Below are 57671 nucleotides of genomic sequence, written 5' to 3'. Positions count from 1 at the left end.
CGACACCGACGGCTCCATCGCCGCCGTATCCGACCGTTCCGTACTGATCGGCCTGAGCGGGCGGACCCACCGGCCCGTACGGACAGCCAAGATCACCGACGAGAAGGGCGCCGTCCTCGACGCCGAGGGCCTGGCCGTCGAGCCGGGCGGCACCTACCTCGTCTCGTCCGAGACCGAGCCTTCCGTACGGCGTTACGACCGTTCCGGCACGCTCCTCGGACGCCTGCCCGTCCCCGACGCCCTACGGGTCGCGCCGGCCGGGCGGGCCCAGAGCAACCAGACTTTCGAGGGCCTTGCCCTCAGGCCCGGCGGCGGCACGCTCACCGCCGCCATGGAAGGACAGCTCACCGGCGACGGCAAGGACACGGCGGGCCGCCCGCTGGTGCGCTTCCAGACCTGGCAGCGGCGTGGTGCCCGGCCGGGCGCCGTGGCGCCCCGGCCCGGCTCCGCGTCGTACGGGTCCGGACCCGCTCCGTACCGGCTCGCCAAGCAGTACGCGTATCCGGTGGACGCCGGACTCGGCGTCTCCGAAATCGCCGCTCTCACCGACGGCCGGCTCCTCGTTCTGGAACGCGGCTTCACGGCCGGCGTCGGCAACACCGTGCGCCTCTACCTCGCCGACCCGCGTCGCGCCGCCGACGTCAGCGGCGTCACGGAGTTGCCCGGCGGCAAGACCGTCCGCCCCGCCCACAAAAAACTCCTCGCCGACCTCGGTGCCTGCCCCTCCCTGGGCGCCCCCGCCCACCAGCCGCAGACCAATCCGCTGCTGGACAACATCGAAGGCATGACGGTCACCGGCCGCGCCCCCGGCGGACGGCTGCGCCTCCTCCTGGTCAGCGACGACAACGAGAGCCCGAAGCAGACCACCCGCCTCTACGAGCTGACGGTGCGCCCCGGCGGCCACTGAGCCTTCCGTCTCCGTACGTCACCGCCGGCGCCCCGAAATGTTGCAGCGGGATGAAATCCGCTGCCCACAGCGTTGGTGCCTCCTGGTGAACGACGAGATGCGGGAGGCAGTGCGTGACGGGGACGGGGACCGAACCATCGAGACAGGGCGGCTGGGCGCGGCGGCTGACACGGCTGTGCTGGCAGTACAAGAAGGACGTACTGCTCGCGCTCGGCTCGTCACTCGCCGGAATGGGCGTGATGGCCCTGGTCCCGCTCATCCCGAAACTGATCATCGACGATGTGATCGTCAGCCATGAACGCCCCCTCGCACCCTGGGCGACCCTGCTGATCGTCGCCGCGCTCGCCGTCTACGGACTGACGTACGTCCGCCGCTACTACGGCGGACGGCTCGCCCTCGACGTCCAGCACGACCTGCGCACCAGGATGTTCCGGTCGATCGCGCGGCTGGACGGGCACCGGCAGGACGAGCTGAGCACCGGCCAGGTCGTCGGCCGCGCCACCAGCGACCTGCAGCTGATCCAGAGCCTGCTGTTCATGCTCCCGATGATGATCGGGAACGTGCTGCTCTTTGCGATCTCCCTGGTCGTGATGGTGGTGCTCTCCCCGATGCTCACCGTCGTCGCGCTCGCCGTCGCCCCCGCGCTGTGGTTCATCGCCCAGCGCAGCCGCAACCGCCTCTACCCCGCCACCTGGTACGCCCAGGGACAGGCCGCCGCCGTCGCGGGCGTCGTCGACGGCGCGGTCTCCGGCGTCCGCGTCGTCAAGGGCTTCGGCCAGGAGGAGCAGGAGGCCGGCAAACTGCGCACGGTCAGCCGCCGCCTGTTCGCCGGCCGGCTCCGTACCGTACGGCTCAACGCCCGCTACACCCCCGCCCTCCAGGCCGTGCCGTCCCTCGGCCAGGTCGCCATGCTGGCCCTCGGCGGCTGGCTGGCCACCAACGGGCAGATCACCCTCGGAACCTTCGTCGCCTTCTCCACCTACCTCGCCCAGCTCGTCGCGCCGGTGCGGATGCTCGCGATGATGCTGACCGTCGGGCAGCAGGCACGGGCCGGCGTGGAGCGGGTCTTCGAGCTGGTCGACACCGAACCGGTCATCGAGGAGCGCCCGGACGCGCACGAACTGCCCGCCGACGCGCCCGCCACGGTCGAGTTCGAAAACGTCTCTTTCGGCTACGGCAACGGCCGCCCCGTCCTGGAGGACTTCTCGCTGCGCATCGAGCCCGGCGAGACCGTCGCCGTCGTCGGCACGTCCGGCAGCGGCAAGTCCACCGTCTCACTGCTGCTGCCGCGCTTCTACGACGCGACCGCCGGCCGCGTCCTGGTCGGCGGCCACGACGTACGCGACCTTTCCCTGGGATCGCTGCGCGCCGCCATCGGCCTCGTACCGGAGAACAGCTTCCTGTTCTCCGACTCCCTGCGCGACAACATCGCCTACGGAACGCCGGACGCCACCGACGAGCAGATACGTATCGCCGCGCGTGCCGCACAGGCCGACGGGTTCATATCCGCCCTGCCGGACGGGTACGGCACCGAGGTTGGCGAGCAGGGCCTGACCCTCTCCGGCGGACAGCGCCAGCGGGTCGCGCTGGCACGCGCGATCCTCACCGACCCGCGTCTGCTGGTTCTGGACGACGCGACCTCCGCCGTGGACGCCCGGGTCGAGCACGAGATCCACGAGGCGCTGCGCGGCGTGATGGCGGGCCGTACGACGCTGCTGATCGCGCACCGCGCCTCCACCCTCGCCCTCGCCGACCGCGTCGCCGTCCTGGACGGCGGCCGGCTGGTCGACATCGGTACGCGCGAGGAGCTGGAGGACCGCTGCGAGCTGTACCGCCGGCTGCTGACCGACCCGGAGGAACTGGGCGGCACCGACCGCGACCCGGCGGGCACGACGCCCGGGAACCCCACTCCCGACCACCGCGTCCAGGGCATCACCCCCGAACTGTGGGACCGCACCGGCAAGGAAAAGAACACCGGCCCCGGCACCGGAGCAGCCGACGCGGCCCCCGGCATGCCCGCCACCCCCGAACTCCTCGCCCAGGTCGCCGCGCTCCCACCCGCGACCGAGACCCCCGACATCGACGAGGAACGGGCCGCCCGCCCCGAGAAGTCCTACGGGCTGCGGCGCCTCCTGCGCGGATTCGGCGGCCCGCTCGCCCTCGCCCTCGCGCTGGTCGCCGTGGACGCCGTGGCCGGACTGCTGCTCCCCGTCCTCATCCGGCACGGCATCGACGACGGCGTACGGCGCGCGCAGCTGGCCGGCGTCTGGACGGCCGCCGGACTGGCCCTGTTCGTCGTACTCGCCCAGTGGGCGGCCCAGGTCGGCTCGAACCGCATGACGGGCCGCACCGGCGAACGCGTCCTGTACTCACTGCGCGTCAAGATCTTCGCGCAGCTCCAGCGCCTCGGCCTCGACTACTACGAGCGCGAGCTCACCGGCAAGATCATGACGCGGATGACGACGGACGTGGACGCCCTGTCCACGTTCCTGCAGACCGGCCTGGTCACCGCCGTCGTCTCCGTCCTGACCTTCTTCGGCATCCTCGTCGCCCTCCTGGTCATCGACGTCCAGCTGGCCCTGGTCGTCTTCGCCACCCTCCCGCCGCTGATCATCGGTACGTACTTCTTCCGCAAGCAGAGCGTCAAGGCGTACGAACTGGCCCGCGAACGCATCAGCGTCGTCAACGGCGATCTCCAGGAGAGCGTCGCCGGCCTGCGCATCGTGCAGGCCTTCCGCCGCGAGCGCAGCGGCGCCGACCGGTTCGCGGAGCGCAGCCACGCCTACCGCGCGGCCCGGGTCCGCGGCCAGTTCCTGATCTCCGTCTACTTCCCGTTCGTCCAGCTGCTGTCCTCCGCCGCCGCGGCGCTCGTCCTGATCGTCGGCGCCGGACGGGTCGGCGCGGGCACCCTCACGGCGGGCGCGCTGGTCGCCTACCTGCTCTACATCGACCTGTTCTTCGCCCCCGTACAGCAGCTCTCGCAGGTGTTCGACGGCTACCAGCAGGCCGCCGTCTCCCTCGGCCGCATCCAGGAACTCCTGCGCGAACCGACCACCACGCCCCAGGCCGAGCGGCCGCGCGCGGTGAGCGAGCTGGCAGGCGAGATCGTCTTCGACGACGTGCACTTCCGGTACGGCGGTACGGACGAGCCGGGCGCCGACGCCTCCCCGGGGGCCGGCGTCCCCGACGGCTCCGGCAGCTCCGACGTCACGGCGCTGTCCGGCATCAGCCTGACCATCCCCGCCGGGCAGACCGTCGCCTTCGTCGGCGAGACCGGCGCGGGCAAGTCCACGCTGGTCAAGCTGGTGGCGCGGTTCTACGACCCGACCTCGGGCGCCGTCCGCGTCGACGGCACCGACCTGCGCGAACTGGACCTCACCGGCTACCGGCACCGCCTCGGCGTCGTCCCGCAGGAGTCCTACCTGTTCGCCGGTACGGTCCGCGACGCCATCGCCTACGGGCGGCCGGACGCCACCGACGCCGAGGTGGAGGCCGCGGCCCGCGCGGTCGGCGCGCACGACATGATCGCCGGGCTGGACGGCGGATACCTCCACGAGGTCGCCGAACGCGGCCGCAACCTCTCCGCCGGCCAGCGCCAGCTGCTCGCCCTCGCCCGCGCCGAACTCGTCGACCCCGACATCCTGTTGCTCGACGAGGCCACCGCCGCCCTCGACCTGGCCACCGAATCCGCCGTCAACGAGGCCACGGACCGGCTGTCCGGACGCCGTACGACACTCGTCGTCGCACATCGCCTGACCACCGCGGCCCGCGCCGACCGGGTCGTGGTCCTGGACCACGGTCGCGTCGCCGAGGACGGCACCCATGCGCAACTCCTGGCCCGCGGCGGCCGGTACGCCGAACTCTGGCGGACATTCACGGGCGAGGAGGAGTCGGTGGCGGCCTGACGTACCACCGCGGCGACCTGCCGGCGGACTGCCGCGACCCGCCTCGGCCCTTGCGGGGAACGGCCGTTGATCACCGGTACGGCAGTTCGCCGCCTGCCGTGGCGACGGTTCGCCGACCGCTCCGACGACGGTCCCACCGGCCTCCTGTGAAAAAAGGGGGCTGGTGGGACCGTTGTCGCGCCGATAGGTTCACCCCGACCTTTGCTATCCCAAGGGGAGGGTGCATGCGCAAGGCCATCAGATGCCTGCTGTCACTCGCGGTGCTCATAGGCACGGCGAGTGCCGGCACGGCGTCGGCGACGGCGGCCACCGCCGCGAAGCCGAAGGCGACCGACATCAAGGACCGGATCCTGGCGATCCCGGGGATGAGTCTCGTCCAGGAGAAGCCGGCCGACGGCTACCGCTTCTTCGTCCTGAACTACACCCAGCCGATCGATCACCAGCACCCCTCCAAGGGGACCTTCCAGCAGCGGCTGACCCTGCTGCACAAGTCCGTCGACCGGCCGACGGTCTTCTTCACCTCCGGCTACAACGTCAGCACCGACGTGCGGCGCAGCGAGCCGACGCAGATCATCGACGGCAACCAGGTGTCGATGGAGTACCGCTTCTTCACACCGTCGCGGCCCCAGCCCGCCGACTGGAAGAAGCTCAACATCCGGCAGGCGGCCAACGATCAGCACCGCATCTTCGAGGCGCTGCACAAGATCTACGACCAGAACTGGATCGCCACGGGCGGCAGCAAGGGCGGCATGACCGCCACGTACTACCGCCGCTTCTTCCCGGACGACATGGACGGCACGGTCGCCTACGTCGCGCCGAACGACGTGAACAACGACGAGGACTCGGCGTACGACCGGTTCTTCCGCACCGTCGGCACCGCGCAGTGCCGCAAGGACCTCGCCACGCTGGAGCGCGAGGCGCTGCTGCGCCGCGGCGAGATGGTCAAGCGCTACACGCAGTGGGCGAAGGAGAACAAGCAGACCTTCAAGGTCGTCGGCAACGTCGACAAGGCCTACGAGGTTCTGGTCACGGACCTGGTCTTCGGCTTCTGGCAGTACCAGCCGGCCGCGACCGCCTGCGCCGAGGTGCCCAAGAAGACCGCCTCCACGGACGAACTGTGGAAGTGGATCGACAAGATCGGCGGCTTCGACAGCTACACCGACCAGGGCCTTGAGACCAACATGCCGTACTACTACCAGGCGGGCACCCAGCTCGGTGAGCCCGGCTACAAGTACGACCACCTCAAGGACCTGCTGCGCTACCCGGGCATCAACAACTCCCGGACCTTCGTGCCGCGCAACATCCCCATGAAGTTCGAGAAGAACGCGATGCGCGACGTCGACCGGTGGGTGCGCCACAACGCGGAGCACATGATGTTCGTGAACGGCGAGTGGGACCCGTGGAGCTCCGAGCCGTTCCGGCTGGGCTCCGGCTCCGAGGACTCGTACGTCTTCAAGGTGCCGGGCGGCAACCACGGTTCGAACATCGCGAAGCTGCGGGAGGCCGACCGCAAGAAGGCGACCGAGCGGCTGCTGGAGTGGGCGGGCCTCGACGTGGCACCGGGTGCCAAGGTCACGCCGCAAGCTCCGTTCGACAAGAAGCTGGACAAGCGGGACGACACGCGGCTGCAGATGCTGCGTCCGTGACGCGGAACGGCTGACCGGCCGGCCCGACGAGGGCCGCCGGTGCCGGGCCGGGAGCGCGCTGTTCCGCGGAGCCGCGCCCTTCTCCGGTCCGGGTGGACTACAGGCGGCGGGCGCACCCGATCGGTGCCCCGCCGCCTAGTTGTACGTACATTTCTGTGTCGGCCGGACAGGACGCGCGGGCGCGCACTGCGGCCGTTACCCGGTACCGCGGCGCGCGGGGTCCCGTTCCGTCGCAAGCGGTTTCTTTCACCTCGCCCTGCCGCAGCCGGCTGAGGCAGTCGCCGACGATGGTGCGCGGGCCGCCGCCCCCGCCCGGGTCGCCGGGATGCGGCGCCTCCAGGTTGCGCATGCACGCGTACCCCTGCGGTACCGCACCGTCGCCGTCCTCGTCGGAGGACGGCCGGTGTTCGCTGATGTGCAGGACGAAGTCCGTACGCTCCGGGCACAGCGGCCCCTGAGCCTGCGGCCCGTCGTACCGGGTCAGCACCAGAGCCGCGGCCTTCTCGCTACGGCAGGACACCTGATGGAAGACGGTGCGTCCGCGAGTGCTGCACGTACCGCGGGCGAGGAACGTTGCTGTCGGCGAAGGCGACGAGGCCATCGCGCCGCCGTTCCTGTCGGCAACCGCGCCGCCTCCACGCTGACAGGCGGGCAGCGCCGTGAGCAGCAACGCCACCGCACAGCCCAGCGCCCCGCCGCCGTACCGCCTGAACCCGCGCATCGCGGCCCCCTGTGTCCCCCCGGTGCGTACGGACCAGCGTGTCCCGTGCATTCGGGAGCACGCCAGGCGTAACGGACGCATTGCGCACGGGGTACGGGGCGCGCAGTACGAACTGCTCCGGGTCCGGCGGTACACCGGCCGTACGAGGGAAGCGCGGGAGCCGTACGAGATTCCGCATCCGGCACCCCGTACGGCCGTTGCCCCCGTTCCGTTCAGCTGCTCAATACGACAGGCCGTACCCGACCGGGTGGAGCACCGTGCCCGGCGCGTCGGCACGCATCACCGGGACCGGCAGCTTCCCCTCCGGGTCGCGTCGGCCGGCGATCACGCGTGCGGCGGCCCGCAGTTCCACGTCCGTCCACGAGTAAGCGGCCAGACCTGCCCGTACGCCCGGCAGGTGCGCGATGTCGTACGGGTTGCGGACGGCCAGCTGCACGACCGGTTTGCCGGTGGCCAGCAGCGCGTCGACGAGGGCGCGCTGCGACGACGTGGCCGTGACGTTGTACGTCGCCACGACCACCGCGTCCCCTTGCTCCAGCGCAGCCACCGCCTGGCCGATCTGTTCGCGGGTGGGCGCGGTACCGGTGGAGAAGGCGGTGGCCGTGAACCCCAGTTGGTTGAAGGTTTCCGCAAGCACCTTGGTGGGCGGCCCGCCGGTCCCGGACGGCGACGCCGGATCGGCGCCGACGACCAGCAGCCGCCGCTGCGCGCGCCGGGACAGGGGCAGCAGACCGCCGTCGTTGACGAGCAGCGTCGTGGTGCGGTCGGCGATCCGGTCCGCCGTGGCCAGGTGCCGCCGCGTCCCGACCGTACGGTCCACTGCGCGGTGTGTCGTGTACGGATCGTCGAACAGACCGCGCCGCTCCTTGAGCCGCAAGATGCGCAGCAGCTTCTCGTCGATGGCTTCCTCGGTCAGCTCACCCGTCCGCACAGCCTTCAGCACGCCGGCGAAAGCCACGGCGATGTCGGGCGGATTGAGCAACTGATCGACGCCGGCCTTGAGCGCGAGCACCGGCACGCGCTCGTCACCGTACTTGGTCCGTACGCCTTCCATGCCGAGCGAGTCGGTCACCACCACGCCGTCGTAACCGAGGCGTTCGCGCAGGATGCCGGTGAGGATCGGACGGGACAGCGTGGCCGGGTCGCCGCTCGCGTCGAAGGCCGGGACGACGATGTGCGCGGTCATGATCGAATCGATGCCGGCCTCGATGGCGGCCCGGAACGGCGGGGCGTCCAGCCGCTCCCACTCCTCGGCCGTGTGGCGAATCGTGGGCAGGCCGACGTGGCTGTCGGTGTCGGTGTCGCCGTGCCCGGGGAAGTGCTTGGCCGTCGCGGCGACCCCCGCGCTCTGGTAGCCCCGTACCTGGGCGGTGACCAGCCGCGCCACCGCTTCCGGGACCGATCCGAAGGACCGTACGCCGATCACCGGGTTCGCGGCGTTGACATTGACGTCGGCGACCGGCGCGTAGTCCTGCCGGACTCCCATCGCGTACAGCTCCTCGCCGGCGATCCGGCCGGCCGTACGGGCGTCCTCGCGCGAGCGGCCGGCGCCCAGCGCCATCGCGCCGGGGAAGAGCGTGGCGGGCGCGCCGATCCGGGCCACTATCCCGTGCTCCTGGTCGGTGGAGATCAGCAGCGGCACGGGGACGCGCTGTGCGGCGGCGGCCCGCTGGATGCCGTTCGAGAGGTCGGCGATCTGGTGTGGCTCACGGGTGTTGTGGGCCCAGCCGAAATAGATGATGCCGCCGAGGTGGTACTTGACGATCAGCTCGGCAGCGTTGGAGACCCCCATCTCCTTGCGGTTGGCCTCGGCGTCGGCCGGGTCGGGGTCGGTCGCGGAATGTCCGTAGACCCGCATCACGAAGAGCTGCCCGACTTTTTCCTCCAGACTCATCCGCGAGATGAGCCGGGCCACGCGGTTACGGGCGACGGCACCGGTGACGCGTGAGCCGGAGGTGCCGGAGGTGGCGGCATGAACGACGCCGCCGCCCGTACCCATGGCACAGGCGGCGGCTGCGGCGGTGGTCAGGACGGTACGTCTGGAGTGCATCTGCGCTCCTTCCGGAGTGTCTCCTCGCCGAGTGCTGCCCCGGCGGTGTGAAGGAAACTTCCAAGAAGTCACGGATAGTCGGAAAAGTATTGCCGGTCAATGCTCAACGGCTCTGCCAGTCGGGGGAACTGGCGACGCGGAGGAAGAAGGAAGGCGCGTAAGCCGCTGTGCGGCCGGGCACGGGCGCGCGCCGAGCAGTGATCCGCCACCGGCGCGTTGGAGGGGGGTGCACCGGTGGCGGGTGCTGCCGGCCGCAGGCGGCGGAGAGGGTGGTCAGCAACGCAGCCAGCAGCGAGGCCGACACCGCTCTGCGGGGTCACACAGCACACCGTTTTGACGGTCGGCGGCCCGGGTGGGTTCCCCGGTTCGACGCGAATACGGGAAATGGTACGGATGTGGGCGGGATGTGTTCTTGAGGCGGCCTCGGGCCTCCCGGACAAGGATGCCGACGGCATCGCAGCGGGGCGTATGTGCGTACGGCCTGGCGCACGCCTCGGCGCCTTGCAGCCGCACATACGCCAGGCAACACTCTGAATGGAAGCTTTCAGGAGGTCGCCGACGCCACCAGCTGCTCCAAGTGCTCGCGTCCCGCGCTGAGCAGTCCGGGCAGTTCGGCGGCTCGTGGATACCAGCGCTTCTCGTACTCCCAGCACAGCCAGCCGCCCCACTGCGCGCGGGCGAGCGCGCCGATGCAGTCGGCCAGCGGAACCGTGCCGGCGCCGAGCGGCAGCGGAGCGGTGTCCTCGGTGGAGACGACATCCTTGACCTGTACAAAGCCGAGATACGGGGCGAGACCGGCGTACGTGTCGACCGGGTCCTCGTCGGCGAGCCACGGGTGGAGCACGTCCCACAGCGCACCGATGTTCCGGTGGCCCACGGGGCCCAGTACGCGTGCCGCGTCGGCGCCCCGGGGATGCGAGTCGTGCGTCTCCAGGAGGACGCGCACGTCCCGCTCGGCCGCGAACGGCGCGACCGCGGCCAGGTGCCGGGCCGCGTCCGCATCGGCCTCGCCGACGGGCCGGTCACCACCGCCGGGGAACACCCGCACGAACTGCGCACCCAGGTCCGAAGCGAGCACGACCAGCTCGGTCAGCTCCGCCGCCAGCTCCTCCTCCCCGCGTTCGTCATGGGCGGCTGCCACCCGTGCGTACCCGGACACCGCGAGGATCTCCACCCCGGCCTCGGCGAACTGCTCACGCACCGCGGCCCGTTCCCGCAGGCCGATGCGCGGATGCACCTGTTCCTCGGGATGAGCCCGCAGCTCCACCCCGCCGAATCCGGCGCCGGCCGCCAGCCGCACGACCTCGCCCACCGGCATCCCGGGCACTCCGAGTGTCGAGAACGCATATCGCATATCGCTCATGAGAACCATGTGAACACAGATCAGAGCGGCAAACGCCAGTCCTGACCGACAAGCTCCCTACCGAAACTGCGGTGCGGCTTCTCCGCGGTCAGCTCGAAGCCGGCCCGCTCGTACAGGACGCGTGCCGCACTCAGTACGGAGTTCGTCCACAGCACCAGCTCGCGGTAACCGTTCTCGCGGGCGAATCCGACACAAGCGGTGACGAGGGCCTGACCGACGCCGCGTCCGCGCGCCTCCGGCTCGACGAGGAGAAGCCGCAGCCGGGCCGTACGCGGCGGTGCCCCGTTCGTCTCCCGGGGCACCGCTGCGATCCCGTCCCGTACGCACATGACCGCGCCGACCCGTTCGCCGCCCAGCTCGGCGATCCACGTGCGGTCCCACAGCGGGTCGTAATGCTCGGCGTACTCGGCGACGATCCGAGCCACCAGCGCTTCGTAACTGAGGTCGAAGCCGTACTCCCGCGCATACAGGTCGGCGTTGCGCTGCACCATCCAGCCGAGATCACCGGGTTCGGGGCCACGCAGCCGCAACACGGGCGCCGACCGCTCCGCCGCATCGCCGAGCAGTCCCCGTATGGCCGTCATCGCATTCAGCAACCGCGCTCGGTCGGGAGCGGAAAGGTGCCTGAGAAGCGTCCCCGCGGAGTCGCGCGATCGCTCCTCCAGGAGATCCGCGGCCGCGCGGCCGTGTTCGGTGAGGGTGATGCGCTGCCGTCGGCCGTCCCGCTCCGAGGGGCCGCGGGTGATCAGCCCGCTCTCCTCGAACCTGGTGAGCAGCCTGCTGAGGTAACCCGCGTCCAGGGAGAGCGCACTGCGCAGGTCGGCGGCGTCCACGCGGTGACCGTGGGAGATCTCGTACAGGACGCGGGCTTCGGTGAGGGTGTACGGGGTGTAGAGGTGACGGCCGTAGTCGAGGGCGCCTATGAGGTTCGTGTAGAAGCGGTTGAAGCTGCGGACCCGCTGGACCTCTCGCCCTGTCATGGCGCTCCCCGCCTTACCGTTGACCCAGTCAAGGTTGACTGAGTCAAGAGTAGGGAGAAGAAGTCGATTCGCGCACCATCAAGTCCCCGCAAAGAGTGGCGATTTCTCCTGGAGGAGGCGTCTCGCGCCCCGTCGCCAGCCGTCCGGCTCGCGCGCCGGCTTCCTGGAGCGGCAGCCGTACGGTGGTGAGAGCCGGGGCGGCATCCGCGCTGAACGGCAGGTCGTCGAAGCCCGCCACGGAGATGTCGCCGGGTACCCGCAGCCCGCGGTCGCGCAGGGCGGCGCACACGCCGAGCGCAGCGGTGTCGTTGGCCGCGATGACAGCTGTCAAAGCTGGGTCGCGACGAAGTAGTTCCAGCGCGGCGTCGTAACCGGCGGCGCGGTCGTAGGCGCCGTGGACGGTGCGGTGGGCCGGGTCCGGGATGTCGTGCGCGGTGAGGGCGGCGCGGTGGCCCTCCAGGCGGTGGCGGGTGGTGGTACGGCCGACGGGCCCGGCAATGTAGCCGATGTGCCGGTGCCCGAGCGAAATCAGGTGCTCGGTGAGCCGCTGGGCACCGCCGCGGTTGTCGAAGGCGAGGGTGATGGGGGAGGGGGCGGTGGGGACTTTCCGGATGGCGCGCTGGAGGATTCGCGCCTCCAGGTCGGTACGAGGCCCAGCGGTCGCCTTGGGCTTCCGGGCATCGGCCTCCGGGCCCAGGGGCGGGCGGCCGCACAGCACCACCCGGGTGCCGGCCGCGGCCAGGCGCCTCAGCGCGGCGGTCACGGCCGCGGCGTGACCGGCGTCCTCCACCGCGCCGCCGGTCAGTACGACGGCGGCCGCGCGTTGGCGCTGGAGCAGCGTGAGGTACGTCAGCTCACGCTCCGGGGAGCCTCCGGTGTTGCAGACCACGGCCAGTTTTTCACCGGCCGGTACGAGCGCGGGGCCGGCACCCGGGCGACGGCGCGTGCCGCTGTCACCCGTTCGGGGGTTCGTCCCGCTGCCGATGTGCTGTCCCGTACCAGCGCTCATCTCGGACTGCACGGCCGAGGCGATGATTCCGAAGAACGGGTCGGCGATGTCGTTGACGAGGATGCCCACCAGGTCGGAAGTAGCGGCTGCCAGCGCGCTGGCCGGGCCGTTGACCACGTATTCCAGGTCTGCCACGGCGCGCAGCACCCGGGCGCGGGTGTTCTCGGCAACCGGGTAGTTGCCGCTCAGCACGCGCGAGACGGTCGCCGTCGAGACCCCCGCCCGCGCCGCGACATCCGCCAGCGTCACTGCCATCGATCGCCCCACCCCATGTCGTGCCTCTTGTCCCTGCCTTGCGCCGCAGGCTAGCTTCTCTCGCGATAGAAAGCGCTTGCTACGCGTTTCGGATGCGCGCTCGCTGCCGTCCTGCTCACCGTTGTCGTCCGCTCGCCGTGCGCGCCCGGTGCCCGCATCGCGCCCGTCGCGCGAGCCGAGTTCTCCAGAAGGGCCGGGCCGTGACACGCAAGACCGTACGCATCGCCATGAACGGTGTGACCGGGCGCATGGGCTACCGCCAGCATCTGGTCCGCTCCATCCTTGCGCTGCAGGAACAAGGCGGCCTGGACCTCGGCGACGGCACAGTGATCTGGCCTGAGCCGGTCCTCGTCGGCCGTACAGAGCACAAGCTGCGGGCACTGGCCGAGCGTCACGGACTGGCGCACTGGAGCACGGACCTGGATGCGGTGCTCGCGGACGACAGCATCGACATCTACTTCGATGCCCAGGTCACCGCTGCCCGTGAGGAAGCGGTGAAGAATGCGATTGCTGCCGGAAAGCACTTGTACTGCGAGAAGCCGACCGCCACCGGGCTCGACGGAGCACTGGAACTGGCTCGGCTGGCCGACGAAGCCGGCGTCAAACACGGTGTCGTCCAGGACAAGCTCTTCCTGCCCGGCCTGCTCAAACTCCGTCGCCTGGTCGAGGGCGGCTTCTTCGGCCGCATTCTGTCCGTACGGGGCGAGTTCGGCTACTGGGTCTTCGAGGGCGACTGGCAGTCGGCGCAGCGCCCTTCGTGGAACTATCGCGCCGAGGACGGCGGCGGCATCGCGGTCGACATGTTCCCGCACTGGGAGTACGTCCTGCACGAACTCTTCGGGTGCGTACGGACCGTACAAGCGCAGGTCACCACACACGTACCGCGCCGCTGGGACGAGAACGGCAAGTCGTACGAGGCCACCGCGGACGACGCCGCCTACGGCATCTTCCAGCTGGACGGCGGCATCGTCGCACAGATCAACTCCTCGTGGTCGGTGCGGGTCCACCGGGACGAACTTGTCGAGTTCCAGGTTGACGGGACGGAAGGCTCAGCCGTCGCGGGAGTGCGCGGATGCCGCGTCCAGCACCGGGCCGCCACCCCCAAACCGGTCTGGAACCCGGACGTACCGACCACCGATTCCTACCGTGACCAGTGGCAGGTAGTCCCGGACAATGGGGATTTCGGCAACGGCTTCAAGGCGCAGTGGGAGCTGTTTCTGCGCCACGTCGTACGGGACGAGCCCTGGCGCTGGGACCTGGCAGCGGGCGCGCGCGGTGTGCAGCTCGCTGAACTGGGGCTGAAGTCGTCGGCGGAGGGACGCCGCCTGGACGTGCCGGAGCTGGGGCGATGAACGGGTGGGTGAGCAGGCCCGGACCGATGACCGATCCCCTCCGGGCCGAGTCCGACACGGTTCGGGCGCCCGCTGAGCCCCCGAACCGGGCCGCCCCCTTCGTCTCCCGTACCGTCTTCGCCGCCGCCCACGTGGTCGCCGATCCCTTTGCCGACACCACCCCGGACGGCCCCGCCGCCATCGATTGGGATGCCACCCTCGCCTTCCGCCACCACCTGTGGTCGCACGGTCTCGGCGTGGCGGAGGCCATGGACACCGCGCAGCGTGGCATGGGGCTGGACTGGGCCTCGGCGTCCGAGCTGATCCTCCGTTCCGCCGCCGAGGCAGCGGCGGTCGGCGGGCGCATCGCTTGCGGTGTCGGCACGGACCAACTGGCAGCACCCTCCGCGAGCCTGGCCGACATCAAGGCCGCCTACGAGGAGCAGTTGTCCCTCGTCGAGGGTGCCGGAGCCCAGGCCATCGTCATGGCGTCCCGGCATCTGGCCGGGGCAGCCGAAAGCCCGGCATCGTACGTGGAGATGTACGGACATCTGCTGCGCCAGGCCGCCCAGCCGGTGATCCTCCATTGGCTCGGCCCCATGTTCGACCCGGCCCTGGAGGGCTACTGGGGCAGTTCGGAACTGGACACCGCGACCGACACGTTCCTGCAGATCATCGCCGAGCACCCCGACAAAGTGGACGGCGTGAAGGTGTCGCTCCTGGATGCGGACCGCGAAATCCAGCTACGCCGCCGCCTCCCGGTCGGTGTGCGGTGCTACACAGGCGACGACTTCCACTACCCCGAGCTGATCGCCGGCGACGAACACGGGCACAGTGACGCCCTCCTAGGTATCTTCGACCCCCTCGCCCCGCTGGCGGCGGATGCCTTACGCCTGCTCGACAGTGGAGACACGGCTGCTTTCCGCAAGCGGCTGGATCCGACCGTCACACTCTCCCGCCACCTCTTCCAGACGCCGACGCGCTACTACAAGACCGGTGTCGTCCTGCTGGCCTGGCTTGCCGGGCACCAGTCGCACTTCACGATGGTGGGCGGCCTCCAATCGGCCAGGTCGCTGCCGCACCTGAAGCGTGCGTACGAACTGGCTGACTCGCTGGGCCTGTTCCCAGACCCTGAACTGGCAGAGTCTCGCATGCGCCAACTGGCTTCGGTACTCGGAGGTGGCTCGGCATGAGTGTCGAATCCCGGGATGTGGCAGAAGAACGAGACGACCTGTTCGCCCGGTTCAGCCTCAACCAGCAGACCGTCAAGCAATGGTCCCTGCCCGCACTCGCCGATGGCTGCGCCCGAGCGGGAGTGCGGGGTGTCGGTCTCTGGCGCGCCCCGGTGCAGGCGTACGGAGCAGCTGCCGCAGCCCGGCTCGTACGGGATGCGGGGCTGGTCGTCACGAGCCTGTGCCGCGGTGGTTTCTTCACCGCTTCCGATCCCAAGGGACGCGCGGACGCGCTGGCCGACAACCGGGCAGCCATCGAGGAGGCGGCCGCGCTCGGCACCGACACCCTCGTCCTCGTCTCCGGCGGGCTGCCGCCCGGCAGTCGCGACTTGCGCGGTGCCCGTGAGCGCGTCGCCGATGCCCTGGGAGAACTGGCGCCGTACGCGGCCAAGGCGGCAGTGCGGCTCGCGATCGAACCGCTGCATCCGATGTACGCGGCGGACCGCTGCGTCGTCTCGACTCTCGCCCAGGCTCTCGACCTGGCCGAACGGTTCCCGGCCGAGCGGGTGGGTGTGGTCGTGGACACCTACCACCTGTGGTGGGACGACACGATCGGCACGCAGATCGAACGCGCGGGCGCTGCCGGACGTATCGCGGCGTTCCAACTCGCCGACTGGGTCACACCCTTGCCCGCGGGGGTGCTGCTCGGGCGCGGCCAGCTCGGCGACGGCGCGGTGGACCTGCGGTGGTTCCGCCAGCGGGTCGACGCCGCCGGCTACCGGGGGCCCATCGAGGTCGAGATCTTCAATCCGTCGCTGTGGGAGCGGCCGGGGAGCGAAGTGCTGGCCGAAGTCGTAGAGCGGTTCACCACCCACATCATGCACACCAGGTAACGAAGAAATAACTCAGCGGATCTGTGCAACCGTTCCCGGGCCGGGCGGGTCGTACATGTCGTCAGGCTCCCAAGGGGAGAGGGAACCGGGGGGATCCGAGGGGGGATCAGGGGGCCGAACGGAGGGGGAATCGAGGGGTCCGGGCGCCAGACCGGGCCCCTCGAAGCGTTTGCTGTGACGGTCGTCGCCAAGGGCGCCGAATCGGCTGCCGACGCGTCCTCCGCGACACGTGCGGAGACTGTGTGCGGCTCGCGGCGGACCTCACCGTAGAGCCTCCGCAGCCAGCTCCGACGCAAGTTATCCACAGGGCCGAACGCGATGTCGGACGCTGGCGGTACGGTCGGTTCATGTTCATTCCAGCCGTGGTCGAAGGGGTCCTGGAGCGGATCACCTACGCCAATGAGGAGACCGGTTACACGGTCGCGCGTCTGGACACGGGCGGCTCCGGTGACCTCCTCACTGTCGTCGGGTCGCTGCTGGGCGCTCAGCCGGGGGAGTCACTGCGACTGGAGGGCCGTTGGGGCTCCCACCCGCAGTACGGACGGCAGTTCACCGTCGAGAACTACACCACCGTCCTGCCCGCCACGATCCAGGGCATACGGCGCTACCTCGGCTCCGGCCTGATCAAGGGCATCGGCCCGGTCATGGCCGACCGCATCACCGAGTACTTCGCCCTGGACACCCTCGACGTCATCGAGCAGGAGCCGAAGCGCCTCGTCGAGGTGCCCGGCCTCGGCCCGAAGCGCATGAAGCTGATCGCCGACGCCTGGGAAGAGCAGAAGGCCATCAAGGAGGTCATGGTCTTCCTCCAGGGGGTGGGCGTCTCCACCTCCATCGCAGTGCGCATCTACAAGAAGTACGGCGATGCCTCGATCTCCGTGGTCAAGAACGAGCCCTACCGTCTCGCCGCCGACGTCTGGGGCATCGGCTTCCTGACCGCCGACCGCATCGCCCAGGCCATCGGCATCCCGCAGGACAGCCCGGAGCGGGTCAAGGCAGGTCTGCAGTACGCCCTTTCACAGTCCACCGACCAGGGGCACTGCTTCCTCCCGGAGGAGGAACTGATCGCCGCCTCGGTCAAGTTGCTGCATGTCGACACGGGGCTGGTCATCGACTGCCTGGGGGAGCTGGCGGCGGATCCGGAAGGCGTGGTCCGCGAGACCGTGCCCAGCCCGGACGGTGCAGACCCCATCACCGCCGTCTATCTGGTCCCCTTCCACCGCGCCGAGATCTCCCTGGCGTCCCAGCTGCTGCGGCTGCTGGGCACGCGCGAGGACCGGATGCCGTCTTTCCGGACGGTGCACTGGGACAAGGCACTGGCCTGGCTCGCCGAGCGTACGAAGGCCAGCCTGGCGCCCGAGCAGGAGGCCGCCGTACGACTGGCGCTCACGGAGAAGGTCGCGGTGCTGACCGGCGGGCCGGGGTGTGGGAAGTCCTTCACGGTCCGCTCGATCGTGGAGCTGGCCCGCGCCAAGAAGGCCAAGGTGGTCCTCGCGGCCCCCACCGGCCGGGCCGCCAAGCGGCTCTCGGAGCTGACCGGCGTCGAGGCGTCCACGGTGCACCGGCTGCTGGAGCTCAAACCGGGCGGGGACGCCGCGTACGACAAGGACCGTCCCCTGGACGCCGACCTGATCGTGGTCGACGAAGCGTCCATGCTCGACCTGCTGCTCGCCAACAAGCTGATCAAGGCGGTGCCGCCGGGCGCCCACCTCCTCCTGGTGGGTGACGTGGACCAGCTTCCCTCGGTGGGCGCGGGCGAGGTGCTGCGCGATCTGCTCGCCGAGCGCTGCCCGGTCCCGTCCGTACGGCTGACCCGGATCTTCCGCCAGGCCCAGCAGTCGGGAGTGGTCACGAACGCCCACCGCATCAACGTGGGCATGCTGCCGATCACGGAGGGCATGACCGATTTCTACCTCTTCGCCGAGGAGGACACCGAGGAGGCCGGGCGGGTCGCGGTCGACGTGGTGGCCCGCCGTATCCCCGCGAAGTTCGGCCTGGATCCTCGGCGGGACGTGCAGGTGCTCACGCCGATGCACCGCGGCCCGGCCGGCGCCGGCACGCTGAACGGGCTCCTCCAGCAGGCACTCACCCCCGCCAGGCCGGACATACCGGAGCGGCGCGTGGGCGGGCGGGTGTTCCGGGTGGGCGACAAGGTGACGCAGATTCGCAACAACTACGAGAAGGGCAGCAACGGCGTCTTCAACGGCACCGTCGGCGTCGTCACCAAGATCAACTCAGATGAGCAGTGGCTGACGGTGCTCACGGACGAGGACGAGGAGATCTCCTACGACTTCGACGAACTGGACGAGCTGGCGCACGCTTATGCGGTGACCATCCACCGCTCCCAGGGCAGCGAGTATCCGGCAGTGGTGATTCCGGTCACCACCGGCGCTTGGATGATGCTGCAGCGAAACCTGCTCTATACGGGTGTTACCCGGGCAAAACGACTGGTGGTGCTGGTCGGCTCGCGCAAGGCTTTGGGGCAGGCTGTACGCACCGTATCGGCCGGGCGGAGGTGGACCGCACTGCGTCACCGACTCGCAGGCGCGGTGCGTGGTCACCTCTTCCCCAAACGGGGCGAAGGGGAGCAGGATGGGCAGCTGAAGCGGCACTGAGTGCCGCCTGGAGGCCCTATGGCCGACCCCGAGTGCACAGGCAAGGTCCAAATGGGGGAAGGTATAGGCAGTCAGGGCACCTCGAAGAAGAGGCACAACGTCGGTGAGGGATGACGTGAGCGACAACTCTGTAGTACTGCGTTACGGGGACGGCGAATACAGCTACCCGGTCGTCGACAGCAGCGTCGGCGACAAGGGCTTCGACATCTCGAAGCTGCGCGCCCAGACCGGTCTGGTGACCCTGGATTCCGGTTATGGCAACACTGCCGCGTACAAATCCGCGATCACCTATCTGGACGGTGAGAACGGGATTCTTCGGTACCGCGGCTACCCGATCGAGCAGCTCGCAGAGCGCAGCACGTTCGTCGAGACCGCCTACCTGCTGATCAACGGTGAGCTGCCCACCGTGGACCAGCTGGCGAACTTCAAGCAGGACATCACCTACCACACCCTGCTCCACGAGGACGTCAAGCGGTTCTTCGACGGCTTCCCGCGGGACGCCCACCCGATGGCGATGCTGTCCTCGGTGGTCAGCGCGCTGTCGACCTTCTACCAGGACAGCCACAACCCGTTCGACGAGCGGCAGCGCCACATCTCGACGATCCGGCTGCTGGCCAAGCTGCCGACGATCGCGGCGTACGCGTACAAGAAGTCGGTCGGCCACCCGGTGGTCTACCCGCGCAACGACCTCGGCTATGTCGAGAACTTCCTGCGCATGACCTTCTCGGTGCCGGCCGCCGAGTACGAGCTCGACCCGGTCGTGGTCAGCGCCCTGGACAAGCTGCTGATCCTGCACGCGGACCACGAGCAGAACTGCTCGACGTCCACCGTGCGTCTGGTCGGCTCCTCGCAGGCGAACCTGTTCGCCTCGATCTCGGCCGGTATCAACGCGCTGTGGGGCCCGCTGCACGGCGGTGCCAACCAGTCCGTGCTGGAGATGCTGGAGGGCATCCAGCGCGACGGCGGCGACGTCGACTCCTTCATCCGCAAGGTGAAGAACAAGGAAGACGGCGTGAAGCTCATGGGCTTCGGGCACCGCGTCTACAAGAACTTCGACCCCCGGGCGAAGATCATCAAGGCGGCGGCGCACGATGTCCTCTCGGCGCTCGGCAAGTCCGACGAGCTGCTGGAGATCGCGCTCAAGCTGGAGGAGCACGCGCTGTCCGACGACTACTTCGTCGAGCGCAAGCTCTACCCGAACGTGGACTTCTACACCGGTCTGATCTACCGGGCCATGGGCTTCCCGACCGAGATGTTCACCGTGCTCTTCGCGCTCGGCCGGCTGCCCGGCTGGATCGCCCAGTGGCACGAGATGATCAAGGAGCCGGGTTCCCGCATCGGCCGCCCGCGCCAGATCTACACCGGGATCGTCGAGCGCGACTTCGTCCCGGTCGAGGAGCGCTGAGGTCCTCCCGGGTTCCGGGACAGCCGCCGACCGGCCGGCCGCCCGCGCGGCGGCCCGAGCCGGTCCGCCCAGCAGAAAGCGCCCCGCCTCCAGATCCCCCCACGGGTCCGGAGCGCGGGGCGCTTCCCTTGTTCCCCGGGTCGGATTCCCCCCACGGGATCCGTCCGGGCGCTTCATGGTGGTGCCGCGATCTGCCGGGACGCGCACGTACGGGAGGGCCGCTCAAAGCTCCCCGGGCACGTCGCCCCGGCCACGCGTTGCCGGGCGAAGTCCCCCAAGACCAGCCTGGCCGTTGCGGTGCAGGCCCCGCCGAGGTGCCTGCACCGCACGGTTAGACTCGCGACCCCCCGCAATGGTTACGTTCCAATCGCTGTGATCTGGGTCTCTTGCCATAAGGGGGCGAATGCGGTCAAGGGCCTCGACCTGGAGATCGAGGCCCTTGGGTATGGGTGTTGTGTCAGATGTAGGGAGGTTGTGAAGGCGAAAAATTTTGCCGCCACGTACATCTCGTCATCGGAAGCGCCGCAACCTGAGGCTGTTGCTGACCACGAAGACCGAGGAGAAGGCCATCGCCGCCCCCGCGATCATCGGATTGAGCAGCCCGGCCGCCGCGAGCGGCACCGCCGCGACGTTGTAGCCGAAGGCCCAGAAGAGATTTCCCTTGATCGTGGCGAGCGTCCGGCGGGCCAGCCGGATGGCGTCGGCCGCGACCCGCAGGTCACCGCGTACGAGGGTGAGGTCTCCGGCCTCTATGGCGGCGTCCGTACCGGTCCCCATGGCCAGCCCCAGGTCGGCGGCGGCCAAGGCGGCGGCGTCGTTGACACCGTCGCCGATCATCGCCACGCTGCGGCCCTCGCCCTGCAGCCGCTCGACAACCGCGACTTTGTCTTCCGGCAGTACCTCGGCGGTCACCTCGTCGATGCCGACCTCCGCCGCCACCGCATCGGCCACCGCCTGGTTGTCACCAGTCAGCAGTACAGGGGCGAGCCCCAGAGCGCGTAGCCGACGCACCGCCTCAGCACTGTCTTCCTTCACGGTGTCGGCGACCGACAGCAGGCCGCGTGGCTGACCGTCCCAGGCGACGAGTACGGCTGTCCGCCCGGCCGCCTCTGCGGCGTCCCTGGCGGCAGCCAGGGCCTCTGGCAGGGCACTGGCCGTAGGTGCTTCCCCGGCCTCCTGGCGAAGCAGCCGTTCGCGCCCGACGGAGACGCTGCGTCCGTCCACCACGCCCCGCACGCCCAGGCCCGCTACATTCTCGAAGCTTTCCGGCTCCGGCAGCTCTCCCAAGCGCTCGCGGGCGCTTTCCGCGATGGCGCGCGCGATCGGGTGCTCCGACGAGTGCTCCAGCGCGCCCGCCAGCCGCAGCAGCTCTTCCTCTGCGACACCCGGCGCCGGTACGGCCTCGTAGAGGCTCATCCGGCCTGTGGTCACCGTTCCGGTCTTGTCCAGTACGACGGTGTCGATGCGGCGGGTCGACTCCAGTACCTCGGGGCCTTTGATCAGGATGCCGAGCTGTGCGCCGCGGCCCGTACCGACCATCAGGGCTGTCGGCGTGGCGAGCCCGAGCGCGCAGGGGCAAGCAATGATCAGTACGGCGACGGCGGCCGTGAAGGACGCGGTCGCGTCACCGGTCGCCAGCAGCCACCCGGCCAGGGTGCCGGCCGCGATCACCAGCACGACGGGCACGAAGACGGCGGAGACCCGGTCGGCGAGCCGCTGTACCTCGGCCTTCCCGCTCTGCGCCGCCTCGACCAGCGCGGCCATCCGTGCCAGCTGTGTGTCGCCGCCGACCCGGGTGGCCTCGGCCACCAACCGGCCGCTGGTGTTTACCGTCGCACCCGTCACGCTGTCGCCGGGAGCCACGTCGACCGGCACCGATTCGCCGGTCAGCATCGAAGCGTCCACGGCGGATCTGCCCTCGACGACTGTGCCGTCCGTGGCGATCTTCTCGCCGGGGCGCACGACGAACCGGTCGCCGACAGCCAGCTGGTCTATAGGGACACGCACCTCACGCCCGTCCCGCAGCACCGCAACGTCCTTGGCACCCAGTTCCAGCAGCGCTCGCAGCGCGGCGCCCGCCTTCCGTTTGGAACGGGCCTCCAGGTAGCGGCCGAGCAGGAGGAACGCCGTCACACCGGCCGCGGCCTCCAAGTAGATGGCGGAGGAGCCTTCCGTACGGGCCACGGTGAGGTCGAAACCGTGCCGCATACCGGGCATGCCCGCGTCACCGAGGAACAGCGCCCACAGTGACCAGCCGAAAGCGGCGAGCGTGCCGAGGGAGACCAGAGTGTCCATCGTGGCGGCGCCGTGCCGAAGATTCGTCCAGGCGGCCCGGTGGAAGGGGTACGCGCCCCAGACCACGACGGGCGCGGCCAGCGTCAGACACAGCCACTGCCAGTTGTCGAACTGGAAGGGCGGCACCATCGACAGCAGGACAACGGGGACGGCCAGGGCGGCGGAGACGGTCAGCCGCTGGCGCAGACCGGCCAGATCCCGGTCGTGGGCGTCCACGCCGTTCTCGGCGACGGCCGTGTCGGCGGAACCTTTGGACGCACCGGCCGGAGTCGTCTTCGCGGGCTCAGCCGGCGCCGGCCGCTGCGCGGTGTAGCCCGTCTTCTCGACCGTCGCGATCAGGTCGTCCACGGACACCCCGTCGCCGTACTCGACCCGTGCCTTCTCGGTGGCGAAGTTCACGGTGGCGCTGACGCCCGGCATCCGGTTCAGCTTCTTCTCCACGCGCGCCGCGCACGAGGCGCAGGTCATGCCGCCGATGGCGAGCTCGACCCGCGCCTGCGTGGTCGTACCGGTCATCGGACTCAGGCCGCCGGACCCTCGAGTTCGTAGCCCGCCTCGTCGACCGCCGCGCGGACGGCCGACTCGTCCAGCGGCGCCTTGGAGACAACGGTCACCAGGCCGGTGGCGGCGGACGCCTGTACCGAGTGCACGCCCGGGATCTCCGAGATTTCCGAGGAGACAGCGCCTTCGCAGTGGCCGCAGGTCATGCCGCCGACCTTGTACGTGGTGGTGACGTCGCCGACCTGGACGTCGGCGGCACCCGAGTGGCAGGAGCCCTCGGGGGAGCAGCAGGAACCGTTGGTCGCTTCGGCAGTCATGGATGTCTCCTCGTTGCGTGTGGTCGCCGTGCTCGACGTGTTCGCTGTCGGGCGCGTATGGCGTGGGAATACCGGGAACCCGGGAGTCCTCCGGTGCTTCCTGATGCCCGTAACTATATACCCCTGGGGGGTATCGATGCCAGGTGTTCGCCTCCTGTGCGTCGCCGGATCTTCCGTCGCGCGTCAGCCTTGAGGCTTCAGGCCTCGGGGGCGGAGTGGGGGGCGGAGGGCATGGGCGCGGTTTTCCGTTGACTGCTGGCGCTCACCGCACTGCCCCCTCTGGTGACGAGTTCTCTCTGTTGGCACCTCTCGGCGATCTGCTGATGCGCCTGGTTGCGTGGCGCTTCGGCGGTCCCGTACGGTCCTGGATGCTTCGGCGGGCACGGCGCCAAGCGCTCTGGTGGGGCGGCGTGGAATGCCGTTCGTAGCGGTGGCGTGCTTCCTGTTCGGCTGATGGGTCGTGAGCGTTGTCGTCGGGAGCGGTGCACTGATGCGATGCGCCACTATCCGGCGGGCGTGGGAAGTGCCGGGCCGGTGTGGGTCGCACTCTTCGGGGCTTCAGTCGAGGAGTGGAGTGCCTGTGAATCTGTGCCGCGAGGCGAAGTAAGCGGTTACTGAACCGGTGATGTGGCTGGGCGCTGTGCCTACAAGAGGGTGTGCGCGGCCCGGCGACATGCGGAACGGCGTGCGCGACGGCGGGCTGCGGGGGCGTCGAAAAGGGTGCCGGAGCCGGTGGCCGGCGAAGCGGGAACGTGCTGCCCGTTGTGGTAGAAAAGCGGCTTATGTCGCAGTCCGCAACCCTCGTATTGATCATGGCGATCGCCGTGGCCGCCCCGCTCCTCGCATACGGCCTCGGCCGCTGGCTGCCCGTACCACTGGTCATCTTCGAGATCGTGCTGGGCATCCTGATCGGCCCGGACGTCCTCGGCTGGGCGCATCCCGGAGAAGCCGTCAACGTCCTGTCCGACCTCGGGCTGGCCACCTTGATGTTCATCGCCGGGTACGAAATCGAGTTCGCCAAGGTGCGCGGTGACACCCTCAAACGCGCCGGCTGCGCCTGGGTCGTCGCGCTCGCCCTCGGCCTGGCCATCACTTTCGGCTTCGCCGCCGGCGACGTCACCAAGGCGATCGTCGTCGGCACCGCGCTCACCAGTACAGCCCTCGGCACCGTGCTGCCCGTCCTGCGCGACTCCGGGGACCTGGGCACCCGCTTCGGCTCGGTGATGATGGCCACCGGGGCGGTCGGCGAGTTCGGGCCGATCATCGCGATGGCGCTGCTGCTCAGCGGCCGCAACCCCGGCGAGTCGGCCATCCTGCTCTTCGCCTTCGCGCTGCTGACCGCCGGAGCCGTCTACTGGGCCCTGAAGCCCAGCCCGATGTGGTTCTACCGGATCATCGCGCGCACCCTGCACAGCAGCGGCCAGTTCGCCATCCGGCTGTTCGTCCTGCTGCTGGCCGTGATGCTCGGCATCTCTCAGGTGTTCGGGCTGGACATCCTGCTGGGCGCGTTCGCGGCCGGGATCATCATGCGGTTGGTGCTGCACGAGGCAGCACCGGACAGCAGTCAGGAAATTCTCGGGCGGCTGGAGGCGATGGGCTTCGGCTTCCTGGTGCCGGTGTTCTTCATCGTCACCGGCGTCGAGTTCGATCTGTCGTCCCTCTTCGAGAACGGCCGCTCGCTCCTGCTCCTCCCGCTGTTCCTCGTCCTTCTGCTGGTTGTACGCGGGCTCCCGCTCGTCCTGCTCGCGCCCCGCGACCTGGGCCGCAAGGACCGCGCCGCGCTGATGCTCTACGGGTCGACGGCACTGCCTCTGGTCGTCGCGATCACGACGATCGGCCAGGACAGCGGCGTACTCGACGCGGGGGAGGCGGCGGCCATGGTGGGCGCGGCGATGATCTCCGTACTGGTCTTCCCGTTGGTGGCGATGCGGATGCGGGCCGGAGCGGAGGGGCTGGCGCCGCTGCCGGAGGGGCCGCGGGAAGGCGCGTCGGAGTCCTGGTGAGCGGCCGCGCCCGCATTCCGCCTCTCACTGCGACAGGTTGACGGTCGGAAAGAACCACGCGGCCATGCCCCGGAAACCGAGCATCGTGAACACCACGGAGATCAGGTAGGGCGCGCTGAGTGGAGGCCGTGCCGCAGTCCGTACGTGTACGGACATCCGGCACGCCTGTCTCGCCCGGGGCGGTGCTCGCCGTACACGTCCGACGTCGCTGCCGCAGGGAGCACGCCCAAGGTCACCGACGACAGAAGGCGGAGCGGCGCAGATCAGTCGGCGTGCCGCCGGTAAGCGCTTACTGCCGCCTGTCCGTCGTCCACGAGAACGCCGCCGTGCCAATCTGAAGGGTGCCCGTGGCGGTCACGCGCCAGGAGCGTCGGCGCGGACGGTGTCCGAAGCGTGCACCGTGGCCGTTGTGCGCGCGGTGCCTGGAAAGGGCGTTGATTCGGCGCCGTACGCACCGGCTTCTCCGCCGGTGGCGCGTACGTCCGCGACCCGGACCGGATCGCCCGTGCGGCGGGAGCGGTCACACGCCTCGGCGATGTACAGAGCCTCCAGCGCCTCGGCGGGCGAACACGGGCTTTGCGTACGGCCGGCGGCCACGTCCACGAAGGCGCCCAGTTCGGTGACGTACGCGTCGTGGAAGCGTTCCATGAACGTCGCGTAGGGGGCGGATCGCTGCCACGAGACATGCGGTTCGGCGCTCGGCAGCGGGGCCCGGTCGTCGAGCCCGACGATCCGCGCGCCTTTGGAGCCGCAGACCTCAAGGCGGACGTCGTGGCCCGCGCCGTTGTAGCGGGTGGCGGTGACGGTGGCCAGCGTGTCGTCGTCGAAGCGCAGCAGCGCGGCGCAGGTGTCCACGTCGTCGCCGTCGGCGAAGAAAGGCGCGCCCCGATTGGCGCCCTGGGCGTACACGGAGACCACTTCGCGGCCCGTGAGCCAGCGCAGGATGTCGAAGTCGTGGATGCTGCAGTCGCGGAAGAGTCCGCCGGAGGTGGGGATGTAGGCCGCGGGCGGCGGCGACTGATCACTGGTGCAGGCGCGCAGAGTGTGGATCCAGCCGAGGTCGCCGGACCGCAGCGCCTCCCTGGCCGCCTGGTAGCCACGGTCGAAGCGCCGCTGGAAGCCGATCTGTACGGGGACGGAACCAGCCTCGGCGCGTTCCACGACGGCGACCGTGCCGGGGGCGTCCAGCGCCACCGGCTTCTCGCAGAAGACCGGTACCTCGGCGTCCAGCGCCTGGTGGATCAGCTCGGCATGCGCGCTGGTCGCGGCGGTGATCACGACGCCGTCCAGGCCGTCCGCGTACAACTGGGGGAGGGTTTCGGCGGCCTCGACGCCGAGTGTGTCCGCGAGAACGCGGGCGCGGGCGGCGTCGGCATCGGCGACGACGATGCGGTCCACGCCGGGGACGGATTTCAGCGTCTCGGCGTGGAACGCTCCGATGCGTCCGGTGCCGATGAGGCCGATCTTCATGTGCCAACTCCTGTCGTTCAAGGGCGAGGCCCAGGGCGCGGGGAGGGGGAGGGAGCGGCCGGAGCGTCCGTGCAGGCCCGGAGAGGGGGCGGAACGTATCAGCGCCTGTGCGACGGTCGCCTGAGTCGGCGTTACTTCGTTCTGAGAAGGGGCGTCGGGCCGGAGACGCTCCTGAGCTCCGTCGCAGAGTGCATGTCAGGACGTTTGTATGTCAATACCTATTGGCAGGATAGGCCGGAGGCGGGTGGGTGCGTGCGGTCGGGGGCGTGTCGCGGCGCGCCCGTGCCGCGTGCACCCGGGCTCGGCCTTGTGCGGCTGGGGCTGGGTTTTGGCTTGGGCCTACGGGGTGGTGAGCCGGGTGGTGTCCGCGTCCGTGTCCTTATCGGCGCGGATGCCGCGGTCGACGGCGCGCAGGAGAGTGAGGAGCATGCCGTTCAGGGGCGTGGGGATTCCGTGGCGTTCTCCGGCGCGTACCACCGCACCCGTAATGTGTTCGTGCTCCAGGGGGCGGCCGGCCAGGCGGTCGTAGAGCATCGACGAGCCGCCGTCCGGCGGAACCTGTCCGTACATTTCCAGTACGAGGTCGATGTCTGCGTCGCGGATATCCGCACCCTCGGCGCGCGCGACGGCGGCGGCTTCGCGCAGGATGTCGCGGGTGAGGGCGGCCATGCCGGGATCGGTGAAGATGCCCATGCGCTGCTGGAGGAGGGCGGTGAGCGGGTTGGCGGCGAGGTTGGTGAACAGCTTCCGCCAGGCGGTCGTCGTGAAGTCCGGCACCGCTATGACTTTGAGCCGGTCCGTGGTGAGCAGATCGGCGAGGCGGGCGGCCGTCGGGCCGTCGGGAACGTGGATCTCGTTGCCCGCGTAGTGCCGAATGTGGCCGGGGGCGGTGCACTCGGCCGACGCGTAGATGACCGCGGGCAGGATGTTCGTACCGTCGGGAGTGTGCGGGGCGACGCGTTCGGTGTGGTCGACGCCGTTCTGCAGCACGACCAGGACTGTGCCGGAGTGGCAGAGCCGGTGCAGCCAGCGGGAGGTGCCGGCGGTGTCCTGGGCTTTGGTGGTCAGGAAGACCCAGTCCGCGGGACTGGCCGTTTCCGGATCGGTGGCGAAGCGCACAGCCGCGTCGAGGACTTCGCCGTCCATTTCGAGCGTGAGCCGGTTCAACGGAGTACGCAGGCACAGGGTGATGTCGTGTCCGTCCCGGTGGGCGAGCGTTGCCACGAATCCGCCGATCGCGCCGCCGCCGATCACGGCGATGCGGTGGGGCGTGGCCGGTGCGGGTATCGGTGGCATGCACCGAGCGTAAGTGGTCGGAGGGCGGTTGCGGAGGCCCCGCGCACCGGCTGCGCGGGGCCGGTAGGAGGTGGTGTCAGTCCTTGTCGCGGCGCCCGCCGTGGCCGGGACGCTGGGCGACCCAGGTCCGGATGGTGTCGGCGAACCAGTACGGTCTTCCGCCTTCCACCAGGTCAGGTTGCGGTAGAAGTCCGTGCTTGCGGTAGGAGCGCACGGTGTCCGGCTGGACCCGGATGTGTGCGGCGATCTCCTTGTACGACCAGAGTCTGCGGTCGGTCATAGGTCTTGCACCTCCCTCAGCCGCCCGCAGCGACGGCCGGGGAGCCGACGGAAGAACTGCGCGCGGTCTGGTGATCACTCAGCCTGTGCCCGGTGAACGACTCTGAGTGAGCAGGGGCGAGGGGCTGTTGATCGGCTGTGACGGAAGACCCGCGTAATGGTGACAGCCGTGACGTCCGGGGTACCGCTGTCACGGGATCAGGAAGGTGGAGGAGGTGAGGGAAGGAGGGGTGGGGGTAGGGGGTGTGGAGGTGTGAGGGGGTATCTCCCGTCAGCCGTCAGCCGTCAGCCGTCAGCCGTCAGCCGTCAGCCGTCAGCCGTCAGCCGTCAGCCGCCAGCCGCCTTCAGGCTTCCGCTTCCGCTGTTGTCTTCCGCAGTTCGTGTTCCAGGTCCTCCAGGGCCATGCCCTTCGTCTCAGGGGCGTAGCGCTTGCAGAAGAGCAGGGACAGTACGCACATCAGGCCGAAGACCCAGAACGTGACACTGGCGCCCGCCGCGTCGAGGAGGACCGGAAAGGCCAGCGCCACCGTGAAGTTGACCAGCCACATCACGAACACCGCGGCACCCATGGCCAGGCCGCGCACCTTCAGTGGAAACATTTCTGCAAGCAGCAGCCAGACACCGGTGTTCAAAGTGGCCTGCATGAAGCCCATGTAGAGGACCATCAGGGCGAGGACGAGATAGCTGACGCCGGTGGATTTCGGAAGGTGGAAGGACGCGCCCAGCAAGGCCAGTGAGACGGTCATTCCGGAAAGACCGGTGAGCAGCATCGGCCGTCGTCCGACCTTGTCGATCAGCGACATGCCGATCGCGGTGGCGATGACGGAGATGGCGCCCACCGCGATGGTGGCGGTGATCGCGGCGTTGGTGCCCAGCCCGGTGGAGTGAAGGATCTTGGGCGCGAAATAGATGACGGCGTTGACGCCGGTGATCTGCTGGACGATCGCCAGCCCGACGCCGATCAGCAGGATGCGCCGTACCCAAGGAGTACGGAGTTCCTGCCAGGCGCCGCGCTGCGCCTCGGCCTCCAGCGCACGCGCCTGGTTGATGCGACTCAGCTCCCCGTCGACCTCTTCGGCGGGCAGGGTGCGCCGCAGTACGTGCGCGGCCTGTTCCGTACGACCTTTGCTGATGTACCAGCGCGGTGTGTCGGGCAGGAAGAAGAGCCCGACGAACAGGGCGACCGCGGGCAGCGCCGCCAAGCCCAGCATCCAGCGCCAGGCTTCCCACCGGGCGAGTACGGCGTTGATGACGTACGCCAGCAGCTGGCCGCTGACGATCATCAGGGAGTTGAAGGAGACCAGCCGGCCGCGGATGTGCGGCGGCGCAATCTCCGAGAGGTACAACGGGGTGATCACCGAGGCGCTGCCCACGGCCAGGCCGAGGGCGAAGCGTGCCACGACCATGAAGGCAACGGTGGGCGCGAGCGCCACCGCCAGGGCGCCGCCGATGAACACCGCGCCCGCCCACAGCAGCGAGTTGCGCCGGCCCAGCAGGTCCGACATGCGCCCGCCGGCCAGCGACCCGAAGGCCGCACCGATCAGCAGGGCGCTGGTGATGACGCCTTCGCCGAGCGAGGTCAGGCCGAAGTGCTGCTCCATGTAGGGGAGCGCTCCGGAGACGACCCCGGTGTCGTAGCCGAACAGGGCACCGCCGAGCGCGGCGATGGCGGCAATGGCGAGGACGAAGTGTTGGGCGTTCCGGCCGGGGGCGGGAGACGAAGGGGCGGAAGATGATGGGGGAGAAGCGTGGACGGCGGATGCAGATGTACGGACATTTGCGCTGCCCTCCGCGGCGGAACGTGCGGCGTCGGGTCCGCCCGTCTCGCCTGCCCCGTCCGCAGAGGTCGCCGATCTGCTCGGTGCGGCCATCGTCATCGGCTCCAGTTCTCTTTGACGTACGCGTCGATCTGCTCGCGCATGAAGCGGGCCGACTCCTTCGCGCGCTCCTCCCATGCGAACACGGACGAGACGAGGGTGCCGTCGAAACCGTTGGCGGCCAGTTCGCGGAAGAGTTCGTCGAAGTCGACCTCGCCCTGCCCGATGTCCAGGTGCTGGTGGACGCGTACGGCCGCGCCGGGAGGGTTGACGATGTAGCGCAGGCCGGAGGAGGCGGTGTGGTCGAAGGTGTCGGCGAGGTGGACCGCGGTGGTCAGTCCGCCGGCGCGCTTGAGGATGCCCGGAGCGTCGTTGCCCTGGTGGAAGGTGTGCGGCGCGCAGTACAGGAAGGACACCAGCGGGGAGTTGATGCCGCGGATCACGTCGACGGCGGCGTGCCCGTCCTCGATGAAGTCGTCCGGGTGAGGTTCGAGCGCGAGCGCGATGCCTTCGCGCTCGAAGATCGGCAGCAGTTCCTCCAGCGACCGCCAGAACTGGCCCTCGCTGCGGTCCGCCCGCTCCGGACGGCCGTTGAACTCCGAGTTCACGGTGTCGACGCCGAGGTCGACGGTGATCTGGATGGCGCGCTTCCAGTAGCGGACGGCGGCCTGCCGTTCGTCCTCGTCCGGGGAGGACCACTTGTACAAGGGGAGCACGGAGGAGATGCCGACCCCCGCCGCGGACAGTTCCTTGCGGAACTTGCGGACGGAGGCGTCGTCGATGCGTGGGTGCCGGAAGAACGGGTTCACGTCGTCGCGTGGTGACAGCTCGATCCACTCGTAGCCCAGCTCGGCCACCAGCGCGGGGAGTTCGAGCAGCGGTACGTCGCGGAACATGTACGGGTCGAGAGCGATCTTCACGAGGGGGAGACCTTTCGAGGAGGGGAGACCGTTCGAGAAGGGGAGACCGTTCGGGTGAGGACGCGGGCCACGGTCCGGCCGGAACGAGGACCGGAACAGAGAACGGGAACGAGGGCCAGAACGAGAACCGGAACGCGAGCGGCAACTCGGCTCGGTCCGGCCGCACGGCAGCCCGGACACCGGCTATGACACAAAGGCGGCACACCAGCCACAGCGGCCACACCAGCCACCACACAGCACAGCTCGCTGACCCTGACGCTTACGGAACGCAGCCATAGCCGTAGCCGCAGCTCCGCCCCGCCGCAGCAGCTCCGCCCGCCGCAAACTCAGCGACAAGCCCGCCACCGCTTCAGCGATACAGCGCCGGCCGCTCCACCAGCTCGACCTCGACGCGCTCGCCGGTGGCCTGCGCCCGTACGCCTGCCTCGCACACCGCGGCCGCCGCGTAACCGTCCCAGCAGCTCGGGCCCTCGACCTCGCCGCGCCGCGTGGCGTCCACCCAGCGCTGTACCTGCCGGTCGTACGCCTCCTCGAAGCGCTCCACGAAGCCCGGGGTGATCGAGCCGCCCCACTTGCCGGCCGTGTTGACGAACACCCCGTGGTCGTCGCCGATCCGGGCGGTGCCGCCCTCGCAGACGGCTTCGCAGCCGACCTGGTAGCCGAAGCCGCAGTTGACGAACAGCTCGGTGTCCACGATCTGCCCGGCCGCGGTCTCGAAGAGGATGAGCTGTGGGTCGCTCAGGCCCTCGGGCGCGTGGCCGGTGGGGGCCGGGCGCAGCACGCGTACGGCGGTGATCTCCTCGTCCAGCAGCCAGCGCGTCACGTCGATCTCGTGGACGACCGAGTCGTGGATCATCATGGCGTTGGTGAAGCCGGGCGGCGTGTCGGCGTTGCGGTGCTTGTTGTGCAGCATCAGCGGGCGGCCGTAAGCGCCCTGGTCGAGCAGGGCCTTGAGCTTGAGGTAGTCGGCGTCGTACCGGCGCATGAAGCCGACCTGCACCCGTCGGCGCCCCAGTCGCTGTTCGGCCTTCAGGACGCGCAGCGCGGAGACCGGGTCGGGAGTAAGCGGTTTCTCGCACAGCACCGGAAGGTCGTGCGCGAACGCGGCGAGCAGGGCGTCCTCGTGGGCGGCGCCCGGTGAGGCGATGAGTACGGCGTCGACGCCGGGGTCCGCCATGGCGGTGGCCGGGTCGGTGTGGGGTGTGCAGCCCTCGATGCCGTCGGCGACGCGTTTGGCCCGGTCCGCGTCGATGTCGACGACGGCCGCCACCCGGGCGCCGCTGGTGATGTCGTTGAGGCGGCGTACGTGGTCGGCGCCCATGCGGCCGGTGCCGATGACCGCGACGCCGAGCGTTGCGTACTGGCTCATGTGGCAGAACTCCTAGCTCCGTACGGGAGGTTCTCAGGCGCCGCAGGAGCGCAGGAAGCGGCGGGTGCGCCGGGCGATCGGCAGGGGCTGGTCGGCGGGGCAGGGGTACATGTCCTGCTCGACGATGGCGAAGAGGTCCACGTCCAGTTCCTGGGCGGCCTCCAGGACGGGCGGCAGCGCGGGCACGCCCAGCGGCGGTTCGCACATCACGCCCTGCCGGACCGCGGGCCCGAAGGGCGTGCCCTTTGCGACGACGTCGGCGAGGATGTCCGGGTCGACCTGCTTGAGGTGGAGGTAGCCGATCCGTTCGCCGTAGGTCTTGATGAGCTTGACGTTGTCGCCGCCGCAGTACGCGTAGTGCCCGGTGTCCAGGCACAGGTTGACCAGGGACGAATCGGTGCCGTCGAGGAAGCGCTCGACGTGTTCCTCGGTGTCGATGTGGGTGTCGGCGTGCGGGTGCACGACGATGTCGAGGCCGAACTCCTCGCGTACCTGCTTGCCCAGCCGTTCCATGCCGCTGTTCAGGTGGTGCCACTGCTCGGTGGTGAGTTCGCGCGGCTCCAGTTCCTCGGCGGTCTTGTCGTCGCGCCAGAAGGAGGGGATGACCACGAGGTGCTTGGCGTTCATCGCCCGGGTGAGGGTGGCGACCTCGCTGACGTGCGCCCAGGTCGTGTCCCATACGTCCGGTCCGTGGTGCAGCGAGGTGAAGATGGTGCCGGCCGACACCTTCAGGCCGCGCCGGTCGAGCTCCGCGTGCAGGGCGGCCGGGTCGGTGGGCAGGTAGCCGTACGGGCCGAGTTCGATCCACTCGTACTGGGCCTCGGCGACCTCGTCCAGAAAGCGCTCCCACGGGACTTGCCGGTTGTCGTCGGGGAACCAGACGCCCCAGGAGTCGGGGGCCGATCCGATGCGCAGGCGGTCGAGAACGCGCGGGACGGCATGGGGAACGGACATGCTGCGGCTCTCCTCTCGCCGGTCGACGGTGACCGGGAAGGCGCGGGCTGGGTTGTGGGGCACAGCCTCCATCCCGGTCAGGAGAGTGTCAAGACTTCGTCCTGACATAAGGACTTAAGGACTTTGTGACTCGGGAGTAGGTCGAAGGGGTGGCGAGGAGGCGTGCGGAGGCGACGGTGAGGCGCGGTGTCATCGATCCGCTTTCGACGTCAGGATGTAAGGACAAAGTATTGACAGTGCCTCGGGAGCCCGGTTAGACCTGTGGTCAGCGACGAACCGAAGGGGCGCACATGAGCGAGCCGCGGCAGACCGCAGAAGACGGACGGACCGACGAGGCGGTGATGTCCGGTCATTCGGGCGGCCCGTACGACCTGATCACCCTCGGCCGCATAGGCGTGGACATCTACCCGTTGCAGACCGGCGTTCCGCTGTCCCAGGTCGAGACGTTCGGGAAATTCCTCGGCGGCTCGGCCACCAACGTCGCGGTCGCCGCCGCCCGGCTGGGACGGCGCACCGCGGTCATCAGCCGCACCGGCCGCGATCCCTTCGGCGATTACATCCACGAGGCGCTGCGCGACTTCGGGGTGGACGACCGCTGGGTGACGCCCGTCGCGGAGTACCCGACGCCGGTCACCTTCTGCGAGATCTTCCCGCCGGACGACTTCCCGCTCTACTTCTACCGCCGCCCCAAGGCCCCCGACCTGGTCATCCACCCCGAGGAACTGGACCGCGGCGCCGTACGGGCCGCCCGCATCTTCTGGATGACCGGCACCGGCCTGTGCGAGGAGCCCAGCCGCGGCGCCACCCTCGCCGCGCTGGAGGCCCGCGCCAAGGCGGGCATCACCGTCTTCGACCTGGACTGGCGGCCGATGTTCTGGGGCGGCGAAGGCGGCGCGTCCGGCGACGGCGGTGCCACCGGGGCCGCCGCGATGGCCGCGGCCCGCCCGCATTACGAGGCCGCGCTCGCGCACGCGACCGTCGCGGTCGGCAACGTCGACGAGGCCGAGGTCGCCACCGGCGTACGCGAACCGAAGCGGTGCGCGCAGGCGCTGCTCGACATGGGCGTCGAACTGGCCGTCATCAAACAGGGCCCGAAGGGCGTTCTGGCCGTGCACCGCGACGGCCGCACTGCCGAGGTGCCACCCACCCCCGTGGAGGTCGTCAACGGCTTGGGCGCCGGTGACGCCTTCGGTGGCGCGCTCTGCCACGGGCTGCTGTCCGGATGGGAGCTGGAGCCGATGATGCGGTACGCCAACGCCGCCGGCGCGATCGTCGCGTCCCGGCTGGCCTGTTCGTCCGCCATGCCGACGCGCGCCGAGGTCGAGGACTTCCTCGCCGCGCGCTGAGCGCCGGGTGCGGATCCCGTACGCCCCACCCGGAGCGCCAGGCGCAGCCGTTCCGGCAGGCCGGCTGCCACCGGACAAAGCCGCGCCGATGTCACCGGACAAAGCCGCGTCGATGTCACCGCGCGCCCGCCGAGTGCCCGACCGGGCGCCCCGCCCGGCGGCGCCCGTACGAACCCGTCCCACCAGAAGGTGAGAACCGCCTTGACCACTCGGATCTCCGACATCGTGACGCTGCGGGCCCGGCACCCGGAAGCCGTCGCGCAGGCCGCGGCGCGCCGTACCCGCCGCCCCCTGATCGGCGACAGCGGCCGCCTGATGATCGTCGCGGCCGACCACCCGGCGCGCGGCGCGCTCGCCGTCGGCGACCGCCGACTGGCCATGGCCAACCGTGTCGACCTGCTGGAACGGCTGTGCCTGGCGCTGTCGCGCCCTGGCGTGGACGGCGTGCTCGCCACCGCCGACATCCTGGAGGACCTGCTTCTGCTCGGCGCCCTCGAAGGCAAGGTCGTCATGGGCTCCATGAACCGGGGCGGTATCGCCGGCGCCTCCTTCGAGATGGACGACCGCTTCACCGGCCACCGCCCGCAGGACATCGCCCGGCTCCGCTTCGACGCCGGCAAACTGCTGCTCCGTATCGACTACGAGGACCCCGGTTCGCTGGCCACCCTGGAGGCCACGGCGCGCGCCATCGACGCCATGGCGGAGCGGGAACTGCCCACCTTCGTGGAGCCGTTCCTCTCGCGCCGGGTGGACGGAAAGGTCGTCAACGACCTGAGCGCGGAGGCCGTCACCAAGTCCGTGGCCATCGCCTCCGGGCTGGGCGGCACCTCCGCGTACACCTGGCTGAAGCTGCCGGTGACCGACGACCCCGACGCCATGGCGCAGGTCTGCGAGACGTCGACGCTGCCGACGGTGCTGCTCGGCGGCGACATCAAGAGCACCACGGCGGATCAGGAAGCGGCGTACGAGAAGTGGCGCAAGGCGCTGCGGCTGCCGACCGTACAGGGGCTGGTGGCGGGCCGGTCGCTGCTCTATCCGGCCGACGGGGACGTGACGGCGGCCGTGGACACCGCCGTGTCGCTGCTCCAGCGGTAACTGTCAGTGGTCGGGAGGAGACTTGCAGGCATGACGAGCGAGCTGTGTAACACCAACCGTTTCCACCTCAAGGCGGGCGAGGCGGCCGACGGGCCGTACGAACTGGCCATCGCGCCGGAGACGGCGGGCTGGGGCTATTCGTCCTTGCGCGTGCTGCGGCTGCCACCCGGAGGGAGCCACACCTTCCGCGCCGGCGACAGCGAGTGGATCGTGCTGCCCCTGAACGGCGGCTGTACGGTCACCGCCGACGGCGGCGCCGTCATCGAACTGGCCGGGCGCGAGGACGTGTTCAGCGGGGTCACGGACTTCGCGTACGTACCGAGAGACGCCGAGGTGGAGATCGGCAGCGCGGCCGGCGGCCGGTTCGCGCTGACCGGTGCCCGCTGCACGCGCCGGCTGCCCGCCCGCTACGGCCCCGCGGGCAAGGTGCCCGTGGAACTGCGCGGTACGGGCTCCTGCTCGCGCCAGGTCAACAACTTCGGCGCGGCGGGTGTTTTCGAGTGCGACAAGCTCATCGCCGTCGAAGTGCTCACCCCCGGCGGCAACTGGTCCTCGTATCCGCCGCACAAACACGACGAGTGCCGGCCCGGTGAGGAGAGCGAACTGGAGGAGATCTACTACTTCGAGATCGCCTCCGCGCACGGCACCGAAGGCCTCGGCTACCAGCGCGTCTCCCCGTCCGGCAACGGCCGCGGTACGGATGTGCTCGCCGAGGTCCGCAGCGGCGACGCCGTCCTGATCCCCGACGGCTGGCACGGCCCGTCCATCGCCGCGCCGGGACACACCATGTACTACCTCAACGTGATGGCGGGTCCGGGCGAGGAACGCGCCTGGCTGATCTGCGACCACCCCGACCACGGCTGGATCCGCGGCACCTGGCCCGACCGGCCCGTGGACCCCCGTCTGCCCCTCTACGAAGCCTCCGCGGGAGACCCACGATGACCACTCGACGCCTCACCGTGGCACAGGCCCTGGTCGAGTTCCTGGCCCACCAGTACACGGAGCGGGACGGCGCTCCCGAAGGTGGCACACCGTTCCGGCACCGCCTGATCAACGCCTGCTGGGGCATCTTCGGGCACGGCAACGTCGCCGGCATCGGCCAGGCACTTCTGGAGTCGGGACCGGACACGATGCCCTACCTCCAGGGCCGCAACGAGCAGGCCATGGTGCACGCCGCCGTCGGCTACGCCCGGCAGTGCGACCGCCTGTCCGCACACGCCGTCACCACTTCCATCGGACCCGGCGCCACCAACCTCGTCACCGGCGCGGCCCTGGCCACGGTCAACCGCCTGCCGGTGCTGCTCCTGCCCGGTGACACCTTCGCCACCCGCCCCGCCGATCCCGTGCTCCAGCAGCTCGAAGTCCCGTATGCCGGTGATGTGTCGGTGAACGACGCCCTGCGCCCGGTCTCCCGCTACTTCGACCGGATCACCCGCCCCGAAGCGCTGATCCCGGCCGCCCTCCAGGCCATGCGGGTGCTCGCGGACCCCGTGGAGACCGGCGCCGTCACGCTCGCGCTGCCGCAGGACGTGCAGGCCGAGGCGTACGACTGGCCCGAGGAATTCTTCGCCGACCGGGTGTGGCGGGTGGCCCGCCCCGCGCCCGACGCCGCGGCGCTCGCCGAGGCCGTACGGGTGGTACGGGCCGCCGAGCGGCCACTGATCATCGCGGGTGGCGGCGTCCACCACAGCGGGGCCGAGGACGCGCTGCGCGCCCTCGCCGACGCCACCGGCATCCCCGTCGCCTCCACCCAGGCCGGCAAGGGATCGCTGCGCCACGACCACCCCGCCGACGTGGGCGGCATCGGCCACACCGGCACGGCCACGGCCGACGCGCTGGCCCGCAGCGCCGACCTCGTCCTCGGCATCGGCACCCGCTACACCGACTTCACCACCGCCTCCGCCACCCTCTTCGCCGCCCCCGGCGTCCGTTTCGTCAACCTGAACATCGCTTCCTTCGACGCCCACAAGCTCGCCGCGACGTCCCTGGTCGCCGACGCCCGTGCCGGACTGCAAGCGCTTGCCGAGGCCCTCTCCGGACACCGCGTCGCACCGGCCTACGAGGAGGAGTACGGCACCGCCAAGGCCCGCTGGGAATCCCTCGTCGACGCCGCCTACGCCGCGCCCGACGACTCCGTACGCCCCTCCCAGACCCAGGTCCTCGGCGCGCTGGACGCCACCGTCGGCGAACAGGACGTGATCATCAACGCGGCCGGCTCGCTCCCCGGCGACCTGCACAAACTGTGGCGGGCCCGCTCCCGCCGCCAGTACCACCTGGAGTACGGCTACTCCTGCATGGGGTACGAGATCCCCGCCGCCATCGGGGTCCGCCTGGCCGCGCCGGACCGCCCCGTATGGGCCCTGGTCGGCGACGGCACGTACCTGATGATGCCCACCGAGATCGTCACCGCGGTCCAGGAGGGCATCAACATCAATGTGGTGCTGCTCCAGAACCACGGCTACGCCTCCATCGGCGGCCTCTCCGAGCAGACCGGCGGCGAGCGCTTCGGCACGGCGTACCGCTATCGCGCCACCGACGGCACGTACACGGGTGACCCGCTGCCCGTGGACCTCGCCGCCAACGCGGCATCCCTCGGCATGCACGTCATCCGCGCCGCGACCGTCGGCGAACTGCGCGCCGCGCTCGCCGCGGCCCGCGCCGACGCACGCCCCACATGTGTCTATGTCGAGACCGCAACGGCCGACACTGTGCCGGGCGCGCCCGGCGCCCAGGCCTGGTGGGATGTTCCTGTGGCCGCGACGGCGACGCGTCCGGCGGCGGTCGAGGCCCGCAAGGAGTACGACCGGCACGCCGCCGAACGCCGCCGCCATCTCTGAACCCGAACAAACCCGAACGACCCCGAACGACCCCGAGGGAAACCGAATACCCCCGCAGGCCCCCGAGTTCCCCGGCCGACCGACCGACCGACCGACCGACCAGCCAGCCGGCTAGCCGACCGACCGGCCGCCCCCCGTACCGCTCCCGACCAGCCCTCCACCCACCGTCGTCCCCGAGAAAGGCCCCCGCATGAAGACCATCAACCACTGGATCGGCGGCAAGCCCGTCGAGGGTGTCTCCGGCTCCTTCGGGCCGGTCTACAACCCCGCGACCGGCGCCCAGGAGAAGCAGGTCGCCTTCGCCTCCGTGGACGAGGTGGACGCCGCCGTGGCCGCCGCCAAGGAGGCGTTCCGGACCTGGGGCACCAGCTCGCTGGCCAAGCGCACGGCCGTACTGTTCGCCTACCGCGAGCTGATCGACGCGCACCGCGAGGAGCTGGCCGCGCTGATCAGCGCCGAGCACGGCAAGGTGCACAGCGACGCGCTGGGCGAGGTCGCCCGCGGCCTGGAGATCGTCGAGCTGGCCTGCGGCATCCCGCAGCAGCTCAAGGGCGAGCTGTCCACGCAGGTCTCCACCCGGGTGGACGTGGCCGCCATCCGCCAGTCCCTCGGTGTGGTCGCCGGCATCACGCCGTTCAACTTCCCGGCGATGGTGCCGATGTGGATGTTCCCGCTGGCCGTCGCCTGCGGCAACACCTTCGTCCTCAAGCCCAGCGAGAAGGTGCCGTCCGCGGCCCTGAAGCTGGCCGAGCTGGCGGCCGAGGCGGGCCTGCCGGACGGCGTGCTGAACGTCGTCAACGGCGACAAGGTCGCGGTGGACCGCATCCTGGAGCACCCGGACATCGCCGCCGTCTCCTTCGTCGGCTCCACCCCTATCGCCCGCTACATCCACACCACCGGCACGGCCAACGGCAAGCGCGTCCAGGCCCTGGGCGGCGCCAAGAACCACATGCTGGTCCTGCCGGACGCCGACCTGGACCTGGCCGCGGACTCCGCGATCAACGCCGCGTACGGCTCGGCGGGCGAGCGCTGCATGGCGATCTCCGTCGTGGTGGCCGTCGGCGACACCGCCGACCCGCTGATCGAGAAGATCAAGGAGCGGGCCGCCGCGCTGACCATCGGCCCCGGCGACGACCCGGCCTCCGAGATGGGTCCGCTGATCACCAAGGCCCACCGCGACAAGGTCGCCTCGTACGTGACCGGCGCCGCGGCCCAGGGCGCTGACGTGGTGCTCGACGGTACCGGCTTCACCGTCCCCGGCCACGAGGACGGCCACTGGATCGGCGTCTCGCTGCTCGACAACGTCACGCCCGAGATGGACGCCTACCGCGACGAGATCTTCGGCCCGGTGCTGTCCGTCGTCCGCGTGGACACCTACGACGAGGCCGTCTCCCTGATGAACTCCTCGCCGTGGGGCAACGGCACCGCCATCTTCACCCGGGACGGCGGCGCGGCCCGCCGCTTCCAGCTGGAGGTCGAGGCCGGCATGGTGGGCGTGAACGTGCCGATCCCGGTGCCGGTGGGCTACCACTCCTTCGGCGGCTGGAAGGACTCGCTCTTCGGCGACCACCACATCTACGGCAACGACGGCATCCACTTCTACACCCGCGGCAAGGTCGTCACCACCCGCTGGCCCGACCCGTCCGACGGCGGCATCAACCTGGGCTTTCCCAGCAACCACTGACACCGGCGGCACCCGGCGGCCTGCGCGAGCGCACGGGCCGCCGGGCGGCGGGGCCTCCGGCGGCGCACCGTTCCCGGCGGCCCCGGAAAACCCGTCACCATACCGGGGAACCGTTCGGGTCGGATGGCGCATGATGCTGCGTATGAATGACGAACAACAGCCCACGGGGGCAGTGAAGATGCTCGGTGCCGTGGCGGGTGCGCCATGACAACGGCCCCGGTCATCCGCCACGCGGTGCGTACGGACCTGGCGGAGGTGGTCGCGCTGGCTGCGGAGCACGCCGCGTACGAGCGGGCCATGCCGCCCGCCGCAGACCTGGAGGACCGGCTCGCGGAGGCGCTCTTCGGACCGCGCCCACCGTGGCTGCGCTGCCTGGTCGCCGAACTGTCCGGCGGTGAACTCGCCGGATACGCCACCTGCGCCACGGCCTTCGACACTTGGCAGGGCCGCGAATACCTGCACCTGGACTGCCTCTACCTTCGCGCCGAGCACCGCGGCCTCGGGCTGGGCGCCCTGCTGGTCGAGGCGGTCATCGCCGAGGGCAAGGCGCTGGGCGTTGCGGAGATGCAGTGGAACACGCCCGACTGGAACGCCGGAGCGATCCGCTTCTACGACCGGTTCGGCGCGACGCGCAAGGACAAGAAACGTTTCACGCTGGCGCTGGAGCCGGGCGGCAGGAACTGAGGAGACCGGTGTCCGGCCCCGGCCGGACACCGGTCGCCCGTGTGCGGCGGGCGGTGGCGCGTTCAGTTGCCGGCGGTGGCCAGATAGGCGTCCGCGTCGGCCGCCGTCATCAGCCAGCCGTGGTAGTCCGCCGGATCGGCGTAGCCGTTGACGAAGCGGTCTGCCACGGCGGGGTGTTCGGCGGCGGCCGCCAGCAGCCGCTGGACGTGCTGTGGCGGCGGCTCCAGCATGAGGTTGGTGAATTCGGTGACCTGCCGGGCATGCCGCCAGAACCCGGCGAACGCCGCGCGCATCCACTCCGGGTCGAAGGGCGCGTCGCCCCGCTCCAGTATCGCGTCCAGGTAGGCGGCCGCGCCGCGAGCGGCGTTGTTCGATCCCTGGCCGGTGATCGGGTCGTTGGTGACGACCGTGTCGGCCATCCCCAGGACGTACGTGTCCGGCGCGACCTCGGCGACCGGATGCCGGACGGTCGGCGTGATCGCGCCGTACAGCGTCGCGCCCGCGTCCGTGGGAACGGCGTCCTTGCACAGCTCGTACTCGCCCGGCGCGTGCGTACGCAGCAGATCGAGCGCCCGGGCCACACAGCCGCCCGGCGACGGCTGGTCGTGCCAGCAGTCGAACGGCCCGCCGGGCAGCGCCTCGAACAGCACGATGTCGCACGGCCCGCCCGTCGTCAGCGCCGGCACGACGAACACCTCACCCGCCCCGGCCACCACATTCGTCCGCACCAGCGGGTCCGGATGGTCGGCAGGCGCCGCGACACCGTGCACGTAGACGCAGGCGAGGGTGCGCTGCGGGCGGTCGAAGGGGCAGTACAGCGCGTTGCGCGCGAAGAGCCGGGTGAGGTCGCCGCGGCCGGAGGCGACGATCGTCAGATCGTGGCCGGCGGCGAGCGCGGGGAGCGTGGCGGGGGAGACGGGGCCGTACCGGACGCGGCCGCCCCTGGCCTCGTACAGGCCGAGCCAGCCGGCCATCTTCACCCGCTGGTCGACGGAGTGCGGCGGTTCGTCGAACCGCCCGGTGAACGTCAACGCGGACTTGCCGGGCGGGTCCCACACCGTGACCCGCAGCGCGGCCGCGCCCGGAGCGGTGGCGTCCCAGAGGTTCAGTCCGGCGGCCCGTTCCAGGTGGCGTGCCGGGCCGAACATCATCTGTGACGACATCACCCGCCCCGCGCGGACCTGCTGCGCCGTACGGTCGGTGAGCAACGTGACGTCGTAGTCCGCGGCCAGAAGCGCCAGGGCGAGATGCAGCCCCGCCTGCCCCGCGCCGACGATGGCGATCCTGCGCATTGCGCCTCCCCTGGGCCGAACCGGCCCGCCCCACATCGTCTTTTGTAGCGGCGGGTTTGTGCGGTGTACAGAGGGCCACGGGGCGCACGGGCGCGTTGCGCGTACTGCGGGCGCGGTATGTGCGGCGGCGCCCGTACTGCCCAGGGAGGTGCGCGGGTTCGCCCCGGCGGCCCGGTGGTCCGCCGGACGGCGTCCTTAGGATTCACCGTATGACTTTCCGATTCCGTGGACGGCGGCTGTACGCGACGGCGGCCGTGCTGGCCGTGCTCGCCGGGTCGGGTACGTGGGCGGCGGTCGCCGCGGACGACCCGCCGGCCGTGCACCGGGAGGACCGGGCGTTCACCATGCCCGAGAGCGCCGACGGCGGGTCCGGGGGCGACCACGCGGCAGCGGGCCGGGGCTCGGTCCGGATCGACGCATCCTTCTTCACCGCGGGCGGAACCGGCCCCCGCCCGGCCGTCCTCCTGGGGCACGGTTTCGGCGGCAGCAAGGAATCCGTACGCGAGCAGGCCGAGCAGCTGGCGCGCGACGGGTACGCCGTACTGACCTGGTCGGCGCGCGGCTTCGGCAAGTCGACCGGGAAGATCGGGCTCAACGACCCGGACCGTGAGGTCTCCGACGCGCGCCGGCTGATCGACTGGCTGGCCACACGGCCCGAGGTACAACTCGACGGCAAGGGCGACCCGCGGGTCGGTGTCGCCGGGGCCTCGTACGGCGGAGCGGTCGCGCTGCTGGCCGCCGGGTACGACAAGCGGGTGGACGCGATCGCCCCGCAGATCACGTACTGGAACCTGGCCGACGCGCTGCTCCCCAACGGCGTCTTCAAGAAGCTGTGGGCCGGGATGTTCTTCTCCACCGGGTCGGTCGGTGTGGACGGCGCCGAAGGCGGTTCCGGAAACGGCGCCACCGGCGGTGGCGGTATGCGTGAGGGGTCCGGCGGCAGCGGGGCGGGTACCGGTGGCAGCGGGAAGTCCGCGTCCGGCGGCGAGGCGGGCGACGCCACCGACGCCGTCGAATCGGCGGCCCGTAACGCCGCCGACGGCTGCGGCCGGTTCGAACCGCAGCTCTGCGAAATGTACGAGCGGATCGCCGTCTCCGGAAGGCCCGACGCCGCCGCCCGCGAACTCCTCGAAGCCCGCAGCCCCGTCGCCGTCGCGGACCGGATCAAGGTCCCGACGCTCATCATGCAGGGCAGGACCGATTCGCTGTTCCCGCTCGGCCAGGCCGACGCCCTGTACAAGGCGCTCCGCAAGAACGGCGCTCCGGTATCCGTCGACTGGCTCGCGGGCGGACACGACGGCGGCGACCGCGAATCCGGCCGCGCCGCGAGCCGTACGAAGGCGTGGTTCGACCGTTACCTGAAGGGCGACGCGAACGCGGACACCGGGCCCGCCTTCCGCGTCAGCCGCGGTGGGGCCGTGGACTCCACCAACGGCGCGGCCCGGCTGCGCGGCGCGAGCGCCGACGGCTACCCCGGCCTGGACAACGACCCCCGCCCGGTCCGCCTGACCGGCCGCGAACAAAGTTTCAGCAATCCGGCCGGGGCGAGTCCGCCGTCCATCTCCACGGTGCCCGGCGTCGGCGCCCTCAACAGCCTCTCCAGTGTGGGCGCCGGGCTCTCCCTCGACTCCCCCGGCCAGTACGCCCGTTTCGAATCGCGGCCGCTCGCCGAACCGCTGCGGGTCACCGGCGCGCCGACGGCCCGCGTACGCCTGCGCGCCACCGGCGACGAAGCGGTGATCTTCGCCAAGGTCTACGACATCGGGCCGAACGGCAGCAGCAGGCCGGTGCTGCCCGCCGGACTTGCCGAGCCGTACCGCGTCACCGGCGCCAAGGCGGGCAAGAGCGTCGAACTGCGGCTGCCCGCCGTCGACCACGAGTTCGCGGCCGGGCACCGGCTGCGCCTGGTCCTCTCCTCGACGGACCTCGCGTACGCCTCGCCCGCCGAGCCCGCCACGTACACCGCCTCCCTGGACGGCGACGGCGTGCTGAACGTACCCACCGCGCCCGCGGTCAAGAGCGCCGCGGCGCCGCTGCCCGCGTGGACCTGGGCGCTGCCCGCCGCCGGCGCGGTCATCGCCGTCCTCCTGCTGCTCGTCGGCAGGCGGCGCTCCGCGGCCCGCGCCCCCGACCCGGACCTGGCGGACGTGCCGCTGCAGATCACTGGCCTGACCAAGCGGTACGCCAAGTCCGCCGACCGCTACGCCGTACAGGACCTCTCCTTCCGCGTCGAAAAGGGCCAGGTGCTCGGGCTGCTCGGCCCGAACGGCGCGGGCAAGACCACCACCCTGCGCATGCTGATGGGCCTGATCGGGCCGGACGCCGGTGAGATCCGCGTGTTCGGGCACGCGATCCGGCCGGGCGCGCCGGTGCTGTCGCGGGTCGGCGCGTTCGTGGAGGGCGCCGGTTTCCTGCCGCACCTGTCCGGGCGCGCCAACCTCGACCTGTACTGGCGGGCCACCGGCCGCCCGGCCGAGGACGCGCACGTCGACGAGGCCCTGGAGATCGCCGGGCTGGGCGACGCGCTGGAACGCGCCGTCCGCACGTACTCGCAGGGCATGCGGCAGCGCCTGGCCATCGCCCAGGCCATGCTCGGCCTGCCGGACCTGCTCATCCTGGACGAGCCGACCAACGGACTGGACCCGCCGCAGATCCGCGAGATGCGCGACGTGATGATCCGGTACGCGGCCGGAGGCCGTACCGTGATCGTCTCCAGCCATCTGCTGGCCGAGGTCGAACAGACCTGTACGCATCTGGTCGTCATGGACCGCGGCCGGCTCGTCCAGGCGGGCCCGGTCGCCGACATCGTCGGCACCGGCGACACGCTGCTCGTCGGCGTCGCGGACGCAACGCCGCTGTCCGACGTCCTCCTGGAGAAGGTGGCCGCGCTGCCCGGGGTGGCCACCGCGGACCGGGCCGACGAGGGCCTGCTCATCACGCTGGACGGCACGACGAGCACCCCCGAACTGCTGCCGGAACTGCTGCGGCTGGAGATCCCGGTCGCCCGCGTCGGCCCGCACCGGCGCCTTGAGGACGCCTTCCTCACCATGATCGGAGGTGACCGGTGACCGCCGTCACCAAGCCCGGCACCGACGGGCAGTCCCCGCTGCCCGGCGAACCCGCGGGCGCGTCCGTACCCGGCGCGTCGCATGCCCCCGGCTACCGCCCGCACCGCACCCTGCCGCTGCGTGTCGAAGCGCTGCGTCAGCTTAAACGGCGCCGTACGTTCGTGATCGCGGCGATCCTGGCGGTGCTGCCGTTCGTCCTCGTCGCGGCCTTCGCGATCGGCGGCGAACCGGGCGGCCGGAACAACCGCATCACGCTGATGGACACCGCCACCGTGTCCGGCGCCAACTTCACCGCGACCGTGCTGTTCGTCTCGGCCGGCTTTCTGCTGGTCGTCCCGGTGGCGCTGTTCTGCGGGGACACGGTCGCGTCGGAGGCGAGCTGGTCCTCGCTGCGGTACCTGCTGGCGGCGCCGGTTCCGCGTACCCGGCTGTTGCTGAGCAAGCTCACCGTCGCGCTGCTGTTCAGCGCGGCGGCGATGGTGCTCCTGCCGCTGGTCGCGCTCGCCGTCGGCACGGCTGCGTACGGGTGGGGCCCGCTGCAACTGCCGACAGGCGGCGCGTTGGCGGCGGGCGACGCGCTGCCCCGCCTCGCCCTGGCCGTCGCGTACATCTTCGTCAGCCAGCTGGTCACCGCCGCGCTCGCCTTCTGGCTGTCGACGGTGACGGATGCGCCGCTGGGTGCGGTCGGCGGCGCGGTCGGCCTGACCATTGTCGGCAACGTGCTCGACCAGGTCACCGCCCTGGAACAGTGGCGCGATTTCCTCCCGGCCCACTGGCAGTTCGCGTGGGCCGACGCCCTGCAGCCCCAGCTGGACGCCACGGGCATGATCCAGGGCGCGGCGGTGTCGGTGGCGTATGCCCTGGTGCTGTTCGCGCTGGCGTTCCGGGGGTTCGGGAGGAAGGACATCGTGTCGTAGGGAGGGGTACGGAGATAGTACGAGGCGGGGGTGTGTAGCGGGTACACGGCGGGAGTGGAGCGAGTACAGGGCGGGGGTACGGAGCGGGGCGCCGGTCAGGCCGGGTGGCCGGCCGCCGGGCCGGAGGCTCCCGCCCCCGCCGCGTGGCCGCAGACTTCCCTGACCGCCGCACGGCCGCAGGTCTCCGCCACCTCCGCCGGGTCCCAGTAGAACGGCCGGACCTCGCGGATACGGCCGTCCCGTACGGTCATCAGTTGCACGATCGTGGTGGTCAGCGCACGCCCCGTGGCGCGGGCCGTGAACCGCACCCGGCTGGTGACGACGACCTCTTCCCCGTCCACCAGCTGCCGCTGCTCCAAGAACTCCATCGACTGCCAGAGCCTGCCCATCACGTCCATGAACCGTTCCATGCCCGCCGGGCCGCGCCACTCGCCGGCGTACGGCAAGCCGGGGGACTGGCGGAGGACGACGTCCGGGGCGAGGCAGGCGGCGAGGGCGGAAAAATCCGCCCGGCCGGGGCCGCCCGCCGCGACGTAGACGCGCTCCGCCTCGTAGAACCGCTCCAGTACGGCGCGGGTACGGGCGCTGTCGTCTTCGTACGCGTACGGGGGTGTGCTCGCGGCGTGCTGTGTCATGGCGCCAGCCAAGCGCCCGCGGCCGACCGGTACCGGCGGAAATCCGCCGTCGCTCTCGCGGGCGGCGGGGCCGTTGGGCCACTCGGGTGGCGTGTAGAGGTGCCACGCAACCACGGGGCGGCCCCGGTTGTCTCAGTCGGTGAAGACCGGCAATGCGCACAAAGAAAAGAAGTCGGAAGTCGAGGACATCTCATGCTCCGTCATGCTTCGCGCACCACCGCCACCGTCGTTGCCACCGCGACCGCCGTCGCTCTCGGCCTGACCTTGACCGCCGCGTCCGCCGTTCCGGCTGCCGCCGCCACCCAGAGCACGTCCATACAGACGTCCAGGGCGGACCTGCGCACCGACCCGAACGGCCGCTACACCGCCGACGAGATCCGCCGCTTCCTGGTCTCCTTCTACGGAAAGCACGGTCCGAACGCCTGGCAGCGCGAGCACCAGGTCTCCGCCGAGCTCAAGAAGAAGGCCGCCGAGACGCCCGACTACGACCTGCTGCTGTGTGCCCAGAACACGCCGCGCAACGTCTCCGTCGGCAAGGTCACCACCGCGCAGTCCGCAAGGGTCGGCTGGGCGACGGTCACCACGTACTGGAGCGGCAACCGCAAGCAGAACTTCACCGCCTACGTGGACCTGGACGCCACGCGGCCCATCGAATTGCTGGACGTCTCCTGCTCGGTGTGAGGCACGGGGCGAGGAGGAGGGGACTCGATGCGGTGGGCGGCGCGGGGGTGAGGCGAGACCGCCCCGCTCGCGGGGGAGCCGGCGCTACTCCGCCGGCCCCTGCATGTGCGCGCTGACCCACTGCATCGTGCCTTCCCCCATGCCCTTCACATAGGTGTCGGCGCCGTGCATGCCGCCGGCCACCATCTGCAGCCGCGTCTTGACCGGGCCGCGGCCGTACCGCGCGATGAATTTCCTGACCTTCGGCACGATCGTCGACTCCTTGGTGCCGTCCTGGAAGGCCAAATAGACCTCGGGCCCGCCCTTGTGGATCAGCCGCTGCGCCAGGACCTCGGGGTTGTTCTCCCGCTCCTCCTTGGCGTGCCCGCGCCACAACGGCGAGTCGGGGACGATGTCGGGACCGCTCGGTATGGCTGCCTTGAAGGTCTGCGGGTTCTGCAGGACATTCTTCAGCGCGGCGAAACCGCCCGACGACGAACCCATGATCGCCCAGCCGTCGCGGCCCTTGAGCGTACGGAAGTTCTGCCGGACGAAGTCGGGCACGTCCTCGTTCAGCCAGGTGCCCATCTTCGGCTGGCCGGGTATGTCACTGGCGTCGTAGTACTGCTTGGCGTTGGGGTTGAGCACCGGCATCACGACGATGAAGGGCAGGCTCTTGCCCTCCTTCGACCACTGCGCCAGGTTCTCCTCCAGCTTGAGGTCGCCGCCGATCCAGTAGTTGACGGGGTAGCCCTCGGCGCCGGGCAGCGCCATCAGGACCGGGAACCCCTTGTCCGCGTTCTTCTTCTCGTAGTACTCCGGCGGCGCCCATACCCACACCTTTCCGGTGAACCCGGACTTCGGGCCGTGATACGTGGCCACGCCGATCGGGGTGCCGTCGCCGGCGCCGCCGACCTTGCGCTGCTCCTTGAAGCTGATGGGGTGGGTGGGCATCTGGGCGAGCGTGCCCTGGCCCGGCCGCGTGGCGCCGTGCGAGCCGGGCCCCGTCGCGTTGCCGAAACGCACCGGCCCGTCGTCGTCGGAGCCGCCCGTGCCGCAGCCGGCGGTGGCGGCGAGGGCGGCAAAGGTGGTCACTACGACCACGGGGGTGAGCAGGGCTTTGCGCACGGGACCTTCTCCTTGCTGGGCGGGCCGGGGGCACCCGGCTGGTGAGCAAGAGGGCACGGCCGGGGCCGGGGTTTCCCGTCCGGCGTGTTGCGTTGCCCGCGAAAACCCGCCCGTACGTGCCGATCCGCCGCTGACCTGCGCGGTTTACCCGCAAAGGAAACCGGCTTTACCGTGATTTTCACGGCGAATCACTGCGGGCGGGGCGCCGGGGTGCGACGCGGGGCAGTCCATGCCTGCCCGTGACCGGGCCGGGGCAAAGCGCGCGATCCGGTCGGAGTTCCGGCCCGCGACCCGCCCGGGAACCGGCGCCGATCATTCCGGTTCACCGTCGCCGAATCCGTATTCTCGGACACATGACCTGGTCGCGAGCGCTGATGAAGACCGCCCGCTCCGGGCTGACCATCGAAAAGGCCAAGCTCACCCCGCTCATCGCGATCCGCGGTTCGGCCGGCGTCGCCATCGTCATCGGGCTGTGCCTCTACCTCGGCAGTCCCGCCCTCGCGGTCTCGTCGGCCTTCGGCGCGTTCGCCGCCGGCATCGCCACCTTCCAGCGCAGCTGGCGCCCGCGCCCCGTTCTGGCCCTCGCCGTCGCGGGCGGCCTCTCGGTCTCCACCTTCCTCGGCTACCTGGCCGCCGCGCACATCGTCGGCTTCCTGGTCCTGCTCTCCCTGTGGACGTTCCTGGCGGGTCTGGCCTGGTCGGTCGGGCCGGTCTCCGGGCTGGTCGGCACGCAGACCGTCTCGGTCATGCTCGTCACCGTCACGCTGCCGACCTCCCTTCTCGGGGCGCTGGAGCACGCGGCGATCATCGCGTTCGGCGGCTGCGTCCAGGCCGCGCTCATCGTGCTCTTCCCCGTACGGCCCTGGGGCGTACAGCGCGACGCGCTCGCCGACGCGCTGGCCGCGGAGGCGGACTACGCGCGCCGGCTGCGGCACGACCCGGTCGCCCCCTTCGACCCGCAGCCACTGATGAACGCGCGCCTCGCCTCCGCGGTGACCCCGCGTCAGGCCAAGCGCCGGCCGGTCCAGCTGCACGGTCCGCGGGCGCTGGCCGAACAGGTCAGGCCGGTCCTGGCCTCGCTCGCCGACCCGGTCGTCGGCGCGCCCGTCGAGGGCCCCGAACGGGACCGGGCGCGGGAACTGCTCGGCGCGGCCGCCACCGTACTGGACGCCGTCGCGACCGCCATCCGGCGCGGCAAACCCGTACGGCTGCCGCCCGAGGCGATGGCCACCCTCGAAATGCCGCAGGACGGCGACGGGCCGCGGCTGACCGGCGCCGCCCGCCGCTCCGCGCTGCGGCTGATCTCGCTGCTCGCCGACGCCGTCGAGTTCACCGACGAGCCCGTCCAGGCCACCCGGCCCACCACCGAGGCGGAACGCGGGCACCTGCTGCGCCCGAGCGTGCCGAAGCTGGTGCCGGTGGCGCTGCGTTCCGTACGCCGTGAGCTGCGCTGGTCCTCGCGCATCTTCCGGCACGCGCTGCGGGTCAGCACGGTGTCCGCCGTCGGCTACCTCATCGGCCAGGCACTGCCCTTCGGGCACGGCTACTGGGCGCCGCTCGCCTCGGTGATGGTGATGCGGCCCGATTTCGGGCAGACGTACGCGCGCGGCGTCGCCCGGTTCATCGGCACCCTGGTCGGCGTCGCGGTGGGCGGCACGATCATGGGCCTCACCCACCCGAACCTGTACGTGAGCGCGGCGCTGGCGATCGTGTGCGTCCTGGCGATGTACCTGCTGATGCGTACGGGAGTGTCGGTGACCTCGGCGTGCGTCGCCGCGTATGTCGTCTTCCTGCTCGGCATCGCGGGCGCGGGCTGGGAACAGACCGTCCAGGAACGCATCGTTCTCACCCTCGTCGGCGGCCTCCTGGCGATGCTGTCGTACGCGATCTTCCCCGCCTGGGAGACGCCACGGCTGCGCGAACGGCTGGCCCAGTGGCTGGAGGCGAACGGCCGGTACGCCATCGCCGTGTTCGACAGTTACGCGCGGCCCGCCGAGCGCCGCCCCCGGCAGGTGCGCGAAGCCCTCCTGGACGCCCGCGCGGCCCGTGCCGCCTGGGAGGAGAGCGAATCCCGCGCGGAGAAGGAACCGGTGCGCCACCGAGGACTGTCGCTGAGCGCGGCGGCGTCCGCGCAGTCCGCGCTGGCCACGATGGGCCGGGTGACGATGATTCTGGAAGCCCACCTCCCGGACAAGGAGGCGGAGCCCTCACCCGACGCGCACGCCTTCACGGAGGCACTGCGCGAGTCGCTGCCGCGCGCGGTCGAGGCCGTACGGGAGCGGAACAGCCTGGACTGGAGCGCGCTGCGCGCCGTATGGGAGCAGTGGAATGCCCGGTCCGAGACCCGCGGGGTCGCGCTGCGCGGCGCCGAACTGCTGCTGGACGCGCTGGACGACCTGGCCGAGGCGCTGTCACGGGGGCCAGGCGGAAAGAACCGCGCGGCGCGCGGGACCTCCGCCCCGTCCGCCCGGTCCGTACGGCTCCCGTCTTCCCCGCAGAGCTGAAACCCGCCCACCCGGAACCGTTCGGCGGCGCCTGTAGTCTTGATAATTGCCCGCAAATGGCGCCATTGGCGAGCTTGACGAGCCCGGTGGGCTTCCCGCCCCACCGGCTCCGCGAGCCACGCGTGCCGCCCGGGTGCGCGATGTTCGGGGGCGCCGCGTGCGGGGCCCTGTCGTCCAGTCGAGAGAGAGCAAGCGAACCTCCCATGGCGTCCAGCACTTCGTCCGGTACGTACGACATAGGCATCGACCTGGGCACGGCCAACACCCTGGTCTACTCACGCGGCAAGGGCGTCGTCCTGAACGAGCCGTCCGTCGTCGCCGTCAACGCGTCCGGCGAGGTGATCGCCGTGGGGTCGGAGGCCAAGCGCACCATCGGCCGTACGCCGTCCGGCATCACCGCGATGCGCCCTCTCCAGGAGGGCGTCATCGCCGACTTCGACGCGGCCGAGCAGATGCTGCGCGCCCTGATGAAGAAGGCGCTGCCCACCCGCCGCTTCTCCAGGCCGCGGGTGGTCATCTGCGTCCCGTCCGGGATCACCGGGGTCGAACGGCGGGCCGTCATCGACTCGGCGCGCAGCGCCGGCGCCCGCGAGGTGCACCTGATCGAGGAGCCGATGGCGGCGGCGATCGGGGCCGGGCTGCCGGTGGCCGAGCCGGTCGGCTGCATGGTGGTGGACATCGGCGGCGGGACGACCGAGGTGGCCGTCGTCTCGATGGGCGGCATCGTCACCGCCCAGTCGGTGCGGGTCGCGGGCGACGCGCTGGACGCGGCGATCATGTCGTACGTCAAGAAGAAGCACTCCCTGGCGATCGGCGAGCGCACCGCCGAGGACATCAAGATCGCGATCGGCTCCGCGGCCTGGACGCCGGTGGACGTGGACGAGGAGGGCGAACCCGAGCGCCGCACGTCCTACACCGTGCGCGGCCGCGACCACGTCAGCGGCCTGCCGCGGATCCAGGAGATCACCGAGGAGGAGATCCGCTCGGCGCTCGCCGAGCCGGTGGACGCGATCGTCCAGGCCGTGCACCGCACGCTCGACGAGTGCCCGCCCGAGCTCTCCGGCGACATCATCGAGCACGGCATCGCGCTCACCGGCGGGGGCGCACTGCTGCGTGGCCTGAGCCAGCGGCTGCGCCAGGAGACGGGCGTACCGGTGGTGGTCGCCGACGATCCGCTGGACTGTGTGGTCAACGGCACGGGGCGGTGTGTGGACGAGTTCGCTTCGCTGCAGGGACTGCTGGCCGGGGCGATGGAGCAGCCGCGGAAGGCTGTTCGGCTCTGAGGGGTGGGGGCCGGGTGGGGGCGTCTTTGGCCGTTCCTGCTCGGTCCTGGAGCGGTTCCGGGCTGTTCCTGGGCTGTTTCCGGGCCGGTCCCGGGCTGTTTTCCGGACGGTCCCGGGTCGGTCCCGGGCTGTTCCTGGGTGGGGCTGTTGGGGTGGCTGCGGCTCTCGGTGAGTGGCGAGGACGCGCGGGTTCCGCGTCCGTAGGTCGCCGGGCGTGCCGACATGCGGTAGCCCCCGGAACGGGTGAAGATGATTGCGCCGGCTGCGAGGCCGGTTGCGGTGAGTAACCGTCGCCTGGGAGGAGCGGTCATGCCGAACGGGATGGCGCTCGTGATCGGTATGGGACTGGTCCGGCCTGCCGTGGCGGGGGCGATGGGGACGGGGACGGGTGTGGGGATGGCGAGGGTGTCGGCGGGCTGGGGAGTGAGCAGGTGTACGTCCGCGGCAGGATCCGAGTTCGTATCTTCGGGATGTGCGGTTGAGTTCGCACCTTTGGGGCCCCCGGCTGGGGCGGTTGCCCTTTCTGATTCCGCGCCTATGCCTGCGCAGGCGCCTACGCCCGTTCCCTTGCCCGTGTCCGTGCCCGTGTCCGAAGAAATGCGCACCTTCGTATCCGGCTGCGGAAGCTGACTCCGATGCTGAATCCACAGGTCTTCCAACCGGCCGAACGGGCGCGGACGGAATCCGTACCGCCGCGCCGCTGGGCCGTCGCGCACGGCCGGTCGGCCGCAGAGGACAGCGAGTGCGCCGTGGCGACCGGTACTGAACGGAAGGGCGGGCCGGCCAGAGGACTCCGGCCGCATATCGCGGTGGTGCTGATGGAGTCGTCGGGTACGGGCGGCAGTGATCCGCTGTACGAGGAGAGCGTGGTCCTCGTGTACGCGGCGGACGAGGCGGACGCCCGGAACCGTGCCGAGCGGCGGGCCCGTTCCCGGGAGGCCGGCTATCTCAATGACCGGGGCGAGACGGTGACCTGGACTTTCAAACGCGTGGTGGACGTGTGCGCGGTACTCGACGAGGACCTGACGCAGGACGCCGATCTTTATGCGCGGCACTTCCGGGACTATGCCGCTTATGAGCGCTTCGAGCCTTTGCTGTCCGGTGAGGAACTTTGATGGGTTGCGGGTTGCTGCAGGGGCGGTAGGGGGCTTGCGTCGGATTTCTACCCGGCATCGGCCTCGGAACGCTGCGCCGCCCGACGGGACATGTAACTCTCCAGGCCGTCGAAGATCCGCTCCAGACCGAATTCGAGTGCCTGGTCGTGGGAGTCGTCGGCCGCGGCCGCGGAGGTGACGGCGGCGGTGAGAGCGGGGTAGCGGTCGGAGCGGCCGGTGAGGAGTTCGTTCAGTGCCGCGCTCATGGCCCGCTCGGGGCTTTTGGCCCGTGTACCGCCCTCGCCCATGGACCCGGCGATCTGGGCGATGGTGCGGATGTGCCCGTTGACCACGACCACGGCGTCCAGTTTTTCTGCGCCGTCCAGGCCGGTGTCGGAGAGGGCGGCGAGGGCGCTCTCCACCCAGCCGAGTTCATTGGGGCCCATGACGCGCGAGCCCGCCGTTGCCGGCAGCAGCCAGGGGTGGCGGTGGAAGACGGCGGAGAGGCCCCCGGCCCATTCGCGCAGCGCGGGCCGCCAGCCCGATCCGCTACGCAGGGCGGGCGGCTCACTCATCGCGGTGTCGATCATGAGGGCGACCAGCTCGGTCTTGCCCGGGACGTAGCGGTAGAGGGACATCTTGGTGAAGTTCAGCTCGCCCGCGATCCGCTGCATGGAGACGGCCGTGAGCCCGCCCGCGTCGGCGAGCTCGATCGCCGTCCGCGTGATCCGGTCCAGGCTCAGCGCGGGCTTGGGGCCACGGCTCGGCCGTCCGCGACCACCCCACAGCAACTCGATGCTCCCCGCCTGCTCCGCGAAGACATCGGCCACCACCTCCGGAACCTGCCCGGCCTGCCCGCCGCCGGCCTCGGCGCCCTGGCTCATCCGGCTCTTCTGGATCTTCTTGCCCGTTCCGTCTCCACCCACCCCCGCATCCTAAAACTGTGTCCGAGGTATACAAAACAGTGTCCGCCGGATACAGTTTTCTCTGTCGCAGTGACGACTCAACGTGGGGAGCTTGTGATGACGTACGGAACGACGTGCGCGGTCGGCGGACCGACCGTGCTGATCTCGGGGGCCAGCGTCGCCGGCCCGGCCCTGGCGTACTGGCTCAGGCGCTACGGGTACCGCCCGACCGTGGTCGAGGTGGCCCCGGCGCTGCGCGGCGGTGGGTTCGCGGTCGACTTCCGGGGGAGCGCGAGCCTGACGGTGCTGGAGCGGATGGGGGTGCTGGATGAGGTCCGAAGGCATCGCACCGGCGGCAGTCCGACGAGTTTCATCGACGAGCGCGGACGGGAAGTGGCGGCGCTGCCGCCGGAGTTCGCCGGGGGAGAAGTGGAACTCCTCCGCTCCGACCTCTCCCGCATCCTTTACGAGCACAGCTTGTACGGTCACGGCCGCCCTGACTCCGAGCTGTACGAGCAGGCTGTGCAGCCTTCCGGCGGGCGGGACTTCGACGGGCAGGACACGGCCGACCGCCGTCTGCGAGGGCCGGGGCGGCGCGGAACCGAACCGCTCGCGGAAAAGGAGGGCGAAGTAGGCGCGCCACTTGTCGAGTACGTATTCGCTGACTCCATAGCCTCCCTGACCGAGACGGCTGATGGTGTGCACGTCACCTTCGAACGGGGAGCTCCGCGCACATTCGACCTCGTGATCGGCGCGGACGGCCTGCACTCGACCGTACGCCGGCTGGCCTTCGGTCCAGAGGAGAAGTTCGTCAGCCACCTCGGCTACTACATAGCGGGCTGGGACCTGCCGACCGGCAACGACGATCTCGATACCCGGCCCGTGGGTTACAACGAGCCCGGCCGCTTCATCAGCGTGGGCCGTACGACCAGGCGGGCAGGCGAGCCGGGATATGAAGGCGAGACCTTCTGCGTGTTCGCGTCGGACGAGCTGACTTACGACCGGCGGGACACGGAAGGGCAGAAGAAGCTGATATCCCAGGCGTACAAGGGGGGTGGCTGGCGGACGGAGGAACTGGCGCAGACGGTATGGGGCACCGACGGGCTCTATTTCGACTCCATCAGCCGGGTGGATGTCCCACGCTGGTCCACGGGCCGAATAGCCCTGCTAGGTGATGCGGCGTACGGCGCCACAGTCGGGGGCATGGGCACCGGGTCGGCCGTCGTGGGTGCGTACGTCCTCGCGGGGGAACTGGCGGCGGCCGGTGGTGACCACGTCCGGGCGTTCGCGCGGTACGAGGAGCAGCTGCGCCCTTTCGTCACACAGTGCCAGGAGGGTGGCCGCGGGGCCGGCGAATTCCTGGCTCCGTCCACCCAGGAGGCAATCGACGCCCGCAACACCCTGCTGAACAACCCGCAGGCCGTGGCCGCGATGCTCCAGGAAGGCGAGGACATATCCGCAGCCATCGAGCTGCGCGCATACGGGGCCGACGAGCGGGGGTGAGGGGGGCCTCTATGTCTTTCGTCAAGCGAGGCGTGGGGTTCGGGGTTCGTAGAAGGTGCCGTTGCGGAGCATCGCGAAGAGCACGCTGATCCGTTGTCGGGCCAGGCGGAGAAGGGCCTGTGTGTGGGTTTTCCCTCGGGCCCGGCAGCGGTCGTAGTAGGTGCGGGAGGCGGGGTCGTGCAGGGCAGCGAACGCGGACAGGAACATCGCGCGTTTGAGCTGCCGGTTGCCGCCTATGGGTGCGTGTTCGCCGTGGATCGAGGTGCCCGAGGACTCCGTGGTCGGGGCGAGGCCGGCGTAGGAGGCCAGGTGGGCGGCGGTGGGGAAGCTGGTGCCGTCGTCGACGGTGACCAGCAAGGTGGCGGCGGTCCTGACCGCGACCCCCGGAATCGAGGTCAGGACCGGGGAAAGAGGGTGAGCCTCCAGTAGCTGTCCGATCTGCGCTTCCAGGGCTCGTCGTTGTTCGTGGACGGCGGCGAGCGAGCGGGCCAGGGAGGGGATCACGATGTCGAGGGTGCCGGTGGCCTGGGACCACGACGGTCTGCTCGTCGAGCGCGTCGAAGACCTCGTCGATCAGCCGCTGGGCCATGCGCGGGGCCTTGGGATGGATCACCTCAACGAGCTTGCGGCGACCGGCTTTGCGCAGGGCGGCCGGAGATCCGTAGCGTTCCAGCAGCCAGGTCACCGCGGGGTGGTCCAGAGGGGGGCCCAGGACGCGCTCCAGGCTGGGGTGGAACTGGGTGAGCAGGCCGCGTATCCGGTTGGAGGTGCGGGTGGCCTCGGCCGCGAGGTCCTGGTCGAAGCCGACCAGCACGGTCAGCTCGGCGGTGATCTCGTCGGTCAGTTCCAGAGAGCGCAGGGTGTGCGGCATGGTGCGGGCGGCGTCCGCGATCACCACGGCGTCCTTCGCGTCGGTCTTCGCCTCGCCCGGGTAGAGGTCGGCGATCCGCCGCATCGCGAGTCCGGGCAGGTAGGCGACCTTGCGGCCGGCGTCCCGGGCGACGGTCAGGGGCAGGGCACCGATGGAAGCGGGCTGGTCCACGATCACCAGCACGGTGCCGAACTTCGCGGTCAGCTTGTCGGAGACGGCCCGCAGTTTCGGCTCGCTGTTGGTCAGCTGCTTGTCGAAGACCTATTTCCCGGCCGTGGTGAGCCCATGCCCGTGGTGAGCGCTTTTGCCGACATCCAGGCCGAGGAAGACGCCCACGTCGTCGATGTCGTACAAGCCGTCCTCCCGAACGGGGTTTGTGTGGTGCTGACCGGGGTGTTGGCGTCGTATGCGCGCATCCACGTTATGCAGACCTGCCGCCCGAGTGGCCGGGCATTGCGCCAGGCCAGGCGGTGTCGGACCTCTTATCAGCGTCTCCAACGGCGCCTCACGGGCCCGGTGACACCACTCCCCCGGGTCATGCCTTCGACAGGGGGCAACAGCCATACCGGGCCCGGAGGCCAGCAGTCCCATTGCGGAACCGCGAAGAAGATGACGGGGGAGGCCCCCGGAAGGCCCCAGCCGGAAGCAATTCCCGCCCGCCCCGCCCACTACGTCCTTCCGTTCCCCCACCC

General features: G+C 70.5%; 40 protein-coding genes and 1 pseudogene (1 of these 41 running past the window's edge). 22 read left to right on the top strand and 19 right to left on the bottom strand.

The genetic code is table 11. From position 1 onward, the window contains the following. From IH45_RS0119870 to IH45_RS0119860, 3 genes are all read left to right on the top strand, one after another. A protein-coding gene (locus tag IH45_RS0119870; protein ID WP_030669750.1) for an esterase-like activity of phytase family protein crosses the window boundary here: on the top strand, window positions 1-907 show its 3' portion. It extends 383 nt beyond the left edge of the window; only the last 907 of its 1290 coding nucleotides appear in the window; the start codon falls outside the window, past its left edge; its stop codon occupies window positions 905-907. Between the two features lie 113 nt (window positions 908-1020). After that, complete coding sequence (locus tag IH45_RS0119865; RefSeq protein ID WP_030669748.1) at window positions 1021-4812, top strand: ABC transporter ATP-binding protein; 3792 nt, start codon at window positions 1021-1023, stop codon at window positions 4810-4812. 224 nt (window positions 4813-5036) lie between these two features. After that, window positions 5037-6458: a S28 family serine protease gene (locus tag IH45_RS0119860; RefSeq protein WP_030669743.1), complete on the top strand. Its 1422-nt coding sequence runs from the start codon at window positions 5037-5039 to the stop codon at window positions 6456-6458. 97 nt (window positions 6459-6555) lie between these two features. Here IH45_RS0119860 and IH45_RS0119855 read toward each other — a convergent pair whose 3' ends face one another. The 5 genes from IH45_RS0119855 to IH45_RS0119835 all read right to left on the bottom strand — a co-directional run bounded on the left by IH45_RS0119855 (window position 6556) and on the right by IH45_RS0119835 (window position 12836). After that, entirely contained in the window at window positions 6556-7179 is a 624-nt protein-coding gene (locus IH45_RS0119855; protein WP_030669740.1) for a hypothetical protein, read from the bottom strand. A gap of 220 nt (window positions 7180-7399) precedes the next feature. Then, complete coding sequence (locus IH45_RS0119850) at window positions 7400-9229, bottom strand: glycoside hydrolase family 3 protein (RefSeq protein ID WP_030669736.1); 1830 nt, start codon at window positions 9227-9229, stop codon at window positions 7400-7402. 544 nt (window positions 9230-9773) lie between these two features. After that, window positions 9774-10583, bottom strand: a complete 810-nt coding sequence (locus tag IH45_RS0119845) for a sugar phosphate isomerase/epimerase family protein (RefSeq protein WP_030669734.1) — start codon at window positions 10581-10583, stop codon at window positions 9774-9776. Window positions 10584-10612: 29 nt separating this feature from the next. Further along, window positions 10613-11572: a bifunctional helix-turn-helix transcriptional regulator/GNAT family N-acetyltransferase gene (locus IH45_RS0119840; RefSeq protein WP_030669731.1), complete on the bottom strand. Its 960-nt coding sequence runs from the start codon at window positions 11570-11572 to the stop codon at window positions 10613-10615. Window positions 11573-11615: 43 nt separating this feature from the next. After that, on the bottom strand, window positions 11616-12836 hold the full coding sequence (locus IH45_RS0119835) for a LacI family DNA-binding transcriptional regulator (RefSeq protein ID WP_030669729.1): 1221 nt from the start codon (window positions 12834-12836) through the stop codon (window positions 11616-11618). Between the two features lie 200 nt (window positions 12837-13036). Here IH45_RS0119835 and IH45_RS0119830 point away from each other — a divergent pair, with 200 nt between their 5' ends. From IH45_RS0119830 to IH45_RS0119810, 5 genes are all read left to right on the top strand, one after another. Further along, window positions 13037-14188 carry a Gfo/Idh/MocA family protein gene (locus tag IH45_RS0119830; protein WP_030669726.1) on the top strand — a complete coding sequence of 384 codons (1152 nt, stop codon included), beginning with the start codon at window positions 13037-13039 and terminating at the stop codon, window positions 14186-14188. Between the two features lie 26 nt (window positions 14189-14214). After that, window positions 14215-15360, top strand: coding sequence for a dihydrodipicolinate synthase family protein (locus IH45_RS0119825; protein ID WP_050514992.1), 1146 nt, complete (start codon window positions 14215-14217; stop codon window positions 15358-15360). Beyond that, window positions 15357-16232: a sugar phosphate isomerase/epimerase family protein gene (locus tag IH45_RS0119820; RefSeq protein ID WP_050514991.1), complete on the top strand. Its 876-nt coding sequence runs from the start codon at window positions 15357-15359 to the stop codon at window positions 16230-16232. The genes IH45_RS0119825 and IH45_RS0119820 overlap by 4 nt, the downstream gene beginning before the upstream one ends. Before the next feature lie 347 nt (window positions 16233-16579). Beyond that, window positions 16580-18847 (top strand): SF1B family DNA helicase RecD2, encoded by a 2268-nt coding sequence (recD2, locus tag IH45_RS0119815; RefSeq protein ID WP_030669717.1) that lies wholly within the window; start codon window positions 16580-16582, stop codon window positions 18845-18847. Window positions 18848-18962: 115 nt separating this feature from the next. Beyond that, window positions 18963-20252: a citrate synthase gene (locus tag IH45_RS0119810; RefSeq protein WP_030375057.1), complete on the top strand. Its 1290-nt coding sequence runs from the start codon at window positions 18963-18965 to the stop codon at window positions 20250-20252. A 510-nt stretch (window positions 20253-20762) separates the two neighbouring features. On the opposite strand, the gene IH45_RS0119805 is transcribed toward IH45_RS0119810, so the two are convergent. Together IH45_RS0119805 and IH45_RS0119800 are read right to left on the bottom strand one after the other, a co-directional pair. After that, window positions 20763-23063, bottom strand: coding sequence for a heavy metal translocating P-type ATPase (locus IH45_RS0119805; RefSeq protein WP_030669713.1), 2301 nt, complete (start codon window positions 23061-23063; stop codon window positions 20763-20765). Between the two features lie 5 nt (window positions 23064-23068). After that, entirely contained in the window at window positions 23069-23365 is a 297-nt protein-coding gene (locus tag IH45_RS0119800) for a heavy-metal-associated domain-containing protein (RefSeq protein WP_030669709.1), read from the bottom strand. Window positions 23366-24147: 782 nt separating this feature from the next. Between IH45_RS0119800 and IH45_RS0119795 the strand changes: the two genes are divergently transcribed. Beyond that, window positions 24148-25368, top strand: coding sequence for a cation:proton antiporter (locus IH45_RS0119795; RefSeq protein ID WP_030669707.1), 1221 nt, complete (start codon window positions 24148-24150; stop codon window positions 25366-25368). A gap of 354 nt (window positions 25369-25722) precedes the next feature. On the opposite strand, the gene IH45_RS0119785 is transcribed toward IH45_RS0119795, so the two are convergent. From IH45_RS0119785 to IH45_RS0119755, 7 genes are all read right to left on the bottom strand, one after another. Beyond that, window positions 25723-26838, bottom strand: coding sequence for a Gfo/Idh/MocA family protein (locus IH45_RS0119785; protein ID WP_032917878.1), 1116 nt, complete (start codon window positions 26836-26838; stop codon window positions 25723-25725). A gap of 339 nt (window positions 26839-27177) precedes the next feature. Then, window positions 27178-28134 (bottom strand): 2-dehydropantoate 2-reductase, encoded by a 957-nt coding sequence (locus IH45_RS0119780; protein WP_063763024.1) that lies wholly within the window; start codon window positions 28132-28134, stop codon window positions 27178-27180. 76 nt (window positions 28135-28210) lie between these two features. Next, on the bottom strand, window positions 28211-28414 hold the full coding sequence (locus IH45_RS0119775; protein WP_003980127.1) for a helix-turn-helix transcriptional regulator: 204 nt from the start codon (window positions 28412-28414) through the stop codon (window positions 28211-28213). A gap of 343 nt (window positions 28415-28757) precedes the next feature. Beyond that, complete coding sequence (locus tag IH45_RS0119770) at window positions 28758-30284, bottom strand: sugar porter family MFS transporter (protein ID WP_234440599.1); 1527 nt, start codon at window positions 30282-30284, stop codon at window positions 28758-28760. A gap of 2 nt (window positions 30285-30286) precedes the next feature. Beyond that, a complete protein-coding gene (locus IH45_RS0119765) occupies window positions 30287-31150 on the bottom strand; it encodes a sugar phosphate isomerase/epimerase family protein (protein WP_030669696.1) in 864 nt (287 codons plus the stop codon). Window positions 31151-31499: 349 nt separating this feature from the next. Next, window positions 31500-32519 (bottom strand): Gfo/Idh/MocA family protein, encoded by a 1020-nt coding sequence (locus IH45_RS0119760; RefSeq protein ID WP_030669694.1) that lies wholly within the window; start codon window positions 32517-32519, stop codon window positions 31500-31502. Between the two features lie 33 nt (window positions 32520-32552). After that, the gene (locus IH45_RS0119755; RefSeq protein WP_030669692.1) at window positions 32553-33473 is read right to left on the bottom strand and encodes a sugar phosphate isomerase/epimerase family protein; all 921 of its coding nucleotides are present in this window, start codon (window positions 33471-33473) and stop codon (window positions 32553-32555) included. Between the two features lie 341 nt (window positions 33474-33814). On the opposite strand from IH45_RS0119755, the gene iolC reads away from it, so the two are divergent. From iolC to IH45_RS0119725, 6 genes are all read left to right on the top strand, one after another. Continuing rightward, on the top strand, window positions 33815-34819 hold the full coding sequence (gene iolC / locus IH45_RS0119750; RefSeq protein WP_030669690.1) for a 5-dehydro-2-deoxygluconokinase: 1005 nt from the start codon (window positions 33815-33817) through the stop codon (window positions 34817-34819). Between the two features lie 201 nt (window positions 34820-35020). Next, window positions 35021-35914, top strand: a complete 894-nt coding sequence (locus tag IH45_RS0119745) for a Cgl0159 family (beta/alpha)8-fold protein (RefSeq protein WP_030669688.1) — start codon at window positions 35021-35023, stop codon at window positions 35912-35914. A gap of 30 nt (window positions 35915-35944) precedes the next feature. Continuing rightward, window positions 35945-36856: a 5-deoxy-glucuronate isomerase gene (gene iolB, locus IH45_RS0119740; RefSeq protein WP_030669683.1), complete on the top strand. Its 912-nt coding sequence runs from the start codon at window positions 35945-35947 to the stop codon at window positions 36854-36856. Continuing rightward, on the top strand, window positions 36853-38751 hold the full coding sequence (gene iolD / locus IH45_RS0119735; RefSeq protein ID WP_030669681.1) for a 3D-(3,5/4)-trihydroxycyclohexane-1,2-dione acylhydrolase (decyclizing): 1899 nt from the start codon (window positions 36853-36855) through the stop codon (window positions 38749-38751). The genes iolB and iolD overlap by 4 nt, the downstream gene beginning before the upstream one ends. Before the next feature lie 190 nt (window positions 38752-38941). Continuing rightward, window positions 38942-40435 (top strand): CoA-acylating methylmalonate-semialdehyde dehydrogenase, encoded by a 1494-nt coding sequence (locus IH45_RS0119730; protein WP_030669678.1) that lies wholly within the window; start codon window positions 38942-38944, stop codon window positions 40433-40435. Window positions 40436-40639: 204 nt separating this feature from the next. Further along, window positions 40640-41119: a GNAT family N-acetyltransferase gene (locus IH45_RS0119725; RefSeq protein WP_030669676.1), complete on the top strand. Its 480-nt coding sequence runs from the start codon at window positions 40640-40642 to the stop codon at window positions 41117-41119. A 62-nt stretch (window positions 41120-41181) separates the two neighbouring features. Here IH45_RS0119725 and IH45_RS0119720 read toward each other — a convergent pair whose 3' ends face one another. Then, window positions 41182-42411, bottom strand: a complete 1230-nt coding sequence (locus IH45_RS0119720; RefSeq protein WP_030669673.1) for a styrene monooxygenase/indole monooxygenase family protein — start codon at window positions 42409-42411, stop codon at window positions 41182-41184. A gap of 209 nt (window positions 42412-42620) precedes the next feature. Between IH45_RS0119720 and IH45_RS0119715 the strand changes: the two genes are divergently transcribed. Next, the gene (locus IH45_RS0119715; RefSeq protein WP_030669670.1) at window positions 42621-45479 is read left to right on the top strand and encodes a CocE/NonD family hydrolase; all 2859 of its coding nucleotides are present in this window, start codon (window positions 42621-42623) and stop codon (window positions 45477-45479) included. A 38-nt stretch (window positions 45480-45517) separates the two neighbouring features. Then, the gene (locus IH45_RS0119710; protein WP_050514995.1) at window positions 45518-46396 is read left to right on the top strand and encodes an ABC transporter permease; all 879 of its coding nucleotides are present in this window, start codon (window positions 45518-45520) and stop codon (window positions 46394-46396) included. A gap of 95 nt (window positions 46397-46491) precedes the next feature. Here the strand turns inward: IH45_RS0119710 and IH45_RS0119705 are convergent, their stop codons facing one another. Then, the gene (locus tag IH45_RS0119705; protein ID WP_030669664.1) at window positions 46492-47031 is read right to left on the bottom strand and encodes a nuclear transport factor 2 family protein; all 540 of its coding nucleotides are present in this window, start codon (window positions 47029-47031) and stop codon (window positions 46492-46494) included. Window positions 47032-47223: 192 nt separating this feature from the next. On the opposite strand from IH45_RS0119705, the gene IH45_RS0119700 reads away from it, so the two are divergent. Further along, window positions 47224-47712, top strand: coding sequence for a hypothetical protein (locus IH45_RS0119700; RefSeq protein WP_030669661.1), 489 nt, complete (start codon window positions 47224-47226; stop codon window positions 47710-47712). Between the two features lie 84 nt (window positions 47713-47796). On the opposite strand, the gene IH45_RS0119695 is transcribed toward IH45_RS0119700, so the two are convergent. Then, a complete protein-coding gene (locus IH45_RS0119695) occupies window positions 47797-48819 on the bottom strand; it encodes an alpha/beta hydrolase (RefSeq protein WP_030669659.1) in 1023 nt (340 codons plus the stop codon). A gap of 353 nt (window positions 48820-49172) precedes the next feature. On the opposite strand from IH45_RS0119695, the gene IH45_RS0119690 reads away from it, so the two are divergent. The 3 genes from IH45_RS0119690 to IH45_RS1000000149360 all read left to right on the top strand — a co-directional run bounded on the left by IH45_RS0119690 (window position 49173) and on the right by IH45_RS1000000149360 (window position 53721). After that, complete coding sequence (locus IH45_RS0119690) at window positions 49173-51323, top strand: FUSC family protein (RefSeq protein ID WP_030669656.1); 2151 nt, start codon at window positions 49173-49175, stop codon at window positions 51321-51323. A 203-nt stretch (window positions 51324-51526) separates the two neighbouring features. After that, entirely contained in the window at window positions 51527-52606 is a 1080-nt protein-coding gene (gene mreB, locus IH45_RS0119685; RefSeq protein ID WP_030669653.1) for a rod shape-determining protein, read from the top strand. Window positions 52607-53241: 635 nt separating this feature from the next. Then, window positions 53242-53721 (top strand): DUF4288 domain-containing protein, encoded by a 480-nt coding sequence (locus tag IH45_RS1000000149360; protein ID WP_199810690.1) that lies wholly within the window; start codon window positions 53242-53244, stop codon window positions 53719-53721. Between the two features lie 47 nt (window positions 53722-53768). On the opposite strand, the gene IH45_RS0119675 is transcribed toward IH45_RS1000000149360, so the two are convergent. Beyond that, a complete protein-coding gene (locus tag IH45_RS0119675; RefSeq protein WP_234440597.1) occupies window positions 53769-54626 on the bottom strand; it encodes a TetR/AcrR family transcriptional regulator in 858 nt (285 codons plus the stop codon). 96 nt (window positions 54627-54722) lie between these two features. Here IH45_RS0119675 and IH45_RS0119670 point away from each other — a divergent pair, with 96 nt between their 5' ends. Further along, window positions 54723-56108, top strand: a complete 1386-nt coding sequence (locus IH45_RS0119670) for an FAD-dependent monooxygenase (RefSeq protein ID WP_030669645.1) — start codon at window positions 54723-54725, stop codon at window positions 56106-56108. A 21-nt stretch (window positions 56109-56129) separates the two neighbouring features. Here IH45_RS0119670 and IH45_RS1000000145865 read toward each other — a convergent pair. Continuing rightward, a pseudogene (locus IH45_RS1000000145865) lies at window positions 56130-57333 on the bottom strand (IS110 family RNA-guided transposase). Window positions 57334-57671 lie beyond the last annotated feature (338 nt).

It is taken from the genome of Streptomyces rimosus subsp. rimosus, assembly GCF_000720725.1.
Lineage (GTDB): Bacteria > Actinomycetota > Actinomycetes > Streptomycetales > Streptomycetaceae > Streptomyces > Streptomyces rimosus_A.
This window is presented reverse-complemented; position numbering and strand designations above follow the sequence as displayed.

Excerpts from the sequence above, each read along its gene's own strand:
- IH45_RS0119860 (WP_030669743.1), top strand. The coding sequence starts at position 5,037 with ATGCGCAAGGCCATCAGATGCCTGCTGTCACTCGCGGTGCTCATAGGC.
- IH45_RS0119855 (WP_030669740.1), bottom strand. The coding sequence starts at position 7,179 with ATGCGCGGGTTCAGGCGGTACGGCGGCGGGGCGCTGGGCTGTGCGGTG.
- IH45_RS0119850 (WP_030669736.1), bottom strand. The coding sequence starts at position 9,229 with ATGCACTCCAGACGTACCGTCCTGACCACCGCCGCAGCCGCCGCCTGT.
- IH45_RS0119845 (WP_030669734.1), bottom strand. The coding sequence starts at position 10,583 with ATGCGATATGCGTTCTCGACACTCGGAGTGCCCGGGATGCCGGTGGGC.
- IH45_RS0119840 (WP_030669731.1), bottom strand. The coding sequence starts at position 11,572 with ATGACAGGGCGAGAGGTCCAGCGGGTCCGCAGCTTCAACCGCTTCTAC.
- IH45_RS0119835 (WP_030669729.1), bottom strand. The coding sequence starts at position 12,836 with ATGGCAGTGACGCTGGCGGATGTCGCGGCGCGGGCGGGGGTCTCGACG.
- IH45_RS0119825 (WP_050514992.1), top strand. The coding sequence starts at position 14,215 with ATGACCGATCCCCTCCGGGCCGAGTCCGACACGGTTCGGGCGCCCGCT.
- IH45_RS0119820 (WP_050514991.1), top strand. The coding sequence starts at position 15,357 with ATGAGTGTCGAATCCCGGGATGTGGCAGAAGAACGAGACGACCTGTTC.
- recD2 (WP_030669717.1), top strand. The coding sequence starts at position 16,580 with ATGTTCATTCCAGCCGTGGTCGAAGGGGTCCTGGAGCGGATCACCTAC.
- IH45_RS0119805 (WP_030669713.1), bottom strand. The coding sequence starts at position 23,063 with ATGACCGGTACGACCACGCAGGCGCGGGTCGAGCTCGCCATCGGCGGC.
- IH45_RS0119800 (WP_030669709.1), bottom strand. The coding sequence starts at position 23,365 with ATGACTGCCGAAGCGACCAACGGTTCCTGCTGCTCCCCCGAGGGCTCC.
- IH45_RS0119795 (WP_030669707.1), top strand. The coding sequence starts at position 24,148 with ATGTCGCAGTCCGCAACCCTCGTATTGATCATGGCGATCGCCGTGGCC.
- IH45_RS0119785 (WP_032917878.1), bottom strand. The coding sequence starts at position 26,838 with ATGAAGATCGGCCTCATCGGCACCGGACGCATCGGAGCGTTCCACGCC.
- IH45_RS0119780 (WP_063763024.1), bottom strand. The coding sequence starts at position 28,134 with ATGCCACCGATACCCGCACCGGCCACGCCCCACCGCATCGCCGTGATC.
- IH45_RS0119775 (WP_003980127.1), bottom strand. The coding sequence starts at position 28,414 with ATGACCGACCGCAGACTCTGGTCGTACAAGGAGATCGCCGCACACATC.
- IH45_RS0119770 (WP_234440599.1), bottom strand. The coding sequence starts at position 30,284 with ATGGCCGCACCGAGCAGATCGGCGACCTCTGCGGACGGGGCAGGCGAG.
- IH45_RS0119760 (WP_030669694.1), bottom strand. The coding sequence starts at position 32,519 with ATGAGCCAGTACGCAACGCTCGGCGTCGCGGTCATCGGCACCGGCCGC.
- IH45_RS0119755 (WP_030669692.1), bottom strand. The coding sequence starts at position 33,473 with ATGTCCGTTCCCCATGCCGTCCCGCGCGTTCTCGACCGCCTGCGCATC.
- iolC (WP_030669690.1), top strand. The coding sequence starts at position 33,815 with ATGTCCGGTCATTCGGGCGGCCCGTACGACCTGATCACCCTCGGCCGC.
- iolB (WP_030669683.1), top strand. The coding sequence starts at position 35,945 with ATGACGAGCGAGCTGTGTAACACCAACCGTTTCCACCTCAAGGCGGGC.
- iolD (WP_030669681.1), top strand. The coding sequence starts at position 36,853 with ATGACCACTCGACGCCTCACCGTGGCACAGGCCCTGGTCGAGTTCCTG.
- IH45_RS0119730 (WP_030669678.1), top strand. The coding sequence starts at position 38,942 with ATGAAGACCATCAACCACTGGATCGGCGGCAAGCCCGTCGAGGGTGTC.
- IH45_RS0119725 (WP_030669676.1), top strand. The coding sequence starts at position 40,640 with ATGACAACGGCCCCGGTCATCCGCCACGCGGTGCGTACGGACCTGGCG.
- IH45_RS0119720 (WP_030669673.1), bottom strand. The coding sequence starts at position 42,411 with ATGCGCAGGATCGCCATCGTCGGCGCGGGGCAGGCGGGGCTGCATCTC.
- IH45_RS0119715 (WP_030669670.1), top strand. The coding sequence starts at position 42,621 with ATGACTTTCCGATTCCGTGGACGGCGGCTGTACGCGACGGCGGCCGTG.
- IH45_RS0119705 (WP_030669664.1), bottom strand. The coding sequence starts at position 47,031 with ATGACACAGCACGCCGCGAGCACACCCCCGTACGCGTACGAAGACGAC.
- IH45_RS0119700 (WP_030669661.1), top strand. The coding sequence starts at position 47,224 with ATGCTCCGTCATGCTTCGCGCACCACCGCCACCGTCGTTGCCACCGCG.
- IH45_RS0119690 (WP_030669656.1), top strand. The coding sequence starts at position 49,173 with ATGACCTGGTCGCGAGCGCTGATGAAGACCGCCCGCTCCGGGCTGACC.
- mreB (WP_030669653.1), top strand. The coding sequence starts at position 51,527 with ATGGCGTCCAGCACTTCGTCCGGTACGTACGACATAGGCATCGACCTG.
- IH45_RS1000000149360 (WP_199810690.1), top strand. The coding sequence starts at position 53,242 with ATGCTGAATCCACAGGTCTTCCAACCGGCCGAACGGGCGCGGACGGAA.
- IH45_RS0119670 (WP_030669645.1), top strand. The coding sequence starts at position 54,723 with ATGACGTACGGAACGACGTGCGCGGTCGGCGGACCGACCGTGCTGATC.